This is a genomic window from Pseudomonas paeninsulae (assembly GCF_035621475.1).
Classification (GTDB): domain Bacteria; phylum Pseudomonadota; class Gammaproteobacteria; order Pseudomonadales; family Pseudomonadaceae; genus Aquipseudomonas; species Aquipseudomonas paeninsulae.
This window is the reverse complement of the sequence record NZ_CP141799.1, coordinates 3,657,865-3,711,443: the sequence shown is the minus strand read 5'-3', so window position 1 is coordinate 3,711,443 and position 53,579 is coordinate 3,657,865. Positions and strand designations below refer to the sequence as shown.

Below are 53,579 nucleotides of genomic sequence, written 5' to 3'. Positions count from 1 at the left end.
CTGGGCGGTGGCTGCGAACAGCAGATGAAACACCTGGCAGTGGGGGTCTTGGCTCAGCGCAGTGTCGTAGTTGTCCAGCAGCACCTTGATGCGAATAGCGCCTTCGATCAACGGCAGCTGGCCATCGAGCAGGCTGCTGGCGAGCATCAGCAAGTCGCCAGCCAGACGTCCACGGCGCTGGCTTTCTGCCTGCGCCAAGTTGCGGCGTTGCGCCCAGACTCGGCGCCACAGTAGCAAGGCATACAGCGCAAGGGCCGTCACCAGCAGGGCGCCGGCCAGCAGAAGCAGCAGATTCATGGTGCTCATGGGCACATCAGGCACCGTGGCATTTCTTGAATTTCTTCTGGCTACCGCATGGGCAGGGGTCGTTGCGACCGACATCTTTCAGGGTGTTGCGCACCGGCTCCTGGTGAGCATGGTTGCAGTCTGGGCCATGCACGTGACCGTGGTCATGATCATGCTGATGATCGGGCTCGGCGTGGTTGCAGTCGGGACCGTGTACGTGGGCTTGTTGGTTCATGTGCGCTTACTCAGGAATGAAATCGCCGGGGATTATCTCGCCATTCCGCGACATGTGCACGCTGCGCCCGAACAACAAACCAGTTTTTACCTTACCTTCGAGTCGATAGCGGATCGGCTCTTCAGGTTGTTCAAGCAATTTGACGATTTGTCGTAGGTGCCGCCAGAGGTTGGTGCGCACCGGGACATCGAACACATGGTGGCCATAGGCCGGAACCGTGAACCATGTATTGGTTTCGCCTTCTGCCAGTTCCACCTCGTTGAGGTGCACTCGGTAATCCAGGCCGCGTACCGGCAGGCTCATGCTGTTGGGGTTGTCGATACGAAATCGCAGGACGAACTGCTGCTCCAACAACTTGGCCCTGATTACTTCGACTTTGAGCAAGCGGACATCCGGATCCTTGAACCCTCCGCTCGTCCAAGTGGAACATCCGCCGATGCTGGAAAACAGGCCGAAAAACATTAATAGGCTGAGAATTCTTATAGTTAGCGCCTGGGAAAACATTTCATACTCCAAAGGACGCGTCAGTGTAACAAGCAGGTGCTTGGCTGCAACGTGTTGTGAGGGTAAAAAAACCTGCGCCATACTGGGCGCCGATGAAGACAGGAGTGTGACCATGGTTCGTTATGAGATCGCCTTTGCCGGCCAGCTAGTGGCGGGGACGCAGCTGGAGTCGGTGAAAGCCAATCTGGCCAAGTTGTTCCAGGCCGATGCTCAGCGTATTGCCTTGCTGTTTTCTGGGCGGCGCATTGTGATCAAGAACAATCTGGATGCGGCTGGCGCGGAGAAATATCGCAGCAGCTTGCTGCGCGCCGGTGCTCTGGTCGAAGTGAGGGACATGGCGGAAGAGATCGAAGCGATTGAATTGGCAGCGGCGCCTGCCGTTGCAGCGGCCGAAGCTGTGCCGGCTACAATCCCGCAGACGCCGGCCGGAAAGCGGCTGAAAGTGCTGCCGCGGGATGAGTATATGGCGGCGTTCTCCGAGGTCGATGCGCCAGATTTTGAAATCGCCCCACTCGGTGAGGACCTGCAAGATGACAAGCCTGCGGCGCAAGCACCGCCTCTCGATCTGGCGCAATTCAGTCTGGCGCCTGCCGGCAGCGACATGGGTGAGATAAAGGCCGCACCTGCCGCACCACCGCCAGACGTATCCCATTTGAAATTACAGGAATAGGTCGAACCGGGTTAGCTCCCGGCCTTGTCGCCGCGCCCGGCAGGCGCGCAGGGCCGTTGACTAAAGGTGAGTGCGGGCTTTTGGGTCGCGTGGATGAAATACGGGGGGCTGCAGTCTGCAGCGCCACTGCCGGATTTTCCCCGCGCTCCCCGCGCTACGCGCCGAGCACCTGGTGTGCAGCAAACGAGGGAGGTGGTCAATTAGCGCAACTGGATTGTGTTATGGCCTGCACGGATCGGTCTGATGCGTTTTGTTTCAGACAAAGCCCGCACAACATTTCTTGAATTTCTGTCCACTGCCGCAAGGGCAGGGGTCATTGCGACCAGCCTGTAGCGCCACCGTAGGATCGATAAAGTACCACTGGCCCTTGTGCTGGACGAAGGCTGAGCGTTCGCGGTGGGCATGTTCGCCGCCGCTATCGTGCCAGCGCGCGGTAAAGGTCACGAATGCATGTTCCGGCTGGCCGCCCAGGACTTCAGTGGTTTCGACGTCGAGGCCAAGCCAGGTGCTTTGCAGGCTCCAGGCGCTGATGGCGGCGCGATCCAGGCTCGGCTGTTGTGCCGCCAGGGTGGTCGCCAGCAGGTAGTCGACCAGTCCCAGGACATAGGCACTGTAGCGTGAACGCATGAGCAGTTCGGCGCTCGGTGCCGGCAGCCCGGCATGGTAGCGGCCGCAGCACTCGCTGAGTGAGTCGCCACTGCCGCACGGGCAGCTTGGCAGGGTCTCGGCATTGACTGTCGTCATGTGGCTTACCACCAGTATTTGCCAAAGTTTTCCGGGTTGGCCCAGAACTTGGCATTCAGCCAGTCGGGTACCTGTTTGTAGTCGAGCAGGTCGTAGGTGAACAGGCTCAGGGTCTGTTCCCCCCGCTGAAAGCGCTCGCTGGACTGCAGGGCCAGGGCAAAGAAATCGGTGTCCTGCCAGGCGCAGGCCTGCAGGTCGACCAGCACCGCCAGGCGGCTGGCATTCAGATTGCGGATGCCGCCGAGCAGCTCCAGTCCCGTGCGTTTGGGCAGGTGTTCGAGGCAGTCGACGACCAGCGCCAGGTCGAACCGTTGTGCGGCCAGTTCGGCCGGCAGGGCACCTGCGGCGGCGTGTGCGACCTGGCAATCGGCATGCGCGGCCTGAAAAGCGGCCAGTGCTGGCAGTTCGCTGGCGCCTATCAAAAGCAGGCGGCTGGGGGAGTAACGTTCCAGTAGAGCAGCCAGCGCTTGTTGTGGCGTGCGGGAAGAAATGCGCTCAGTCATCGATAATCCTCGATCGGTTCTGAAAAGACTAACGTGTGGCTGCGTGTAGGCCTAGCGCCATCATTCTTGCCGGGTAAGTAAATCAACTCTGGCGGATTCTAAAACGGAGGTCTTTACTCCATAAGTATCGGTTTTGGTCCGATTCCCACTGGAGATATGCATATGAGCATCGTAAGGAACGCTGTACCCCTGATTCTGGCGACCAGCTTCTTGACGGGCTGCGCCGGCTTGCAGAAAACCGATTGGCCGATGTGTGCGGCAGTCGGTGGCGTGGGTGGCGCGGCACTGGGCGCGATTGAGAGCTCTACCTGGGCGGGTGGTGGCGCGTTGGTCGGTGCCGGCATGGCGGCAGCCTATTGCTGGGTGCATGGCGCCGGAGCGCAAGAAATGGTGATGGTCGAGGAGGTGATGGTCGAGGAGCCTGTCATGCCTGAACCAGTCGCAGAAGCTGTTCGTGTCGAACTGGATGTGAAGTTCGATTTCGACAAGGCTCAAGTGAAGGAAGGCAGTTTTGCCGACATCAAAAACCTTGCAGACTTCATGGCGCAATTCCCGCAAACCACCACCGTGGTTGAAGGGCATACCGACTCCGTCGGTACCGATACTTACAACCAGGGGCTATCCGAGCGTCGTGCCAACGCCGTTCGCGATGTGTTGGTCAACCAGTATGGTGTGGGAGGTAGTCGTGTCAACGCAGTAGGTTATGGCGAAACTCGACCGGTTGCCGACAACGCAACCGATGCCGGACGCGCGATCAACCGTCGAGTCGAGGCTGAAGTCGAGGCGCGGCCTTAACTACTTTCATCATGCGCCCTCACGAGGGCGCGCTTGTACTATCCCGAGGGGGCGACTTAACTCCTGTGTTACCGGCAGTGCGCCGGTGACACAGGAGATCCGCCATGAGAACCAGACTCTTCAGAGTTGCTTTTCCCCTTCTCTTGGCCAGTAGTGTTCTTTCTGGTTGTGTCACGACTTCCAGTACGGGAGACGCGGCGCTTAACCAGGGGAACTGGCCCTTGTGCAGTGCGATTGGTGGTCTGGCCGGTGGTGGCCTGGGCGCAATCGAAAGTTCGGCTTGGGCAGCAGGTGGTGCCGTGGCCGGTGCGGTTATAGGCAGCATTATTTGCTATGCCCAGGACGGTGACCAGGACGGCGACGGCGTGTTTGATCGTCGCGACCGTTGTCCCGATACACCGCCCAATACTCCGGTGCGCCACAATGGCTGCCCACTCCCAGAGTACGCGAGTCCCGCGCAAGTGATTGAACCTGATGAACCTGCAATGCCGGTTCGCGTCGAGCTGGACGTCAAGTTCGATTTTGACAAGTCGGTCGTCAAGGAAGGCAGTTATGCCGATATCAAAAGTCTCGCTGACTTGATGAAGCAGTATCCGCAGACCACCACGACTGTCGAGGGACACACTGATGCCGTTGGCTCCGATGCCTATAACCAGGGGCTGTCCGAGCGGCGTGCCAATGCCGTGCGTGATGTATTGGTCGAGCAACATGGCATCGGAACCGGGCGGGTCTCGGCGGTAGGTTATGGCGAATCACGGCCGGTTGCCGACAACAACACCGAGTCTGGACGCGCTATCAACCGAAGGGTCGAGGCCGCGGTCGAAGTGCGGCCGTAGCCGACGTTGCCTAATGCGGGCCGGTCGTTGACCGGCCATGTATCTGGCGCGGCGGCAGGCCTCTGCAGTTTTTGCTAGCCCGGCGCAAAGCAGTTAAGGTGCGGCGGACCAAAAAAACTGCCAGGGGCGGACATGAAAATCTTGTTGGGGCTGGGGAAAGTGCTGACCGCGATATTTTGGGGCGTGGTCTTGGCCAATCTGATCGATCCGTTCGCGCAACCTTTCGCACTGCTGCTGAATCTGGCGGGTGCTGTGCTTGTGCTGATCCATGGGCTGGAGTTGTGGCTATTCAATGAGCGCGTGAGCGGGCGTACTCGGCTGGGGCTCGAGCGCGTACAGATTTTACTGTTCGGCATTTTTCACTTGCAGGGGTTGTCATCGGCACCGGCGCAACCGGTGAGCGCGGAGCTGGCGCAGTTGGAGATCGAACATGCGTAGCCTGTTGCTGCTGGCCTCACTCTGTAGCCCGCTGGCATTGGCGCAGAGCCTGATCGATGTGCAGCCGCATACCTTGCTGCGCTTGCCGGCGACAACCAGCGTGTTGCGGGTGGAGCGTTTGCACATCGCCGATCATGGCACCTTGCTGATTCCGTCCGGGCTGACTGACATGCATGTCGCGGAGCTGCGCCTGGGACGTGGCGCGCGGATTGCCGTTGCACCTGGTGAGCAGGCATTTCGTCTGACCGTGGAGCGCGGTGAGGTCGCTGCCGGCGCGCAGATCAGCGTGCGTGGTGCCCCAGGTTCGTTCCTGCAACCGGCATTGCCGGGCCGTACGCTGAGCCTTCGCCTGGTGAGCGTGGTGACCGAGGCCCTCTTGGTCGATGCTCGAGGTGGCATAGGAGCACCAGGTTACTCCGGCCTGGATGGTGCGGATGGCAAACCGGGTGGCTGTACCTGGGGTCAGGCCAGTCGCGGTCATGATGGGTTGAACGGTGGCGATGGCCAGGTCGGCGCCCGGGGTGCCCAGGTGCGCCTGGAAGTGCCGCTGGACTTTCCCCTGCAGCGGCTGCAGGTACTCCTCGATGGCGGCGCTGGTGGCGCCGCCGGCAATGGCGGGAACGCTGGGGCCGGTGGCGCGAGCAAGGGCTGCTGGCTGTACAGCACGGCGCATGCCGGTGATGGGCGCTCCGGTCAGACCGGCCAGTCGGGCATTGCGGGGACGGACGGCAATCTGGATGTAGTGCGCTTTTAACTCTGCGGCTCCAAGGCCAGGAGCGCCATGCGCTCCTGGCTCGTCCTCAAAAGCCTGGGCGGGTGGCAGCGATGCTGATCAGTGCCAGGCCCAGAATCAGGTTGATCCCCACCAAGCGGCGAATGCGCCCGAGCACGGCACCGCCGCTCGGCCAGTCTTCGGCGGCCACTGCGCGACGCAGTTCAGGCAGTTGCAGGGCCTGCACACGGAGAAACAGCGCGAGCATGGCGATATACAGACCGATCATGATGTGCACGTAGCGCGGCGCGGCCTCGAAACCGGAAAAACGCAGATGAAGCATGCCCATGCCGGTAATTGGCAGCACTATCACGGCCGCCCAGACCCAGTAGAAGAAGCGCTGAAATACCTCGAGCCACAGTTTCAATCGAGCCGGCGCCTCGAGTGCGCTGACCGCGGCGGGGCGCAGGATCATCCAGGCGAAGAACATGCCACCGACCCAAACGAGTGCGGCGAGCAGATGCAGGGCGTAGGTTACAGCGTAAGGTGTCATGTAAAACTCCAGTCTGGGTTCTGCGCATTGTCGATTAGCGCGTTATGATAGCGGCCGTTGCCAGACACTGAAAATTTATCCAGCCTTTTCGCGCCCAGACCCCACGTCCAGACCCCATGCTCAGTACCGAACTCAAGTCCCAGATCCAGGGCGCCTACACGCGTTTTCTCGAAGCCAAGTCGCTCAAGCCGCGCTATGGCCAACGGCTGATGATTGCCGACATCGCCAAGGTGTTGGGGGCGATCAAGGTCGACGGGGAAGGTCGGCGTGAGGGTGAGCCGGCCGTGGTGGCGGTCGAGGCCGGGACTGGCACTGGCAAGACGGTGGCCTACTGTCTAGCGGCGATTCCCGTGGCCAAGGCCGCCGGCAAGCGTCTGGTGATCGCCACCGCGACCGTGGCCCTGCAGGAGCAGATCGTCCACAAGGATCTGCCCGACCTGATGCGCAACAGCGGTCTGAATTTCAGCTTCGCCCTGGCCAAGGGCCGTGGCCGCTACCTGTGCCTGTCCAAGCTCGACATGCTGTTGCAGGAGGGCCATGCGCAAACCGCCACTGCCCAGTTGTTCGAGGAAGAGGGCTTCCGCATCGACGTCGACGAGCAGAGCCAGAAACTATTCGTGCTCATGATGGAAAAGCTCGCCGGCAACAAATGGGACGGCGATCGCGACAACTGGCCCGAGGAACTGGAGGATACGCGCTGGTCGCAACTGACCACCGATCACAGCCAGTGCACCAGCCGGCATTGCCCGAACTTCCAGCAGTGCGCCTTCTACAAGGCGCGCGAGGGTATGAGCAAGGTCGATGTGATCGTCACCAACCATGACATGGTGCTCGCCGACCTGGCGCTGGGCGGCGGCGCGGTGCTGCCCGATCCGCGGGAAACCCTCTATGTGTTCGACGAGGGACACCATCTGCCGGACAAGGCCATCGGTCACTTCGCCCATTTCACCCGCTTGCGCTCGACCGCCGACTGGCTGGAGCAGACCGCGAAAAACCTCAGCAAGCTGCTGGCCCAGCACCCGTTGCCGGGAGATCTGGGGCGCTTGATCGAGCAGATCCCGGAGCTGGCGCGGGAGATCAAGATCCAACAGCAGTTCATGTTCAGCGCCTGCGAGCAGGTGGCCGAATTCAAACCCGGCGAAGACATGCAGGGCCGCGAACGACCGCGTCATCGTTTCGTTGGTGGCCAGGTGCCGGAGCACCTGCGTGAACTGGGCACGGAGTTGAAGAAGGGCTTTTCCAAGCTGTCCGATCTGTTCACCGGGGTGACCGAGAAACTCAAGGAGGCCATGGATGGCGAGGCCACCATCGGCATCGCCAGTCACCAGGCCGAGGAGTGGTACCCGCTGTTCGGCAGCCTGCTGGCGCGTGCCCATGGTAGCTGGGAGCTGTGGCTGGCCTTCACCGCCGAAGACCCCGAAGACAGCCCGCCGATGGCGCGCTGGCTGACCCTGGCCGACAGCGGTGCGCTGTTCGACATCGAGGTCAACGCCAGCCCGATCCTGGCTGCCGAGACCTTGCGGCGCAACCTGTGGAACGTGGCCTATGGCGCCCTGGTGACCTCGGCAACCCTGACCGCGCTGGGCACCTTCGATCGTTATCGGATGCGTGCCGGCCTGCCCAAGGTGGCGGTGACCTCCGTGGTGCCGAGCCCCTTCCATCATGCCGATGCCGGCGTCTTGCGGGTGCCGAATCTGCATGCCGATCCGCGTGATGCGGTGGCGCACACGGCGGCGATCATTCGCGATCTGCCAGCATTGGTGGAGGGTTCGCGCGGCACCCTGGTGTTGTTCTCCTCGCGCAAACAGATGCAGGACGTGTTCGAGGGGCTGGAGCGCGATTGGCGCAAGCGGGTATTTATCCAGGGCAACCTGTCCAAGCAGGAAACCCTCAACAAGCACAAGGCGCGGGTCGACAGCGGCGAAGACAGCGTGTTGTTCGGCCTGGCCAGTTTTGCCGAAGGCGTCGACCTGCCCGGCGCCTACTGCGAGCATGTGGTGATTGCCAAAATCCCCTTCGCGGTGCCGGATGACCCAGTGGAGGCGGCGCTGGCCGAGTGGATCGAAGCGCGCGGCGGCAACCCCTTCATGGAAATCGCCGTACCCGACGCCTCGCTGCGCCTGGTCCAGGCCTGCGGACGTTTGCTGCGTACCGAAGCAGACCGCGGCACCATCACCTTGCTCGACCGGCGAGTGGTGACCCAGCGTTATGGCAAGGCAATCCTCAATGCGCTACCGCCTTTTCGGCGGGAGATCAGTTAGCCGGCTGCGCGGGTTCCCAAGCGCATGCAGGGCTGGAACAATGCGTGGCTGATCATCCATTCCCCAGACCAAGGAGCCGCTTGTGCAGATTCAGGGCTATTTCGACCTCAAGTTCGAGGCGGTCAAGGACGCCTTCGCCGCCCTGTTCGACGATCCGCAGGAGCGTGGTGGCGCGCTCTGCGTGCAGATCGCCGGCGAGACGGTGCTGGATATCTGGGCCGGAGTGGCCGATAAGGACGGTCAGCAGGCCTGGCACAGCGACACCATCCTCAACCTGTTTTCCTGCACCAAGACCTTTACCGCCGTGACCGCCTTGCAACTGGTGGGCGAGGGCAAACTCGAGCTGGACGCGCCCGTGGCCCGTTATTGGCCAGAGTTCGCCGCCGCTGGCAAAGCCAGGATCACCCTGCGTCATATACTCTGTCACCAGGCAGGGTTGCCGGCGTTGCACCAGATGTTGCCGGCCGAAGCCTTGTATGACTGGCAGACGATGACCAACGCCCTGGCGGCCGAAGAGCCCTGGTGGCCACTCGGCGAGGGGCATGGTTATGCGCCCATCACCTATGGCTGGCTGGTTGGCGAGCTATTGCGGCGCATCGAAGGCCGCGGCCCGGGTGAGTCGATAGTCGCGCGCACCGCCAAACCGCTGGGCCTGGACTTTCATGTCGGCCTGGCCGATGAAGAATTCGACCGCGTGGCGCATATCTCGCGCGGCAAGGGCAGCATGGGTGATGCCGCTGCCCAGCGCCTGCTCAAGGTCATGATGAGCGACTCGACGGCCATGAGTACGCGAGCGTTCACTAATCCGCCGTCGATCATGACCAGCACTAATAAGCCGCAGTGGCGTCAAATGCAGCAACCGGCGGCCAATGGTCACGGTAATGCGCGCAGTCTGGCCGGTTTTTACAGCGGTTTGCTCGATGGGCGCTTGCTGGAAAGCGAGCTGCTCGATGAGTTGACCCGAGAGCATGGTGTCGGCGAAGACAAGACCCTGTTGACCCGCACGCGCTTCGGTTTGGGCTGCATGCTTGATCAGCCCGGGGTGGCCAACGCTACCTATGGCATGGGTGCGCGTGCTTTCGGTCATCCGGGAGCGGGTGGTTCCAGCGGTTTTGCCGATCCGGAGCGCGATGTGGCGTTTGGTTTCGTGGTCAACAATCTGGGACCGTTCGTCTTGATGGACCCTCGTGCGCAGAAACTTGCGCGTGTTTTGGCAGATTGTTTATAGAAGGCTCGGCTAAACTCCGGGCACAGTGTGGTTGTTTTAAGTGCTCATGCCGGCCCGTCGCCGGTTTCTTTAGACTATTTTGTATGTGGATAACCGATGCGCGCCAACAAATCTCTCGCCTTCGCCCTGTGTCTGCTCCTTGCCGGTTGCGCTGGCTCTGAAAAGAGCAAGCAATCAGTGGCGGCCGCCATGCCCGACCCGAAAGTCACCCAGGCCTGGCTGGACGATTACGAACCGCGCGTGCGTGAGGCGATCAAGGACAGCCACTTCGAGCTGGAGCGGCGCGAGAACCTGCTGGTGGTGACGGCCCCGGTGCAGGGCACCTTCAACCCGGACCGGCCATTTATGCTATTGCCGGTGACCCTTGGGCCGATCAGCCGGGTTGCCAAGTTGCTGGAAAAAGACCAGAGCGTTGCCGTGTTCGTGCTCGGCCATGCTGACACCTCTGGCGCCGCCGCGGCCAACCGTGAGCTCAGCCATGAGCGAGCACGGGCTTTTACCGCAATCTTCCGCTTGAGCGGGTTGAAGCAGAATCGCCTGATGGTCAAAGGCATGGGCTCGGACATGCCGCGAGCGGCCAATGACAGCGTCGAGGGCCGCGCACTCAATCGGCGGGTGGAAATTCTGCTGACCTCGAAGGACACCATGCAGGCGCTGGTTGCCAAATACAGCCAGCCGCTTCCAGCTGCTGTGCCAGAGTTGGTCGCAGTCAGAGGCAAGCAGCAAGACAGTGCCGATTCGCTTGCCGCCAAGAAGTAGAGACTTGCCCTAGATCAAGCCAAGTCAGGTGTGTCCGGGTAAGCTAGGCAGCCTCCGTTTTCGAGGGCTTCGTCATGACCCAGACCCTGGCCGATATGCGCCGCGACTACACCCGTGATGGCTTGAGCGAGGCGCAAGCGCCTTCCGAGCCATTTGGCTTGTTCAAACAATGGTTTGCCGATGCGCTGAAAACCGAGCAACCGCCGGTTGAGCCCAATACCATGACTCTGGCCACTGTAGATGCCGAGGGCCGTCCGCATTGTCGGGTGCTGCTGCTCAAAGGCCTGGACGAGCGCGGCTTCACCTTTTTCAGCAACTACGACAGTGCCAAGGGCGAGCAATTGGCTGTCAGACCGTATGCCGCCATGACTTTTTTCTGGCCGAGCCTGGAGCGTCAGGTTCGCATCGAAGGTCGGGTCGAGCGCGTCACCCCGGCCGAGTCTGATGCTTATTTCAAGGTGCGTCCGCTGGGCAGTCGCCTGGGCGCTTGGGCTTCACCGCAGAGTCAGTTGATCAAGGATCGCGCCGAGCTTGAAAGTCTGCTGGCGCAAGTCGAGGAACGCTTTCTCGGTCAGGCGCCACACCGTCCGCCACACTGGGGCGGTTACCGCCTGCTGGCCGAGCGAGTCGAGTTCTGGCAGGGCCGCAGCAGTCGTCTGCATGACCGTCTCGACTATCGCTTGCACAACGATGTCTGGGCTCGCGAGCGTCTGGCACCCTGATCGCAGAGGTGGATGTGATCTGTTGCATACGGGGCGCCTGCGGGCGCCTCACTGCTTCTGCGCGGGTAAAGAAACCCTCGCTGCATGGTCTTGGTTTGTCTCTACCCCTCAGGGCGCGCGGTAATCGGCGGCGGCACGTTCCAGCCAGGCGTGCAGTTCACGACGTTTGACCTTGCCTGTCTGGGCTTCGGCCAGGCGCTGGAGCATATAGTTCTTCTTCGCTGCGTCCTTGCCGGCCATCGACAAGGCTAGGTCGCGGTCTGCCCAGCGCTTGATGCGCACGAACAGCCACCAGTGGAAATAGAGTCCGGCGCAGGTCAGGCTGATGATGATGAAATAATCCATGGGTGTTTCCTCCTGCGGCGAAGCCTAACCGATAGCCTAAACTGACTGAAGCGGACAGGTTGTCGCGCCGGGTTTTTCCATGGTCAGGATGACAGGTGCCTGCTTTGCCGGTTTAATGAGCTATATATTGAAAACGGAGGTGGTTCTCATGCGTAAGCCAGTCGCGTTGGTTACAGTTTTTACGGCATTGGCTCTGATCCTGGGTGGTTGTGCGTCCAGCCTCACGGGTGACAGCTATTCGCGCGATGAAGCCCGCGCGGTGCAAACCGTGCGCATGGGAACTATCGAATCGCTGCGGCCGGTGAAAATCGAAGGCACCAAGACGCCGATCGGTGCCGGTGCTGGTGCGGTGGTGGGCGGCGTGGCGGGTAGTGGTGTCGGTGGCGGTCGCGGCAGTGCCGTAGCGGCGGTGATCGGTGCGGTGGCCGGTGGTTTGCTCGGTGCTGCCACTGAAGAGGGCTTCACTCGCACCCAGGGCGTGGAAATCACCGTGCGTGAAGACGACGGCACCATGCGTGCCTATGTGCAGGCCGTCGAAGAGAATCAGGTCTTCCGGGTTGGCCAGCGTGTACGGATCATGACCGTCAACGGCACCAGTCGCGTCGCCCTGTAACCCGTGTTCAAGCCGGGTCAGCGTCAGCTGATCCGGCTTTTTCGTGTGTGTAATTCAATGATGTCTACCCGCTCGCCTGGCGCCCGCTAGAGTCAGGCAATCGCTCAGGTTGCGATTTAGTAATACTTATAATCATGACGTCGCACCGATAGATATGGATAATCGGGAAATAATCCTGTGCCGACAAAGGCTTAGCTGGCTCTGATCAGAGTTGGCGAGCGCCAGTTGAAGCAAATGAGGGCCGGGGCCCTGGCCTTTGCAGGTCATGCAGCAGGCGTAGACCTGCCAATACAACAAAGCACGCCAGCCCCATGACGGTGAATCCATGTCATGGGGCTGGCGTAGCAGTTTGGACGCTAGCCGTCGGCCACGATCTGGCTGGCGGGCATGCAAAAAAGGGGTTTTGTGTATGGCGCTTGCGCTAATTGTCGCCTTGCCATTTTTGGGGATGATCCTGCCACTGTTGGCTGATCGGCTGGGGCGTTCGGCCTGCTCGGTGGCGGCGGGGCTGGCGCCAATGGCGGCCTTGATCCTGCTGCTGTCGCAACAATCGTCGGTGTTTGCCGGTGAGTTGATCAGGGTCAAACTGAGCTGGTTGCCGTCGCTGGGGCTGAACCTGAGCCTGCGCCTGGATGGCCTGGGCTTTCTATTCGCCCTGCTGATTCTCGGCATTGGTCTGCTGGTGATCCTCTACGCCCGGTACTACCTGGAGAAGCAGGAGCCGATGGGGCGTTTCTACGCTTTCCTGCTGCTGTTCATGGGCTCGATGCTCGGTGTGGTGCTGTCGGAAAACCTGCTGCTGATGCTGATGTTCTGGGAGCTGACCAGTCTCTCGTCGTTCCTCTTGATCGGCTTCTGGAGTGGCCGTTCGGATGCTCGCACTGGTGCGCGCATGGCTCTGGCGATTACCGGTGGCGGCGGCCTGGCCCTGCTTGCGGGGATTTTGCTGATCGGTCATATCGCCGGTAGCTTCGAGCTGTCGCAGGTGCTCGCCGCCGGTTATGCGATTCGTGCCCATGAGCTGTACCCCTTGGCCCTGGTGCTGGTGCTGCTCGGGGTGTTCACCAAGTCCGCGCAATTTCCCTTCCACTTCTGGCTGCCTCATGCGATGGCCGCGCCGACGCCGGTTTCGGCCTATCTGCACTCGGCGACCATGGTCAAGGCCGGGGTGTTTCTGCTCGCGCGGCTGTACCCGGCGTTGGCCGGCACCGAGTGGTGGTTCTACCTGGTCAGCATCACCGGCCTGGTGACTTTGTTGGTCGGCGCCTGTATGGCCCTGTTTCAACACGACCTCAAGGGTCTGCTGGCCTACTCGACTATCAGCCACCTGGGCCTGATTACCCTGCTGTTTGGTCTGGATACTCGCTTGGCGACGGTGGCCGCGGTGTTCCATATCATCAATCACGCGACCTTCAAGGCTTCGCTGTTCATGGCTGCGGGGATCATCGACCATGAGACCGGAAGCCGCGATATGCGCCGAATCAACGGCATGTGGAAATACATGCCGCATACCGCCATGTTGGCGATGGTAGCGGCCTCGGCGATGGCCGGGGTGCCCTTGCTCAACGGCTTCCTGAGCAAGGAGATGTTCTTCAGCGAGACCCTCAACCAGCACCTGCTCGGTAGCTTCAACTGGGTGATTCCGGCGACGGCGACCCTGGCCGGGGTATTCTCGGTGGCCTATTCGCTGCGCTTTATCCATGACGTGTTCTTCAACGGCGAACCGATCAATCTGCCGAAGTACCCCCCTCATGAGCCGCCGCGCTATATGAAGCTGCCGGTGGAAGTCCTGGTATTCCTCTGTCTGCTGGTTGGCATAGTGCCGGCTTACACGGTCGCGCCGCTGCTCGCCGCGGCAGCGTCGTCGACCCTGGGCGGGAACCTGCCCGAATACAGCCTGGCGATCTGGCATGGCTTCAACCTGCCGCTGCTGATGAGCTTTATCGCCCTGTTTGGCGGGATTCTCGTGTACTTATGTCGCCAACCGTTGTTCCGCTGGTATTCCGGCTTGCCGAGCATGGATGCCCGCTTGTTGTTCGAGCAGGGCATGCTGCTGCTGGTGCGGGTTTGCGTAGCGATTACTAAACGTCTGGAAAACGGATCGTTGCAGCATTACCTGGGGTTGCTGCTGGGGGTGGCGTTGCTGGTGGTGACTTTCGCGCTCAGCTCCTTGCCGCAAGTTACCGGCCCGCTGGCAATGACCCCAATCGATGGCATCACCGCGTTGGGTTTGGCCATCCTGGCCCTGGCCGCACTGACAACGGTGGTGTTTCATCGCCAGCGCCTGGTGTCTCTGCTGATGCTCAGTGTGGTCGGCCTGATGGTGGCGCTGGCCTTTGCCCGCTACTCGGCGCCGGATCTGGCCCTGACCCAGCTCTCGGTGGAGGTGGTGACTATCGTCCTGCTGATGCTGGCGCTGTTCTTCCTGCCGGCGCAGACGCGCAGCGAGTCGAGCAGCATCCGTGGTCTGCGCGATTTCATCCTGGCGGTGGGCTTCGGGCTGATGGTCGCGATTCTGGTGTTTGCCGTACTGACCCGGCCCTATGACAGCATTTCCAGTTTCTTCCTGGAGAACAGCCTGTCCGGCGGCGGTGGCAGCAACGTGGTCAACGTGATCCTGGTGGACTTCCGCGGCTTCGATACCCTGGGGGAAATCAGCGTGCTGGCGATTGCCGGCGTCGGCATCTACGCCATGCTCGATGGCCTGCGCCTGTTTCAGCCGCGCGCCGATGCGCATGGCCGCAGTTGGGCGCGTGATCGGCATCCGTTGATCCTGGTCACTCTGTCGCGGGTGTTGTTGCCGATGGCCCTGTTGATTTCGGTGTTCATCTTCCTGCGCGGGCACAACCTGCCGGGCGGCGGTTTCATCGCCGGTCTGATCACCGCCGTGGCGCTGATCCTGCAATACGTCGCCAGCGGCGTGCAGTGGACCCAGTCGCGGCTGCCGCTCAACTATCACCGCATGGCCGGGGCCGGGGTGCTGATCGCCGGGTTGACCGGGCTCGGCAGTTGGCTATTCGACCGGCCGTTCCTGACTTCGGCATTCGGTCATTTCGAGATCCCGCTGATCGGCGAAATCGAACTGGCCAGTGCCATGCTGTTTGACTTGGGCGTGTACCTGACCGTAGTCGGTGCGACCCTGCTGATTCTCGCCAACCTGGGCAAGCTGACCCAGGAAAAGGCCGGACAAGAGGTACTTTGAGATGGAAGCTTTGTTTGCCGGGGCCCTCGGCATCCTCACCGCCAGCGGTGTTTACTTGCTGCTGCGGGCGCGCACCTTTCCCGTGGTGATGGGCCTGACGCTAATCTCCTACGCGGTCAACCTGTTCCTGTTCGCCATGGGCCGACTGCAGACCGGGGTGACCACCGTGATTGGCGCTAACGCCGAGTATGCCGATCCGCTGCCGCAGGCCCTGGTGCTGACCGCCATCGTGATTGGCTTTGCCATGACCGCCTTCGTGGTGGTGCTGGCGCTGCGCAGCGTCGGCGAAATGAAAACCGACCACGTCGATGGCCGGGAGTCCACCCGATGAATCACGGGTTGATCCTGCCGGTATTGCTGCCGATGTTCATCGGCTGCCTGCTGCTGTTCGGTGCTCGGCTGAGCATGCCGGTCAAACGCACCCTGTCGTTGACCTCCGCCGCCGTGCTGGTGCCGCTGAGCTTCTGGCTGATGTGGCAGGCCGACCAGGGCGTGCTGCAGGTCTATGCCCTGGGCAATTGGCAAGCGCCGTTCGGCATCATCCTGCTGCTCGATCGGCTGAGTGCGCTGCTGCTGGTGGCCACCGCGGTGCTGGCCTTTTTCGCCCTGCTCTATGCGACACGCGGCGATGACGAGCGCGGACGTAACTTCCATGCGCTGTTCCAGTTCCAGTTGATGGGCATCAATGGCGCCTTCCTCACCGGCGATCTGTTCAACCTGTTCGTGTTCTTCGAGATTCTGCTGATTGCCTCCTATTCGCTGTTGCTGCATGGCGGTGGCCCGGATCGGGTGCGCGCCGGCTTGCATTACGTGATTCTCAATTTAGTCGGTTCGGCCTTGTTCCTGCTGGCGGTCGGTGTGCTCTATGGCCTCACCGGCACCCTGAACATGGCCGACATGGCCGTGCGGGTCGCCGCAGCCAATGCCGATCAGGCGCCACTGCTGGGGGCCGCCGGCTTGCTGCTGCTGGTGGTGTTCGGCTTGAAGGCGGCGTTCCTGCCGCTGTATTTCTGGCTGCCCAGGGCGTATGCCTCGGCCACGGCGCCGGTGGCGGCACTGTTCGCGATCATGACCAAGGTCGGCCTGTACTCGATCCTGCGCGTGTACACGCTGATCTTCGGCGACGATGCCGGCATGCTGGCCAATATGGCCCAGGAATGGCTCTGGCCGTTGGCGCTGCTGACCATCGGCCTGGGCGTCATCGGCGCGTTGGCGGCGAGCAGCCTGCATGGCTTGCTCGCCTACCTGGTGGTGGTCTCGGTCGGCACCGTGCTGGCGGGGATTTCCCTGGGCACGCCACAAGCCCTGGCTGCTGCCTTGTTCTACCTGCTGCACAGCACCTGGATTGCCGGTGGCCTGTTCCTCCTGGCCGACCTGATCGCGCGCCAGCGTGGGGTAAAAACCACCCAGCTGATCCAGGGGCCGGAATTGCAAAATCCGCATCTGCTGGGGACCCTATTCTTCGTCGGAGCGATCAGTGTGGCCGGCTTGCCGCCGCTGTCCGGATTCATCGGCAAGCTGCTGTTGCTACGTGCGGTCGAGCCGGGCCTGCAGGCGCTGTTCCTCTGGCCGGTGGTGCTGGTCGGCGGCCTGGCCACCTTGGTCGCACTCAGTCGCGCCGGCAGCACCTTGTTCTGGCGGGTCGGTCAGAGCCAGTTGGACAGCGCCGAACTGGACACCGGGCGTTTGCTGGCCTGCATCGGGCTGCTGCTGCTCAGTCCGCTGCTGGTCGGTCTGGCCGCGCCTCTGCTGGCCTATGTCGACGCCACGGCCAACCAGTTGCTGGACCTGCAGTTGTATCGCCAGATCGTCCTGTCGGGAGGTGCGTCATGAAAGCCCGTCGCTGGTTGCCTCATCCGCTGCTGAGCCTGAGCTTGCTGCTGGTCTGGCTGCTGCTGGCCAATGACATGAGCGTGGGCCACTGGTTGCTTGGCGCACTGCTCGGTTGGCTGATTCCGCTGGTGACCCAGGTGTTCTGGATCAACCCGCCACGCATTCGCAAACCGCTGAAGCTGTGCTTTTTCTTCCTGCAGGTACTGGGTGATATCGTCATCGCCAACCTGCAGGTGGCCAAGCTGATTCTTGGCCCCAGCTCCCGGTTGCGCCCGGCCTTTGTCGAGATCCCCATGCTGCTGGAGGACGAACTGGCCCTGACCATGCTCGCCAGCATCATTTCCCTGACCCCAGGGACGGTATCCGCCGACTTGAGCGACGACCGCAAAATCCTGTTGGTGCATGGTCTGGATGTGGACGACGAGGCCGCTCTGGTCGAGCAGATCAAGCGTCGCTACGAAGCACCGCTGCTGGAGGTATTCGCATGCTCGCCTACGTGATTCCGCTGTGCCTGGCGATCATGGGTCTGGCCCTGATACTGACCCTGGCACGCCTGATCAAGGGACCCGATATGCCGGACCGGATCCTGGCCCTGGACACCCTGTACATCAACGCCATCGCCTTGCTGGTGCTGTTTGGTATCTGGCTGGGCTCGGATCTGTATTTCGAAGCGGCGCTGCTGATCGCCGTGATGGGCTTTATCGGCACGGTGGCGGTGGCTAAATACCTGCTGCGCGGCGACATCATCGAGTAAGGAATTGTCATGCATAGCTGGATCGAAGCGTTGGTCGCCCTGTTTTTGCTGCTCGGCAGCCTGTTTGCCCTGGTCGGCGCCATTGGCCTGTACCGCCTGCCGGACTTCTTCATGCGCCTGCATGGGCCGACCAAGTCGACCACCCTGGGCGTAGGCTGTATGGTCATCGCCTCCATGATCTACTTCGGCAGCCGTGGCGATGGCATCAGCCTGCACGAGTTGCTGATCACCCTGTTTCTGTTTATCACCGCGCCGGTCAGCGCCCATATGCTGGCCAAGGCCGCCTTGCAGCAGAAACTACGCCTGAGCACCAAGACCCGCGGCAGGCCCTGGGAGCAGTAGGGGCGCGACGCAGAGCAGGGCCGGTACATTGACCTCGGAATTGGCGCGCCGCGGTAACCCATCATAGCGGTGTGCCTGCCGCCGGCCTGTTGGGTTACGCGACGCCTTGCATCTGTGCGGCCCGACCCAGCCTGCGAACCATGTCCTATTACCCACGCAACCATTGCCAAGCACACAATTCCTGCGCCCGACTGTACCTGTCCGCGCCGCACTGGCCTGGCTACACTCCAGCTTTTGCGTGGAGCGGCATATGAGCGGTCAGGGCAGGGCACTGGCAGTGGTCTGCCTGGTCGTGGCCATGGCGCTGTGGGGTAGTTCCTTCATCGCCCTGAAATGGGCCTTCGCCGAGTTGCCGCCGATGTGGGTGATCTTCGCCCGCATGGCCCTCGGCAGCCTGGTGTTCCTGCTCGCCTGGCGCTGGCGCGGACGTCTTCGCTACCGCCGCGGCGACTGGAAGTACCTGCTCGGCCTGGCCGCTTGCGAACCCTGCCTGTACTTCATCTTCGAGGCCCTGGCGTTGCAGAGCACCAGTGCCTCGCAGGCTGGGATGATCACCGCGCTGCTGCCGTTGCTGGTGGCCATGGGCGCCTTCGTCTTCTTGCACGAACGTATTAGCCGCACCACCCTGGCCGGCTTTCTCCTGGCGGTAGTGGGGGCGGTCTGGCTGAGCCTGGCCGGCAATGCCGATGCTCATGCGCCGAATCCGCTGCTCGGTAACTTCTACGAACTGCTCGCCATGCTCTGCGCCATGGGCTACACCCTGCTGCTCAAACACCTGTCCGCGCGCTATTCGGCCTTTATCCTGACGGCCATGCAGGCGTTTATCGGCAGCGTGTTCTTCCTGCCGCTGGCGCTGCTCAGCGCGCCCCTACCGGCGAGCATCTCGCCGCTGGGCTTGCTGGCCGTGGTCTACCTGGGCGTTGTGGTCACGGTTGGCGCCTATGGTTTGTATAACTATGGTGTCAGCCAGTTGCCGGCCAGTCAGGCGTCGGGCTTTACCAACCTGATTCCGCTGTTCACCCTGGTGTTTGCCATGCTGCTGCTCGGTGAACGCTTGAATACCCTGCAACTGCTCGCCGCTGCGCTGGTGTTCGGCGGAGTGGCCTTGAGCCAATGGCGCAATGCGCCACCCGTACCGGTTGGCGTGCTGGATTGAGGAGACACTGATGAACGATTGCAGACTCTGGGCGCGCGAGGCGATCCGCATCATCGAGGCGGATTTTCAGCGCAGCGCCGACACCCATCTGATTCCCCTGGCGCTGCCTGGCCTGCCGGGCATCGAGCTGTACTTCAAGGACGAGTCCAGCCATCCCACCGGCAGCCTCAAGCACCGCCTGGCCCGTTCGCTGTTTTTCTATGCCCTGTGCAATGGCTGGCTCAAGCCTGGCGCGCCGGTGATCGAAGCCTCCAGCGGCTCCACGGCCGTTTCCGAAGCCTATTTCGCCGGCCTGCTGGGCCTGCCCTTTATCGCGGTGATGCCGGCATCCACCTCGCCGGAGAAGATCGCACAGATCGCCTTCTATGGTGGCCAGAGTCACCTGGTCGACGATCCGACGCAAATCTACGCCGAGTCCGAACGGCTGGCGCGTGAGAGCGGCGGCCACTTCATGGATCAGTTCACCTACGCCGAGCGCGCCACCGACTGGCGCGCCAACAACAACATCGCCGAATCGATTTTCCAGCAGCTGCGCAGCGAGCGCTTTCCCGAGCCGACCTGGCTGGTGTCCAGCCCCGGCACCGGCGGCACCCTGGCCACCCTCGGCCGTTATGTGCGCTACCGCCGTCACGCCACTCGCGTGCTGTGCGCCGATGCCGAGCGCTCGGTGTTCTTCGACTATTACCGCAGCGGCGATGCCAGCCTGACCCTGGACTGCGGCTCGCGCATCGAAGGCATCGGTCGGCCACGGGTCGAGGCGTCCTTCCTGCCGACGGTGATCGACGCCATGTGCAAGGTGCCGGACGCCTTGTCGCTGGCGGCCATGCACTACCTGGCGCGGCGCCTGGGGCGGCGGGTCGGAGGCTCCAGCGGCACCAACCTGATCGGCGCACTGCTGGTTGCGCAACGCATGGTCGCGGCCGGCGAATCGGGCTCGCTGGTGGCGATTCTCTGTGACGGCGGCGAGCGCTATGCCACCACCTATTACGACGAGAGCTGGCTGCAAGCTCAGGGCTTCGCGCTGGCGCCGCTGATTGACGCGGTGGCGGCGTGCGCCGAGCGGGGGGTGGCATTGCCGGGTGATTTGCCAACAGTTGGAATCTAGCGGTCTGCGTGGCGAGTTCAACTAGTCAATGTCGGCGTCTGCGGCCCTGATACTGCGTCGCAGCGCCTTGTCTCAGAACCTCAGTCATCCGAGCCGTACAGGCCACTAGTAGGCCGACGCTGGGGAGGATAAATGAGTGAATTGCAGATACGCAGGGCGCACCACGATCTGCTGCCTGCGCATGCCGTAGGGTAGATGGCGCCTCATCCCTCCCCCTGAGCAAGTACGCCAATGGTGGAAACGCTAAGCGTTGTCCACCCTAGCTCTCAGTCTTCGTTGAGACCCAACATATCCCGCGCCAGTGCCTCGGCCACGCGGATGCCGTCGACCCCAGCCGAGAGAATGCCGCCGGCATAACCGGCGCCTTCGCCGGCCGGGTACAAACCCTTGACGTTGAGGCTCTGCAGGTCGGCGTTACGGGTGATGCGCAGCGGCGAGGAGGTGCGCGTCTCGATGCCGGTGAGTACCGCGTCAGCCATGGCGAAGCCCTTGATCTGCTTGTCGAAGGCGGGCAGCGCTTCGCGGATCGCTTCGATGGCGAAGTCCGGCAGGGCCAGCGCCAGATCGCCCAACTTGACGCCTGGCTTGTAGGACGGCTCGATACTGCCGAGCTTGGTCGAGGGGCGGCCGGCGATGAAGTCGCCAACCAGTTGCCCCGGCGCCTCGTAGGTGCTGCCACCGAGCAGGTAGGCCTGGGATTCCAGGCGTTCCTGCAGCTCGATGCCGGCCAGTGGGCCGCCCGGATAATCCTGCTCCGGGGTGATGCCGACGACGATGCCGGCGTTGGCGTTGCGCTCGTTGCGCGAGTACTGACTCATGCCGTTGGTCACCACACGCTCGGGTTCCGAGGTGGCGGCGACCACGGTGCCGCCCGGACACATGCAGAAGCTGTAGACCGAGCGGCCGTTGCTGGCGTGGTGCACCAGCTTGTAGTCGGCGGCGCCAAGCTTGGGGTGGCCGGCGTACTTGCCCAGGCGCGCACGGTCGATCAGCGACTGTGGGTGCTCGATGCGAAAGCCTACCGAAAACGGCTTGGCTTCCATGTACACGCCTCGGCTGTGCAGCATGCGGAAGGTGTCGCGCGAGCTGTGGCCGAGGGCCAGGAGCACATGGCGGCTGCGCAGTTGCTCACCGCTGTCGAGCACCACGCCCTGCAACTGGTCGTCCTCGATCAGCAGATCGCTGACCCGTTGCTGGAAGCGTACTTCGCCGCCCAGGGCCTTGATTTCCTCGCGCATGGTGGCGACCACCCCGGTCAGGCGGAAGGTGCCGATGTGCGGTTTGCTGACGTAGAGGATCTCCTCCGGTGCGCCGGCCTTGACGAATTCCTGCAGGACCTTGCGCCCCAGGTGCTTGGGATCCTTGATCTGGCTGTACAACTTGCCGTCGGAGAAGGTACCGGCGCCGCCTTCACCGAACTGCACGTTGGATTCCGGGTGGAGCACGTTCTTGCGCCACAGATCCCAGGTGTCCTTGGTGCGCTGGCGCACTTCGGTGCCACGCTCGAGCACGATCGGCCTGAGCCCGGCTTGCGCGAGGATCAAGGCGGCGAAGATCCCGCAGGGGCCGAAACCGACCACCAGCGGACGCTCCTCGAGGCCTGCCGGCGCCTGGCCGACCGGCTGGTAGGTGATGTTCGGTGCGGGGGTTACGTGGTGATCGTCGGCGAATTTGGCCAACAGCGCCGTTTCGTCGTGCACGCTGCAGTCGATGGTGTAGATGAACTGCAGTTCGCTGGACTTCTTGCGTGCGTCGTAGCTGCGCTTGAACAGGCTGAAGTCGAGCAAGTCGTCATCGCCGATCTCCAGGCGCTTGACTATGGCTGGGCGCAGGGCCTCTTCGGGGTGATCGAGAGGCAGCTTGAGTTCGGTGATACGCAGCATGAGGCAATCCAGGATCAGGGCCGGAGGCAACCCGGCAGCTTTGACAAGGTGGCGATTATAGGCGCTATTGGGCCGGAAGGGGCACGCGGCGCTGGCCTGGATCCATCATGCAGCCCACCACAAACATCAATTTACTCAATCGTCGCGTGCGCCGCCGAAATAGGCGCAGCCGCGCATCACTTCACCATTGAGGCGCAGTTCGGCAGACAGGTGCTGTACGGCGCCGCTCATGCTGTCGACGCAACGTTGCGGCGCGGCCCACAGCTCCAGGCGCTGGCCGTTGGCTTCACTGGTCAGGTTGAAGCGACTTTCCGGCAACTGTTCTTCCAGATAAGGCAAGGCCAGCGGTTTCTGGCCGGCGCGATTGAGGACCAAGCCCTGGCTGCTGACGGTCACGCTCCAGCTTGGCTCCTGGCCGCTGGCGTGCAGGGTGGTACGCTTGAAGTTGGGGTCGTCGCAGCCCGGGCCTTCGTGTTGCAGGCGGTACACCCGGCTGAGCGTCAATTGACCATCGACGCCGGTTCGCTGGCTGGCCGCCAACTGGCCGCGCAGATCGGCAAACAGCGGGCTGGGGCCGTCGGCCAGCAGTTCGGCCGCATCGTGCATGATGCCGGTCGCGCCGTCATTGGCGATGACAAAACGCCGCTGCTCCTGGCAGGGGCGCAGCAGCAGTTGGCCGGCGTCCAGGCTCAGCTCGCCCTGCAGGCGGGTGTGTGGCGCCGAATCGGCCTTGGGTTTTTCGTTGAACACCTGGCAGCTGGCAAATAGCGGCAACAGGGCAAACAATAAAATACGACTGGCGTGCATCGAAGCTCTCCTGGCAAGAGCGGCCACGGTACTCAGGCATATGGGCGATCACAAGGGCAGAGGCTGATGATTCAGTGCAAACGGGTATACGACGAGGTGGCCGCAACGGACGGCCGGCGGGTATTGGTCGACCGGCTATGGCCGCGCGGTTGCAGCAAGGCAACCTTGCAACTGGACGCCTGGCTGCGCGAGGTGGCGCCGTCCACTGAGTTGCGCCGCCAATTTGGCCACGCGCCAGAGCGGTTCGCCGAGTTTCGTCAGCGCTATCGGCGCGAACTGGCCGGCCATCCGGAATATTGGCAAGGGCTGCTGGAGATTGCCGAGAAAGGCACCCTGACCCTGTTGTTCGCCGCGCGTGCGCAGCAGTCGAACAACGCTCAGGTGCTGGCCGAGTTTCTCGAAGAGGAACTGGACCGCCGAGGCGAGCCGAGCTCGGCGGTGTGTTACGCGGACAGGCTCTAAGTATTGAGAGGCTACTTACGCCCGCTGCGGCGTTGCGCTCGATATTTTCACAACTTCCGCGCCTAGCCGGCCAGGCCGACGTAGACATTCTGCACATCGTCGTGGCCATCGATGGCCTCGAGGAAGGCTTCGACTTCTTCCATTTCGGCGTCCGTCAGGCCGCTGACCGGGTTCTTCGGGCGATAGCCCAGGTTGGCCGAGTTGACCGTGAAACCCTGGTCGGGCAGGGCGCGGCACACCGCGTCGAGATCGGTCAGCTCGGTGATGAACAGAGTGTTGCCCTCATCCGACGGCTCGAAATCCTGGGCGCCGGCTTCGATGGCGGCCAGTTCAGGGTCGGCGCCGCTGTCGCTGGAGGCTTCGATCAGGCCAACGTGGTCGAAGTCCCAGGTCACCGAGCCGGAAGCACCCATCTGACCTTTGCGGAACAAGACGCGGATCTCGGCCACGGTGCGGTTGATGTTATCGGTCAGGCATTCGACGATCACCGGCACCTGATGCGGCGCGAAGCCTTCATAAGTGGTGCGTTCGAAGTTGACGGTTTCACCGCTCAGCCCTGCGCCTTTCTTGATCGCCCGGTCCAGGGTGTCCTTGGGCATCGAGGCTTTTTTCGCCTGATGCACGGCCAGGCGCAGCTTGGGGTTCATGTCCGGGTCGGCGCCGTTACGCGCGGCGATCATGATTTCTTTCACCAAGCGGCCGAAAATCTTGCCTCTGGCGTTGGCGGCGGCTTCTCTAGGTTTGGCTTTCCATTGTGCGCCCATGCGGATTCTCTTGGTCTGTGCGGGTGAGTAAGTAGCCGGCCGTGAGGTTTTACCGGTGATGCCACGTCCAGATGAGCGGCGGCCAGCAGAAAACCAGGGCTACGGAGTTAGACCACGGATTTTAATCGCTCCGCCTGCGCCTGGCACCCTTTGATTGACCATGACCCCTTCGGCAGCGCTAGCGGGTGGCTGCTGGCCGCCGTTTGATCGGTGCAAATCGTCCAGGCGCTGGCCGCTCGGGCCGAATGTGCATTGCTGCCAACATTGTCCTGGCGCAACTGACTGCTCGATACCCTGGTCTATGCTTGTCGTGAATCAGCAGAGGAGACAGGCTATGCGCAAGGTATTGGTTGCATTCGATGGCTCGGACAGCTCCAAGCGTGCTCTGCAGTACGTCATCGACTTCGCCCGTGATCATGCTGCGACGCTGAAGGTGCATCTGCTCAATGTGCAACACGAACCGGTGTTGTATGGCGAGTACGTGACTGGCGCGATCATCGAGCAAATGCAGCAGTCACTGCAGGCCACCGCGTCCGAGACCCTCGTGTGGCCGGCCGATCAGCTAAAGGCCGCTGGTATCAGTTACAAGGCGCACACGGCGCTCGGCAATGTGGCGGCACAGGTGAGCGAGTTCGCCGATCAACTGGGCTGTGACACCGTGGTGATGGGCACGCGCGGCCTGGGCAGTTTCACCGGCATGCTGCTGGGCTCAGTGGCCACGCGGGTGGTTCATGAAGTGTCGATGCCGGTGCTGCTGGTGAAGTAACCGGCCAGCACATGAGGGTGATTGCCTGCTGGCGGTGGCCTTGCCCGTTCAAGGGCAAGGCCGAGTGGCAACCACTCGTCAGCTCCACCACGCCAAGCGCCAAGTCGCGACATGCGGCGGCGGAAGATCCCGATTGCTTTTCTATCCTTTCCTCAGGTTGTGTGGCTTAGGCCGATGGCGGCCGTTGCGTCATGCACGAGGAGGACGCGATGAAGTTACCTCTCCAGTGGCTTGCCAGCTGTCTGTTGGGCATCAGCCTGGTGCTGGCGGGTAATCTGCCGCACGCCGAGGATGCAGCGGGCGTCTCGAGGATCGGCATCATTGGTACCGGCAATATCGGCAGCGCGCTGGCGCGGCTGTGGGTGGAGGCCGGGCATGAGGTGCTGATCTCTTCGCGGCACCCCGAGCGTTTGCAGTCGTTGGCCGATGAGCTTGGCCCCAGGGCGCGGGTCGGTACGCCGCGTGAGGCTGCGGCTTTCGGCGAGGTGGTGCTGCTCGCCGTGCCTTACGCGGCCACGCCGCAGATCGGCCGTGACTATGCGGCGGAGCTGGCTGGCAAAGTGCTGCTCGATGCCGGCAACCCGATCCCCGCGCGCGACGGTGCAATGGCGCAAGAGGCGCGCAGTCTCGGCGCCGGACTCGCATCCCAGAGTTATCTGCCGGGCGTGCGCTTGGTGCGTGCGTTCAATGCCATCACCGCCTTCACTCTGCGCAGCCAGGCCCATCGCCGCGGGGAGAAACTGGCGATTCCGCTGGCCGGCGACAACAGCGCCGCGTTGCAGGTGGCGGCCAGGCTGGTTACCGACGCCGGTTTCGACCCGGTGATCGTCGGGCCGCTGAGCAGCGCCAAACAATTCGACTACGGCAGCGGCCTCTCGGCAAAAATGCTCACCGCCCGCCAATTACGCCAGGAGCTGGGGCTGCAGGAGCCATGACGGCGTTACTGCGCCGTGAGGCGCTCCAGTTCACGGCGCACCATGGCGGCATATTCGGCCGGGCTCAGGCGGTAGAGTTCGCTCGCCACCCAGGGCAGCCAGCGCGCGCCCAAGGTTTCCTGTTCGGCCAGCAGGCGTCTGGCCTCGGCGGCCGCCTGTTCGGCGCGTTGTCGGTGAAACGTCGCTCGGCTCATGGGGAGTCTCCAGTTGGGTGTGGCGCTTGGATAACAGCGTCGTCAAGCATCCGCCAGTCGCGCCTCTCTCGTCCTGAGTCGCGCGATTAGAGGTTGCGCCAGATCAGCTGGACGCCCGCCAGCAACATGCCCAGGCGGGCGATACGGTAGAACCAGCGGTGACTGACCCGCGATTACAGCCACCGGCCGCTCCACACGCCGAGCGCGCCGCCGAAGCCGCCTTTGCAGAGTCCGCTGAGGAACACTGGCGGGAGGGCAAGCAGGGGAAAATCAGACCGGCTCATAAGTAAGGCCACAGCGCAGCGGCGCGCGACGGACTGTGTGGCTGTTTTGTTTAGCGACTGTGTATATAGGCGATATGCCGGCGCTGCTCTAATGGCCGCTCACCCGTGAAGATGAGGAAGCGCTGTGTCGCCCAAGGATTTGCTGTTGGCGCTGGTCGTGATCATCGTCTGGGGTCTGAACTTCGTGGTGATCAAGATCGGCCTGCATGACATGCCGCCGATGCTGCTGGGTGCGTTGCGTTTCATGCTCGCAGCCTTTCCGGCGATTCTGTTCATCAAGCGCCCGCAGATCCCGTTGCGCTGGCTGCTGCTTTACGGGCTGACCATCTCGCTGGGCCAGTTCGCCTTCCTGTTCTATGCCATGTCGGTGGGCATGCCGGCGGGCCTGGCTTCGCTGGTGTTGCAATCCCAGGCGTTCTTCACCCTGTTGTTCGCCGCGCTGTTTCTCGGCGAGCGTCTGCGCATGGCAAATCTGTTCGGGTTGTTGGTGGCGGCGGCTGGTTTGCTGTTGATCGGCCTGCAGGGCGACCGGCTGATGACCATGGCCGGGTTTTTCCTGACCATCGGAGCGGCGTCTATGTGGGCGCTGGGCAATATCGTCACGCGCAAGCTGGGCAAGGTGAACCTGGTGGGTCTGGTGGTGTGGGGCAGCCTGGTGCCGCCGCTACCATTCCTGGCGCTGTCCTGGTTTCTTGAAGGGCCCGAGGTGATCGAGGCCGCCCTGCGTGGGATCAACCTGGATTCGATCCTGGTGCTGATCTACCTGGCGTTCGGCGCGACCATTCTCGGCTATGGCCTGTGGAGCCGCCTGCTGTCGCGCTACCCGGCCAGCCAGGTGGCGCCGTTCTCGCTGCTGGTGCCGGTGGTGGGGCTAACGTCTTCGGCGCTGCTGCTCGATGAACGCCTCGGGCCGCTGCAAGTGCTTGGCGCGCTACTGGTCATGCTCGGGCTGCTGATCAACGTCTGTGGTGGCTGGCTGTACGGGCGTCTACGCCTGGGTTGAGGGTGCGTGCTACACGCGCCGGGCGCGGCGTTAGTGCTGTTAGCGCTTGCCCATGGAGCGGCGGGTGCCATTCGGTGCCGGGCCGATCTTCTTTTCGTGAGCGGATTTATTGCCTTTCAGGTGCCAGGCCTGGCCGTCGTTTTTAGCTGAGGCGTCTGCTGCGGCGGAAAACAGCGAGGCAAAGCCTGGCAGGCCGGGTTTCTTTGCCGCGGTCGGCTCGCTGGCTGCGGCTGTAGCGGGTTCAACGTCGGCAGGCTGAGCGGCGAGCGTTGGGTCAGGCGAGTGAGTGCTGGTCATGGAAGGTCCGCGGCTGCCGAGGGAAAAGTGGGGCGCGAGTATACCTGTCTATCAAGCGCGGCCCTATTCCGTTGATCGAGGGCGCGGTCGGTGCGCGTCCTCAGACTCCCTGGCCGCTTGCAAGTGTTTAGCCCAGCCCTGGCAATCCATGCAACCGATGGCTCCACGCTTCAGCGTGGGCGTCCAGTCGGCGCCGCTGCGCATCGCCCTGGATCGCGGGTAGCCTTGTGAATCTTTACCCGCGGCTTACTCACGGCTGACCTCAGCTGACGCGTAACCGTTGTTTGATGGACGTAGGGGAATACGTCCCCTTGGATACCAGGAGGTACTTATGCTTAGTCGAATTTGCAAGGTAGTACTATTGGCCGGTTGTCTTGTGGCGGCAGGCAGTGCTTCCGCTTTCGAGCGAAGCCAAGTCGTTCCCGTAATCGCCGGCGTTGCAGTCGGCGCGTTGCTGGTTTCTGCGTTCAATAATTCGCATGACGATAGACAACGCCATGATTACCGCCAGCCGCAACGGGTAGTGCATTACGCACCACGCCACAACCGGCATCATCGCAATGGCTACGCACCACGACAGGTTCGCTACGTGGCCGTGCCGGTCCGCGAGGTTCATGGTGACTATCGCAATGATCGTGGCCATCGCGACCAGCGTAACCATCGCGATCGCCGTGATTATCGCGATCAGCGCGATCAGCGCGATTATCGCCGCAATTGAGTACAAGCCGCGTGGCGGGGTCTTGCTCAACTGAAGACATAGAGGTGCATTTTTTACACCATGGCTCCCTGGCCCGCGTCCTGCGGGCCTTTCTTCGTCGGTGTCCGCGCTCTGCGCCATGCTCTAGCCTGCGTTCAGGCGCAGTCAGTCCCGCCTGTCCTGGGTTACTGCGTGTGCTGGAATAGCGCTGGCGGGTCGACATGGCCGCGCATACTCCGCTCGGCAGCTTGGGCCACGACGTGCAGTGTGGCGGGAGGCCGTCTGGCCGTAATCCATGATCTTTCGCGCCAGGGGACTACCCTGACTAAAGCCGCTCTGCCTGAACCGAAGGGCAAGCTCCGGCGTACTTCCGGCATGAGGAGACCAGTATGCAAAAGAAAAGAGAACTCGAGACCTATCAACGCTTGCGCAAGCAGCACCCGGAATATTTCGATGCGGTAGAGGCGCTGGGCAAGGCCGTGCGGCATGCCGGCCCGCTGGAGGAACAGGTCATTCAACTGGTGCAGCTTGGCGCCGCGGCGGCCATCCGCTCCGAGGGCGCGGTGCATAGCCATGTCCGGCGGGCGCTGGAAGCCGGTACAACGGCAGAACAGATCCATCACGCCTTGCTCTCGCTCACCAGTACCATCGGTTTCCCGACAGTCATTGCGGCGTTGAGTTGGGCGGACGATGTGATTGGGAAGGCTGAGGCCAGTGGCTAGGGGGAGGGTGATCGTACCTGTGCAAGGCACAGGTACGATCGAAAAAGTCAGTCCTGGCGGCTGGTGACTTCGAGCAGGTGGTAACCGAACTGGGTTTTCACCGGGCCTTGCACGGCATTGATCGGGGCGCTGAACACCACGGCGTCGAATTCCTTGACCATCTGGCCTGGGCCGAACGAACCGAGGTCGCCGCCGCTGCGGCTGGACGGGCAGGTGGAGTTGTCTTTGGCGACCTGGGCGAAGTCGGCACCGCCTTCGATAGCGGCTTTCAGTTCGAGGCACTTGGCTTCGGATGCAACCAGGATGTGACGAGCAGTGGCTTTAGCCATGGGGGATTACTCCTTTTTAAATAAGGTGCAGAGCCTACCGCAATCACTGCGGTATTCAAACGCCAGGCAACGGTTAGTGACTAGTGGCAGATACGGCCGCCGTCTCGCCGTCTCGATCATTGCTCTGCAGCCTTCGACCTAGCCTGCTGGCAACGCGTCCTGATTCGCGGCATGGGGCAACGGATCAAAGCTCCCTCACCGATTGTCTAAAATTGGACGAGAGAGCATGACGATTCCCATGCATCCACTTCAGGAGGTCTTGCCATGAATACCTTAACCATTGAAGGCTGGTGCAAAGCCAGCGGCGCCACAAAATCCACGCCGATGGGCCAATTCCAGTTTCATGTCAGCGAACCCGAGCATTTGCGCCTGGAACAGGCCGAAGAGCGCTTGCAGAAGACTCACGAGGCAGAAGCCATGGTCGATGCCGATGTGACCACGATGGAGTTGAGTACGCCGGCGGAGTGCGGCCCCTTGTCCGATATCCAGTGGCGCGTGTATCTGGATGCGGATAAACGCGGCCAATTCCATCTGGTCGGGCATCGGGCGAGTGGCGGCGATTTGGTATACACCAACGCGGTCATGGTCGATCAGCTGGGATAAGCCGATGGTGGCGCAGGGCGCCTATATTGCCCATGCCCATGCATGGACGACCTTGTATGGGCCAAAGTAAGGCAGCCGCTCGATGTGCTGAGCGGCTGTGTCAGTGTGCGTCTTCAGACCGTATCCAGTCGCAGTGCGTTGTCGCCGAACAACCCGTCGATCATTCGCGTGGTATCCGCGCCGCTGTTGATCATGCCGCCTGGGCCGGTAGTGACCTCGTAGTGCGCGGCCAGATCGACGCCGGACAGCTCGATCATCTGGCTCGGCGGCCCACCGGCATCGGCGCTGATCGAGATCAGGGTGCTGACGGAGCTGCCGCTGCCGAGCACGGAGAAGTTCAGGTAATCGGCCAGAACGCCGGATTCCTCTGTGCCCAGCAGATCATGCAGATTCAGGGCGTCGCCCTCGGGGCCGCCCACGGTGAAGTCGAGGATGCGGTCGTGGCCCTGCTCGCCGGCACTCCAGATAAAGACATCCTGGCCGCTGCCGCCAATCAGGAGGTCGTCGCCTTGTCCACCGATGAGCCTGTCGTTGCCACTTTGGCCGAACAGGATGTCATTACCGTCGCCGCCGTTGAGCAGATCACTGCCGCCTGGGGCGCTGGTCTGGCTCAGGTCGAAGGCCTGATCGACAACAAATTCGCGTACCTGGGTCAGGCTCGGTGCTGCGCCGCCATTGCCGGCCTGCAGGTAGTCGAGCAGTGCCTGATAACCCTGGCCGTCATGACTGCCGGCAGGGTGCCCAGGCCAGGCGAGAAAGTCGGTGTTCAAGCTGTCGCCGAACAGGATGTCGTCACCCGCACCGCCAGAGAGCTGATCATCGCCCAGCGCTAGCGCGCCAGCACTGGTGGAGCCGGTCGTGAGCAAGGCCTGTAACTCTTCGGCGCTGTGGACGATCTGCGAGCTGCCGGCCGGGGCGGTCACTACCGTGCCATCGGGCAGGTTCACCGAACTCGTACCGCTCGGCGCGGTATTGTCGAAAAGATCCAGCACCGCCGAGGTACTGGCCGAGCCGATACTGATGCTGTGCAGTTGGATCTGCTCACCGCCAATACCTTCGTGCAGCATGCCGCGCCCGGCCTGCAGGGCTTCGTCGATGTCACGGAAATTGGTGATGTTGGCCGTGTCGAACACCGGGTTGCCCTGTTCATCCAGGTACATGGTGGGCTGTCCGTCGGAGAGCAGAAAGGCCAGTTGTTCGAAATTGCCAGCACTGTCTGCGCCGGCGCCGATGATCTGCTGGTTGAACCATTGGCTGGCCCCAGCCAGGGCCGCCTCGTAATTGGTGTGCCCCGTCAGGCTCAGGGCGTCGATGGCGGACAGCAGGATGCCGACGTTGACCGCATTGAGTCCGTAGATAGTGGTGACCGAGCCGACATCACTGTTGAACGGCAGCAGTTGCACGTTGATCACGCCATCATGACCCTTGAGTTGGTTGGCCAGATGGCTCAAGGCATCCTTGGTCAACTGGATGCGCGACTCTCCCGAACCCGACTCGCGGGCCATACTGCCCGAGGTGTCCACCAGCAGGGCGATGTTGTAGTTCTTGCCTGGTATGGTCAGGCTCTGCGTCCCGCCGGCATCACCGATCAGCACATCGTTGCCTGAACCACCCGCCAGCATACCAGCAGGCTCCGAATCCAGCGGGCTTGGCTGCAGGTGGGGGGCAGTCGCGCCCGCTACATCGTCGGCGTTGCTACCTACCACCAGCACGGGCGGTTCAGTGACCTGAGGAGCTGGCGGCACGACCGGTTCGCCGGGCACTATCGACTCGTCTGACTCGGCGTCCGCCAGCATGCTGGGCAAGACGATATCGAGGTTCGCCAACGCCAGCGGCCCGGTGTCGAAACCGATTTGCGCCTCTAGCTGGCCGGCCGTCTCCTGCAACAGGACGAACGAGTGACCACTGTTGCTACCACCACTGCTGCCCGCCTGAGCGCCTGCCGCCGGAGCTTCGGTATTAGTGCTGGGGTCTTCACCCGCCGCGATAGCGCGCTGCAGCTCCTGTATTTCCCGCAACTGCGCGGTGCTGATCAGCGGCTCCACGGGCTCGGCGCCAGCTTCGTCGGCGAGCAATGCAGGGCTGAGCAGCAGACTGCTGGCGCTGCCCATGGCCAGTTCGCCGCCCTGGTCGAGCCTGATCGCCACCGAGCCATCACTCCCGGAAACCAACTGGTCACCGAGAAACACCCGGTCGCCTTCAATCACACGGCGTGTAACGCCGTCGTTACCGACTAGCGAAACCTCACCGATAACCTGCTGTACCACACCTATGGATAGGCTCATGCATTCTCTCCTGGAAACCGTCATACCCATGTCGGGGGTGGTAATCGCGCGGGTTTTTCAGCCATGCGCGATAGACAGACCCGCTCCGAGCGTGAGTGCCTGGGCAATGCGAACAGCATGTTGGGCAAGCAAATTGCCCAATTGGTTTAGAAAGTTTTTAAGAAACGTTCATTTATAACCGTTGGATGGTTCTCGTCATTGCGCTTGGCCGCACGGTTGTGTGCCTGCTCGCGGAGCCTTTACAGGGGCGCTGGCAATGTGCCTGCGGCTATGACCGGCCGGGGTATGGCGGGTGGCTGAAGGCGGTTGTCCAGCCTTGAAACCCTGGGTGCGGAGGCTCGGCGATGGTTGTCGCAAGAGGATTCCGGGCTTGTCTCCAGGGCAGGTTGCGCAGCGTGGATAAGCCTGGGTGCAATCCGGCAAACCCGCCCGGATTACCCTGGAGCTGATCCGGGCGATGAGAACCGGCTGGATGGATAAAGCGTTATCCACCCGCTGTCGCAAACCTTGCATATGAACATAGGGTCTAGAATGCTGATATTCGCCGCGGCTGGAAGCCTGCCGAGGCCATCAAGCGCCATGACGTGGATGACACGAACCATGCCGCACGTTCGACCTGTCGCGCGCGCGGCGCAACCGCCCGACAATGAACCCGGACTTCACGGAAATGGGTAGCGCCTATGCGCTGAATCGCGCAGCGCGATGCGGCCAACCACTGGACGCAGCTGTTCGGCACGCCGCAGTAGGATCAGGTCGCCGGGCCAGGGTCGCGCGGCCCATGGCGATGCGTCCTACCCGAGGCGACGCTGCCTGGTACAGGCATGCGCGTGGCTTTCGCATTTTCGCGAGTAGCGTTGTCTACACTTTGCCTGTTCAGGGTAAGCAGTACGCATGCATGCAACGTGATGACAGAAACCATGGCCGCGATACGACAACCATTGTCCGCACCTAGAAGCTTCCCCGGCCGCTGCCGTCTGCGCGCAGTTGCGCTGCTGTTGGTCGCCATGCTGCCTGCCACTGCGGCGCAAGCCTCCGAGACGCGAGCCCTGCTGACGCTGATCAACACGTACCGCCAAGCGTCCCCAACCTGCGACGGCCGGCAGACCGAGGCGCTGGGTCCGCTTGCGCCGGACGACAGGTTGGCGCGGGTGCTGGTGGCTTCCGAGGCGCAATTGCAGCGCGAGCTGAAGAGGGCCGGCTATCAGGCCGGCCGGGTGCTGGTAATTGCCCTGGCGGGAACCACTAACGTCAATGCCGTGATGTCTGCGCTCAAGCAGCGCTACTGCGGCCCGTTGCTGGATCCACAACTCAGCGAGGTCGGCGTTTTGCGCAGGGGCGAGTCCTGGCAGTTGATACTCGCACAGCCTCTGCTATCCCCAGACTTGGGCGGCTGGCAACACGCGGGGCAAGCGATCCTGCAACAGGTTAATCAGGCTCGCGCCACTTCCAGGAGCTGTGGCGGTCAGGTGTTCGCGGCGGCAGCGCCGCTAACCTGGAATGTGCGACTCGCCCGCTCTGCGCTGGCGCACAGCCGCGACATGGCGGCGCGCAATTACTTCAGCCATACCAGTAAAGGCGGCAGCCAGGCTGGCGGGCGCGCCCAGCACGCCGGCTACCGCTGGCAGCGCATCGGTGAAAACATCGCCGCCGGTCAGGGCAGCGCGAAACAGGCGGTAGCCGGCTGGCTGGCCAGCCCGTCCCACTGCCCCAACATAATGAATCCGCACTTCACCGAGATGGGGGCCGCCTACGCGGTGAATCCCGAGAGCGATGCGCTCATCTACTGGACCCAGGTGTTCGGCACCCCGCGTTAGGCTGTGCCAGCTGGCAGCATGGCAATCCGCCGATGAGTCGAGCAGACAGTGCACCTCAGCCACGGTGCGAGTCGGGACCGGCTCGTCAGATTCGCGCAGTCGGCGCCAGCCACGGCGAGCAAAAGACCTGCGATCAACGTCTGCCTGCCCGGTATGTGCGCAGCGTGAGCTATGTGTGCTGCCGAACAGATGGGGTCGCATTTCGTCCGTATGATCACAAATTGACATCATAGGATGCCATGGGCTTTTCGCGTTCACAGCGAAAGAACCTATGGGGCGGCCACCCAGAGCTAGCCATCCGCTGAACAAGCACCCGTACATTCACCATTCGTAGAGTTTTTGTGCCCTCGCTGCCAATAGTCGCGTTATGGCACGTAAAATTGCGCAAGCAATACCGTGTATATGCCAAAATGCGCGGTTTTTGGCACTAGCGCAGCCCCTAGTGGTGGTGCAAAAAAACGCTCGCGCAACGACGTTCGATATTTGCATAACCTGTGCGCCCGACAGGCTCCCAGGTCCCGCAGTACTTGGTCAAAGGCAATTCTGATACGTCGTGAAACGCGCGGTGCTCGAACGAGGCCCGCCTGCTTCGGACGGCTCACTGGCGTGGGAATGAGCACAGGCTCATGACCCTTTATCTATTGACGAGGGTCGCAACATGTACGATTTGCGCAGTTTTTGGCGATATACCGCGTTGCTGGGTGGTTTCTCCCTATGCTCGGTCTTCTCTGGCCTGGCCCTCGCGCAATCCGGCGAATGGCTGCATACCGTGGCCGAGGTGCAAGTAGCCGAAGCCTCCTCCAGCAGTACTGTGCTGGAAGTCCAGCGCGAACTGAACCATCGTGGCTACGGTGCCGGATCGGCGGATGGCGTGATGGGCGCGCGCACGCGTGCGGCCATCCTGGCCTATCAACGCTCGCATGGCCTGCTCGATGACGGCAACATCAGTTCGAGCCTGCTGACCCATCTGCGCGCCTCGGACCTCCAACCCGCGGCAACGGTCTCAATGCCTGAGGCCACGGCTCAGCCTGTCGCCGATATCCAGTAAGAACTGCATAGCCGTGGCTACCCAAGGGCGTCCGTCTGACCCGCTCACGGACGAGATCCACTCGGTTATCCACAGTCACGAGAGCGATCAGGGATTATTCAAGTCCGCTGAGCCAAGTGCCGACCTGCTTCGGCAACTGCGCGCAGGTTAAGGTTGCACCGATCGAAGCCCTAGCCCGTCTCCTGTCACCTGATCGACGTCGCCGCGCACAGCCTCAGCGACGTTCGCAACGGCTGCTCGCTGATCAGTGCTGGCGCCGCTACTCGCCTTGCAACCAGGCTTCGGCTTGCTCCTCCTGAGTCAGATCGAAAGCCTTGATCTGCAGACCCGGAATCAGCGCCCCCTCGAGTTCGCTGGCCTTCCTCAGCCATTCCTTGCCGGCGACCACGGCCATGCGGTCGAAGCGCCGAACAAAGCGGAACAGTTGCGGGATACGCGACAACTCGACGGCCAACGCGCCCAGGGTCGGCAGGCTAAAGTCGCCAATTCGATACAGCATCAGGCCGTGCTCGATGCCCTCGGATTGCTCGATCAGTTCATCCAGTGCAACGCGCATTTCTGCGCTGTCGAGCTTGCCGGAAAACTCGACGTCGATGCGGTTCTCGCCGTTGCGCATTACCTTAAACATAGCGACTTCTCCACGGGGGATGTGACTTCCACCATACGCCTCCTGCCTGCACACGGTAATGGGCACGCAGCTCTATGGCACGGGTAAGCGGCAGTGTCCGAGCCAGTTAAATCGCGGCGGTCCGATCCCTATGCTCGCTAGCGTACAGACGGCTCGCCGTAAGCCCATGGACAATGCAATGTTACCCACGCGTGAGCAAATCGAGCGCCAGGGACATCCATAAGGTTTTGCACTGGAGTATCACCCATGGACATTTTCAAACTTGCTTCCACCGCCATCCTGCTCTCCGCTTTAGGTTTAGGGCTGAGCGGCTGCTCTGGCATGACGCATCAAGAGAAGGGCACTGCCGCAGGGGCTGCCGTTGGTGGCGTGGCGGGCAACTTACTCTGTGGTGGCGTGCTCTGCACGGGTGCCGGCGCCGTGGTGGGTGGCGTGATTGGCCACGAAGTCAGCAAAGACAAGGACAAGAAGTAGGCCAAACCACGCTCAACGCCTGACAAGCACGCAATGTGCGCATAGGGCTGGCCGCAGCACGCGATCACACCGAGGGCGGCACTCGGTGGATATATTGCACGGGGGCTTTGGCCGCGAAGCCCTGGTTCGGTTTACCCCTGATTAGGCAGCTAGATGCCAGCTGCCAGCTGCCAGGTGACGAGCCATTCCCAGGATTAATCTGTACCAAGGCCTTACCTGCGAAAAAGCGACAGATCGACCTCTGCGCTGGCCGGGCAAAGGGTGGTGTCCACATCCCGTCTCCCGTCCCGCACCTGTGGATCATTGAACACCCTGGCCGTGCTGGCCCTCGGCGGCGTTTGCCTGCTGCTGGCCCGCGTGGCATATGACCCGGTCGAGTAAGCCAATCCTATATAAAGCTGCTCAGTTATAGAGCCAGCGGCCCAGTTTCTCCACGTTGGCCTCAACGATCTGCTGGGCGCAGATCGGAAGGTATAACCAGGGCCAGCTTGGTCGACTACCGGGTTGGCCAGACAGGGCTGGATTCGCCAGTATTCACCCTGCCCAGGCAATATTGATTATTGCCGTTGCGCTTGGCCGCATACATCGCCTGGTCGGCAATGTGGATGAGGCTGTCGATGTTCGGCCCGTGTTCTGGAAACATGGCAATGCCAAGACTGGCGCCGACCTGATGGCTGGCATTGCCGAGGCTGATCGGCTGGGACAGTCGCTGCAGAATATTCTCGCTGATTATTTGCGCATCGTTGTGCAGGCTCTTGCTCAGTTTCAGGCTCTCGATAATCACTACAAATTCATCGCCGCCCAGCCTTGCCACCATGTCGGATTCGCGCAACGTCTGCTGCAAGCGCCGTGCTGTGCTAACCAGTAATTGATCGCCAACGGCATGCCCGTGCTCATCGTTGATTTGCTTGAAACCATTGAGGTCGATAAATACCAAGGCCACCCGGGTTGCGTTGCTGCGCGCGCGCGCCAGTGCATGGGTTAAAAACTCTTCCAGCAGCAAGCGGTTGGGTAGCCCGGTCAGCGGGTCGTGGCGGGCGATTTTTTTCAGCCGGCTGACCGACGCCTTTTCTTCGCTGATGTCGCGTACCACGCCCATCATCTTGATCGGTTGGCCATTGGCGTCCTTGACCACGTTGCCGGTCTCGCGCAGCCAGTGGACGCTGCCGTCAGGCCAGATCACCCGATACTCTTCGTCATGGTTATGGCCGGTTGCAATGCAGCGCAGCTCGCCGGCCCGCACTTGCTCGCGGTCATCCGGATGGACGCAGGCACAGAACAACTCATAGCTCGGGGTTACTTCGCCGGCCTTGAAGCCGAACATGGCGTAGATGGCTTCCGACCAATACAGCTTGTCGGTATCGATCGACCAGTCCCAGGTACCAATGCAGGCGAAGTACTGACTGCGCTTGAAACGCTCGACATCTTCGCCGGGATTGTCGTGCTGATGCGTCGCCTGGGTCAGGACGAAGGCATGGCCGTGAGTGGCCGCAGGGATTCGATTTACATCCACCATCTGCGGCTTGCCATCCGCCGGCAGCAGGATGTGCTGGCGAGTAGGCGTTGCGTCGTGCTTAGCGGGTTGTGGCAACCAACGCGGTAGCGGCATGCCCTGCAGCGTTGCGGCGGGATGGCCCAGCAGCCGTGCTGCCGCAGCGTTATGCATGCTGATGCGACCGTCGCGGTTCACCAGTAACAGCCCCTCGGGGAGGGCGTGCAGCAAGGCGCGATGTTGCGCCAAAAGTTTTTCTGTTCGGCGCAGGCGCAGCAGCACAAGTGCCAATGAAACGATCAGTAGCGCAGCGATAATGGCGAGGCTGGTAGCAATCATTGGCTTTTGTAAACAATAGGGAATGAACAGTCGCTGAAAAACGGCTAATTCCGGGCAGTATGCCCGGTAACTATGGCGTTATGTGGGTTGGCGTTCAGGCGCGGTTGCGCTGGCGATGACTGTATGAGCTTTTGCGGGCGCGGGCTTAACGTCGTCTGAACTATTGCAGGTTGATGAGCAAAAGCACAAACACGGCTTTGTAGGCTGGGTTAATCCGCAGCCATCATCTGCCTTGCAGCATCAGCGCCAAAGGCCGCTGCTGCGGCAAAGTTTCCGCCGCTGCGGTTGAGACCGCCCGCGACGAGTGCTTCACGACGAGCGTCCAGATACCTGTAGCCGCGGTTCAATGCATTGGCGTCGACTACAGCCGTCAGCAACACCACAGCACGCGGGGGCACATCAGCCCGGCAGCCGTCGAGGCCTGGATGAGGACTTAACCTCGCGTCCACGGCTGCTGGGCAAGCTCAGTTCTGCGCCAACGATCCAGCTAGGGGGTAATCGGGAGGGTTACTTGGCTGCATCCAGGCGCTGATCGGTGAACACGCAGAGCACGCCGGCCCGGTTGTGCATCACCTGATGGTTGAAGTCGCAATAGGCCGCCGCCACGCTCAGGGCCATTTCCTCAGTGATCAACTTGCCCTGATCCGGACGGAACCAGGCCATCTGGCCGGGCTTGCAGCGCTCCGCCTGGGGATCGGTGTTGTAGGTGCACAGGCCGCTCAGATCGATGGGCGGGGCATCATTATTGAAGCAGGCGGATAAGGACAAGGTGGCGGTGCTGAGCAGGAGCAGGCGGACGATGGTGCGCATGGCAGGGTATCCCGACTTTGGAGGAGAGGTTGCGGGGTTAGTACCGGAAAAACCGCGAAGGTTCCGTTGCCGCCGGGTCGATCGCTGCCATGCTCAAGGGTGGGCAATCAACAACAGTGCGCAAAGAGTGGGTGGCCACCCCGTGGAAAACCGCGAAGCGTTTTCCACCATCCGCCGGGTCGCTGCGCGATCTCGAATGGCGTTGAGCGCGGCGATCGTCCGAGTCAGCGACAAGGCGGCGGTTATCCAGAGTGAAAAGACCGCGCCGTGGGCTAGGCGAAACGCTGAGGTTGTCCCCTGATGACTTCGGCGGATCAAGCCGCCAGCGCGAGTACCTGGGCCAGGTGTTGCTGGTAACGGGCGACGTCCGCCTCGATGGCAGGACGCTTCATCACGTCGACACAGAGGAAGGTCGCCAGCGGGCTCATGCCGAGGAACTGATTGGCCTTGTGGAAGGGCAAGTACAGCGCATCCACGCCCTTGGCCTCGAAGAAGTCCGTCGGGTCGTCGAAGGCCTGCTGCGGTGCATTCCAGGTGAGCGAGAGCATGTACTGCTTGCCCTGGAGCAGGCCGCCGCTGCCGTATTTCTGCGAGGCGTCGGTGCGGGTGCGACCGTCGTTGGCGTACAGGCTGCCATGGCCGGCGGTGAAGACTTCGTCGATGTACTTCTTCACCGTCCAGGGCGCGCCCATCCACCAGCCCGGCATCTGATAGATGATCACATCGGCCCAGAGGAATTTCTCCACTTCCTCGGCGATGTCGTAGCCGGCATCGATCCGGGTTTGCTTCAGGTCGCAGCCAGCCCGGTCGAGAACGGCCAGCGCGGTGTCATGCAGGGTGGCGTTGTAACGGCCTTCGGAATGGGCAAACTGTTTACCGCCGTCGAGCAGCAGAATCTTTTTCATGGCATGAGCCTCGGTCAATTGGATGGCGGCATGCTATGGGCTGCGGGCGGCGAGAAACAGCGGGTGCGCAGCAAATGATATGTGCTTGAAAGGCATGAATCAGGTGGTTTTTCCCGTTGTAAGGTAAATCATTCCTTACCCTTGGAGCGCCACGATGCCTGACCGATACGGATTCATCCTGCATGCCCACACCCGAGCGGAAAAGGCCGCCGAGTTCGAGGCGCTATTCCGCGCCTATGTCGAACCCAGCCGGGCCGAAGCGGGTTGCATCGAATACCACATGCTGCGCGATCACCAGGACCCGACGCTGTTCATCTTCGTTGAGGTCTGGCAGTCAAAGGAGCACCTGGCCATCCACAGTGCCTTGCCGCACATGCGGCGCTTTTATGAGCAGCGCATGGATTACCTGCGCAGCGACTTCGCGATTCGCCAGATCGAGATGCTCAGCCCGGCCAACTAAGTCGCCGGCCGGGGCGTCGGGATGACCGAGCGCTCCGGCCATGCCAAGAGCCAATCGGTCATCTGGGTCATTCACCCGTGAATAAACAGAACGATAACGCCGCGCAGGGTTCCACTCTCTATAACCCATCGAACTGAGGTGTGGCATGAGCAGCACGAAAGACAAAATCACCGGCAATACCAACGAAGCCATCGGCAAAGTGAAAGAAAGTATCGGCAAGGCTACCGACAATCCTAGCCTTGAAGGCGAAGGTCTTGCCCAGCAAGTGAAGGGCAAGGGCCAGCAACTCAAGGGCGACGTCAAGGACGCGATCAAGCGCGGCGTCGACAAGGCCTGATCGAACCACGAGCAACCCAACCCGGCCATTGTCACCAATGGCCGGGTTTTTTATGCGCGGCCAGAAACTGTTACCGCGGGACAATCAGGGGCGGCGCTGATGACTTCCAGGGGGCTCAGGGGCGGAGCTACCCAGCCAACTGAGATTTATAGAACGCCAGCCAGGACACTGGGTGGTTGCGTTCGCTGAGATGTGTTCGTATTGGCGAACGATTGCGATTGTATTTATAATTTGCGCCTTTTGACTGAGGCCGACCTGCCGTGGGTGTTCTCTCGACTATCCATGACCATCTGAACGAACTGGCGATCGAGCCGGTTTTCGAGCAGCTTTCCGGTATTTTCGACCTAAACGGGCGCTTCGGCGTGCTGTTTCTCGGCGTGTCCTATGCCGTCGCCTACGGCCTGTTTCGCTGCAGGCGGCAGCGCGGTCTGACCGACGCACGTTCGTTCTGGCAGTTCATCGGCGGCAGCCGGGTCAATTTCCATCGCTCGGCCTTGCTGGATTATCGCTACTACTTCGTGCGGGCCATCCTCAAAGTCGCGCTGGTGTTACCCATCGTCGGCCTGGTCGACCCGCATATTCTGCGCGCCGCCGATTACATGGCCTTATTCAGCAACCTCTGGGGCGCGCGCCCGCAACTGGGGCAGAACCTCTCGCTGTCCCTGCTCTATGGGCTGGGGGTGTTTCTGCTGAGTGATTTCACCCATTACTGGACTCACCGGGCCTTTCATTGCCGCTGGCTGTGGGCGTTCCACAAGGTCCATCACTCGGCGCCCGTGCTGGTGCCGGTGACGGCGAGCCGGGTGCACTTCGTGGAGAAGATCGTCGGCAAACTGGCCAGCGCCATCTGTCTCGGCGCCTACGCCGGAGCCTTCTGGTACGCCTGCGGCGGAGAAATCAGCCGATACACCCTGTTCGGCGTGACCTACCTGGTGTTCATTTGCAGTGCCCTGGCGGCCAACCTGCGGCATAGCCATGTCTGGCTGTCGTTCGGGCCACTGATCGAGCATGTGCTGAACAGCCCGGCCCAGCACCAGATTCACCACAGCGACGCGCCCCGGCACTTCCACAAGAACTTCGGCACCAACCTGTCGCTGTGGGACTGGATGTTCGGCACGCTCTACGTCACCCGTTCAAAGCCGGAAGCCATCAGCTTTGGCACCGCCGAGCAGGATGCCCATCGCTACCTGACGCTCTATGGCTTGATCGTCACGCCCTTCGTCGACACAGCTCGCCAGCTATTCCCGGCGAAACGCGCGCAGGCAGTTGCGCCTGAATCCACCGAGACCTCCTATTCGTAGCGGGCCGTTGAAAATGTAGCGGGCGACGGCTAGGCAAGGCGAAAACGGCCGCAACGCAGCGAAGCGGAGTAACAGCCACAGGCTGGCCCGCAGGGTGAGCGTAGCGAATCAAAAGCGCAGTTTACGTGTGGTAAATGAGCATTTTGAGACGCCGCGTCCCGGGCCTATTTCAACGCCGCATTGCCTAGCGCAGTCGTTTTTCAACGGCCTGCTAGTGGGCGCTGGTGGCCTACCGCTTGCCGGCGCGGCGTGGTGCATTCGACGCCTGCTGTACAGGACAGAGCCGCTACGGTGAATATGTGTCGTTGCTCGAGCCGCCTTGTTGGTCGGGTATTAAATGACGCCAGTCCTTTTGGCTCATCAATGGGTGCACTCAGGTCGAGGGAAGTTGCCATGCATGTCAGGTCATCCGTTCTGCGTTTCGCCGCGTGCGCGCTGGGATTGGTAGTTACCGTAGCCGCCGGCGCGGCCGAGGAGGCGCGGCTGGTCGAGTCGATCAACGCCTATCGCAGCCAAGTGCAGCGCTGCGCGGAGCAAGCCTCCGAAGAGCTGTTGCCGCTGACGGCCGACCCGCGCCTGGTGCTTTCCGTCAGCGGTGGCGGCGACCTGCAGCAGGCGCTGGCGCGCACCGCCTATCCCATGGTCAATGTGCAGGCCATCAGCCTGTCCGGGCCGCGCGATGCGTCTGCGGCGATGAAGGTGCTGCAGGAGAGCTACTGCCAGGTGTTGCTGGACCCGCAGTTCGTCGACATCGGCGTGAGCCGGCTGGAGCGCGACTGGCGCATCGTGCTGGCGCGGCCGCTGCTGGGCGGACGCCTGGGCGACTGGCAGGCAGAAGGGCAGACGCTGCTCGAACAGGTCAACGCGCTGCGTGCACAGCCGCGTCAGTGCGGTGCCCAGTCGTTCGCCGCGGCGACGCCACTGGTGTGGAACGCCACGCTGGGCGCGGCAGCCGAAACCCATAGTCGAGCCATGGCCAACGGTAACTTCTTCGCCCACCAAGGCCGTGATGGCCGCACCCCGGGCGACCGGGCGGAACTGGCCGGCTACAGCGGTCGGCAGGTCGGCGAAAACATCGCCGCCGGGCTGGACGCCACGCGCCAGGTGGTCGACGGCTGGCTATCCAGTCCCGGTCATTGCGCCAACCTGATGAACCCGCAGTTCAGCGAGCTGGGCGCCGCCTATGCGACCGACCCCAAGAGCGATGCGGGGATCTACTGGACTGCGCTGTTCGGCGCGCCCTGAGGGTTGAGTCGGAGGGTGGGAAACCGCGAAGCCTTTTCCACCGTGTCGATGTCCAGGCTACTTGCCGACGGAGTCGAGCGCGGAGCAACCCCAAGCAGTCATCCACTGCTGCAACTATCGGCTAGGCAGAGATAGTCAGTTGCAGGCGCAGGAAGAGTCGGAAATCTGTGGGCAGCGGTATGCCGGCCCACTGCGCTCAAACGGAAAATTGTGGTCTGTTCCCTGTTGTTTTGAATCGGCAGGCAAAGAAAAGCCGGCTGATGAGGCCGGCTTTATATCTGGCAGCAGTTCCGATTCAGTCATACAGAGTTCTCGATCAGACAATCGGAGCTACCTTAGGCAACGCGGTTGTCGATCAGGCGATCCGAACCACCTTCGGCAACGCGGTTGTCGATCAGACGATCCGAACCACCTTCGGCAACGCGGTTATCGATCAGACGATCCGAACCACCCTCGGCGACGCGGTTGTCGATCAGACGATCCGAACCACCCTCGGCGACGCGGCTGTCGATCAGACGATCAGAGCCACCCTCGGCGACGCGGTTGTCGATCAGGCGATCCGAACCACCCTCGGCGACGCGGCTGTCGATCAGACGATCAGAGCCACCCTCGGCGACGCGGCTGTCGATCAGACGATCAGAGCCACCCTCGGCGACGCGGCTGTCGATCAGGCGATCTGAACCACCCTCGGCGACGCGGCTTTCAATCAGGCGATCCGAGCCGCCTTCAGCGACAACGGGTTGAGAGGAGGAGGCGGCAAAAACGTTGGCGGCCAGTACAGAGAAAGCAAAGCTGAGGATGAGTTGGCGTTTCATGGTGGTGTGCTCCGGGGGTGTTAGTTGGGTATGGAGCAGATGGTACGCTCGAGGATTTTTAAGAGAACTTCATTGGGCTGATGGTAAACATCGACGCCAGCAATAACGCGGCGAGCAGCACCTCGGCTGGCAGGCGAGGGGATCACGAGCGTTACCTGACGCGCTACGGTTTGATCGTCACGCCCGGTGTCGACACGGCGCGCAAGCTCCTCCCAGCGCAGAATGCGCAGGCGATTGCGCCAGGAGCTGCGAAACGTCCCGTACATAGCGCCGACTAATCCAGCCGCCGATCCCGATTGACAGGCCAGGCCCGGCAGCCTTGTACACTGTGGTTTTCCCCAGGAAGCTTTGCCATGAACAATCCGCCTTTCGGCGTCGATGACGCCTCTTACCAGGCCGCAGGGGGCATCGATGGCTTGCGCCGCTTGGTCGACGATTTCTACCGGTTGATGGACCAGTTGCCGGAGGCAGCCGCGTTGCGGCGCATGCATTCGCAGAGTCTGGAAGCGGCCCGGGACAAACTGGCCTGCTTCCTCAGCGGCTGGCTGGGCGGCCCGCGCCTGTTCAGCGAGAAGTACGGCGCCATCTCGATTCCAGCCTTCCACGCCCAGTGGCCAATCGACCAAGCCGGCAGCGATGCCTGGTTGAATTGCATGGCGCAGGCGATTGAGTTGCAGGACTACACCCCGGCGTTCGCCGAGTACCTGCTGACTCAGTTACGGGTGCCGGCCCAGCGCATTGTCCAGGCCAGTCAAAACCGCCACGGCGTTTAGCTCGGGATTGACGACAGCTCTGCCGGCTTTGGCCTTCGACGAAGTGGGCGTCGTCTGTGCCATTGCGGGTAATGGCTAACGGTGGAACCGCCGCTCCATAGGATGGGTTGCGCAGGGCGATACCCATGCGGTTGTTGGATCGCCTGCTTGATGGGTATCGCGGCGCTCAACCCAGCCTGCGAGTTATTGCGCGAGCGCTACTCGACAGCCGTTGCAATAACGCATGCTCACACAGCCTAAAGAGCAGGTAGCAGGCCATGGCCAGCAGCGCTATCAGCGTGAGTTCGCCAAACTGTAGTAAGCCGCCACTCATCAGCGCCAGCCAACCATGTCTAACGATAAAGGCAGCATTGCTGCCGAGTAACTGCACCAGATCGATAGTGAGGTAGCCAAAAGCCAAAAAACTCGCCGTCATGAGGAAGAAACTAACCAATAGCTGACGGTGTAACCATCGATAAAATGAACTGTAAGTTGGCATGCTCACTCCCGTTGTGCGGGCAGTTTGGTTGGGCAACCTTTGCCGCCGGCACGGTTATGCCATTGCGGCAAGGACGTACAAGAAATGTAGCTTAGGGGGGGAGAGAGCGGGCCAGCTGACGGGATGATGGGTATCGCGGCGCTCAACCCATCCTACGAGCTACCTGCCCAGCCGGGAGGAAGCACCGCACGGTGGACGCTGGAATATGGCCAGTCCGGCAGGTGCTCGACATGGCCGTGCTTTTTGGGAGTGAAGAGCCGGAGTACTCCGGCGGAGTGCCGGCCCTTATCCGAGTGCCCCTTGCGCGTCTATTTAAGTCCGCACCAACCCGGCCACTTCCACCTGGTCGGGTATCGGGCCGGTGACGGCAGCCTGATTGACACCAACGTGGTGATGCTCAATCAGCCGGGTTAGCCGCGCCCTGCTCGACTGCGCGGGCCAGGCGCAAGGCCTTTTTGCGAGGCCTATCTGCAGTCATGTCGCACCGGGCCGGGGTCGGCCCAGGTGCATTGGCTCGCCCGGCGGCTCAGCCGCGTTGCATCACGTACTGACCGGGCGCCGCCTCCAGTGGCGGGTACTGCTTGGAGCCGAGGCTGGTGACCGGCGCGGCGGATTTGCCGGCGTATTCGCTCAGCCATTCGATCCAGTCGCTCCACCAGCTGCCGGGGTGTTCCTCGGCGCCGGCCAGCCAGGTATCCGGATCGGCCTGCAGATCGGGATTGGTCCAGTAGCCGCGCTTATTATTTCGCGGCGGATTGATGATCCCCGCAATGTGTCCGGAGCCGCCGAGCACGAAGCGCTGCGGCCCCTTGAGCAGGCGTGTGCTGGCATAAGCGCTGGTCCAGGGCACGATATGGTCCTCGCGCGTACCGACCAGGTAGGTCGGCATGTCGAGTTTCCCCAAATCGACCAGTTCGCCGCAGCATTGCAGCGTGCCGCTCTTCAGGTCGTTCTGCAGATAGGTATGACGCAGGTAAAAGCTGTACATGGGGCCGGGCAGGTTGGTGTTGTCGTTGTTCCAGTACAGCAGGTCGAGCGGGCGCGGCTTTTGCCCTTTCAGGTATTTTTCGACGCTGTAGTTCCACCACAACTCGTTGGGCCGCACTTGCGAGAATGTATTACCCATGTCCTCGCCACGGAACAGGCCGCAGGGCCCACCCTTGCCGCCGATGGTGCGCTCTCGGTAACTGACGGATTCTTCGTCGATGAAGATGCTCACCACACCGGTATCCTCGAAGTCGAGGAACGAGACCAGCAGGGTCAGGCTGGCTGCCGGTTTCTCGCCGCGCGCCGCCAAGACAGCAAGGCCGCAGGCGAGCAGCGTGCCGCCCACGCAATAACCGAGGATGTTGAGCTGTTTCTGAGCACTGATGCGCTGGGTGACCTTGATCGCCTCGAGGATGCCCTGCTCCACATAGTCGTCCCAGGTGGCATCGGCGATGCTGTTGTCGGCATTACGCCAGGACATCAGGAACACCGGATGGCCTTGCTCGAGGGCGTGGCGCACGAACGAGCTTTCCGGCTGCAGGTCGAGAATGTAGAACTTGTTGATCACCGGGGGCACGATCAACAGTGGACGCTGGTGCTGTTTTTCGCTCTGCGGCGAGTACTGGATCAGCTGGAAAAACGGGTTCTGATAGACCACCTGACCTGGGGTGGTAGCAAGAGTGACGCCGACTTCAAAGTCGCCGCGGTCGCACTGGCGCAGCTTACCTTCGCTAATGTCGCTGGCCAGGTTCATCAGACCACTGAACAGGCTGGCGCCCTGGGTCTGTACGGCGCGCTCGAGGGCTTCGGGGTTGCTGCCAAGGAAATTGCTCGGCGCGGCGGCGGCAACCGTTTGCTCGACCAGGAAGTGCAGGCGCTGACGCATCTTGCCGGGCTCCATCGGCAGCGCCTCGAGCAGGCGCATGAGAAAACGCGCATTGAGCAGATAGAGGGCCGCCAGAGAGCCAAACAGCGGCTGACTCCAGGCGTTGCCGGCAAAGCGTTTGTCACTGAAGGTAAACGGCTGCTGGGCTAACGTCTGCATGCTCAGCTGCATCCATTCGCCGTTGTATTCAGCCTGCAGATGATCGAGTACGGCGCCATCCAGTTCGAACCAGGCATCGGTGTTGTTGCCCTGGAACCAAGGATTTGGGCGAATCCATAGGCGCAATAGTTCTACGGTCAGGCGCACGCCGAACGGCAGGTTGGACGAGAAAAAGGGGGTAAAGGGGGAAGCGTTTTCCATAACCAGTATCCGCTATCTAAAAAGACTGCTGATGCTCAGGCGGCTGCCTGAGCGGTGCCGGCGTGACCCGCAGGTCAAGCCGGTATCGAGGCGTTTGGCCCTATTTGCGGTCGACAGCCAGGGCGATGCCTTGGCCGCCAGCGATCACTAACTCGGCATCGTCGCAGCGGATCGCCTGGGCAGCCAGTTGCACGACTGTGAGGCCGGAGACGCAGACCTTGTTCAGGGTCATAGCCGGGACTTCGGGGGGAAGGCCCGGCTTGATCGCGGCCTGGCGCACGGGGTTCTGCCCGGAGCCGGCGGTCAGCACCTGGCCGAGGATCATTTCATCGATGGCGTTCGGCTGCACGCCGGCCTCCAGGTCGGGAGCGGGAATAGCGCTCAGCCCGCCCTGAAAGCTGCCGATGGCGGTACGGGTGGTGGCGACAATGACAACATCGTTCATGTTCAGACCTCTGCGACAAATAAGGGAGGAGGCGATTGCCCGGTGGGGCAGTCGCCAATATCAGCCGGGTAGGTTCAGGACATGTTCAGGCCGCCGTTGACCGAGAAATCGGCGCCGGTGGCATAGGCGGCCTCTGTGCCAGCCAGCCAGGCGACCATGGAGGCGATCTCGTCGGGCTGGCCGAGGCGCCCGGCCGGAATCCCGGCGACTATCTTCTCCATCACGTCCTCACGGATGGCCGCGGTCATGTCGGTAAGGATATAGCCGGGGGAAATGGTGTTGACGGTGACGCCCTTGCTCGCCACTTCGCGGGCCAGCGCCATGGTGAAGCCGTGAATGCCGGCCTTGGCGGCCGAGTAATTGGTCTGGCCGAATTGGCCACGTTGACCGTTGACCGAGGAAATGTTGATGATGCGGCCCCAGCCGCGCTCGACCATCGAGTCGACGACCTGCTTGGAGGTGTTGAACAGGCCATTGAGATTGGTGGCAATCACCGCGTTCCAGTCGTCCGGTGTCATTTTCTTGAACGTGGTGTCGCGGGTGATCCCGGCATTGTTGACCAGCACGTCGACCGGACCGACCTGCTCGCGAACCTCGGTAAAGGCCCGCACGGTGTCGTCCCAGTCGGTGATATTGCCTGTCACGCAGTGAAATTCGAAGCCTTCTTGCCGTTGCTGCTCCAGCCAGGCTTCCTTGCGCGTGGACTGCGCGCTGCAGCCCACCACCACGATGAAACCGTCACGATAGAGGCGCCGGCTGATAGCCGTGCCGATACCACCCATGCCGCCGGTTACCAGCGCAATTCGCTTGTCCATCATGCTGATGTAGCTCCACTGATCGATTGAAAGCCGGGGGCAACAGTTGCTGGATCGGACGGAGCACCTGGCCCGCCTTGCGGCGGTCGAGGCTCATCTGATGGTCTTCCGGCGAACCGATCATGCGCGCGAATTGTGAAGAGATGAATACGACTTATGGGTCAGATCGTGAATGGTGCGTCAATGCGCCACGCTTCGCCTTAGGCTATTTCAGTTATGCAAAAACATGCGCCTGTATTAGGGCTCGTCGTCGCCAGTTCGCCATGGAACCTTGCTCTGTGAAGCGCTGTATCTCCCGTGTGGCGGTGGAGTTATGCGATTCGTTCGGTTGCTTCTGGTTTGTGGTGTTTTTTGTGCAGTGCAAAAAAAACAGTTGCACGCTGTTCGAGGATCGCCAAGAATGAGTCAGCGAGTCGAGTGCAGAAGCGCGCGGCAGCACGACCTTTGAACGTCACTATCCTCAGGAGACTCACCCATGTCCTTCTTCGATTCGGAAAAGCTGCAGTCTGACCAGAAAGCCAACTTTGATCTGCTGGAGCAGGTAAATGGCAAGGTTCTCAAAAGTGTTGAGCAGCTCAGCCAGCTGCAGCTTGCCGCCATGCGCGTCGTCAGCGAGGAAAGCTTCAACAGCGCCCGCACCTTGTTCTCCGCTCGCGATCCGCAAAGCTTCGCTGCAGCGTTCAGCAGCCTGGCCAATCCAGCACTACAGGCTGAGCGCCTGCAGGAGTTCAATCGCAAGGTCTACGACCTGTTCTCCGGTACTCAGGCCGATATCGCCAAGCTCGGCGAGCGTCAGGCTGCCCAGAGCACCCAGCAGATGCAGGACCTGGTAGCTGAAATTGCCAAGAATGCGCCAGCAGGCTCCGAGCCGGCCGTAGCCATGATGAAGTCGGCCGTCGAGGGCGCCAACAGCATCTATGAGAACGCGCAGAAAACCGCCAAGCAGGCGGCGGAAATGGCCGAGAGTGGGCTCGCCGCAGCGGCGTCGGCCGCCGGTCAGGCCACCCCCGCGGCGGGCAAGGCGACTGGCGGTGCACGCAAGTAAGCCTGGCTTGGAATGACCTGCAATGCCCCGGCTATGCCGGGGTTATTGCGCGGTTTTGCTGGAAAGTGCTGCAAGACAAGCCTGTTCAGGTCTTGTCGTCATCCTTCTTTTCTTTGTCAGCTTGGCCAGCCGCACCGGGAAAACCCGGGAACATGCCGAACAGGTTCTGCGTGTTCAGGTAGAGCTGCTTAGATTGCTCGACATACTGCCCCATCACCTTCTGCATCATCGGCACTTGGCCGCTCATGAAGTCGCTCCAGGCCTGGGACGATTGCTGGCCAGTCTGCGCCTGGATGTCGGTCACCGCCTTGATGCTGTTTTCCAGGTAGCCGCCAAGCATGCCCTGGAAGGGTCCGTAGAAGCGGATGATGCCCTTGAGCATGTCACTGGAGAAGATCGGCTCGCCATCGCTCTCGGCTTCCTGAATGATCTGCAGCAGGATGCTGCGCGTCAGGTCTTCGCCCGTCTTGGCATCCACTACCTGGAACGACTCTTCCTCAACGACCAGTTTACGGATGTCGCTCAGGGTGACGTGCGTGCTGGTCTGCGTATCGTAGAGGCGACGATTGGGGTACTTCTTGATTAGGCGAACGTGATTCCGATCAGACATGCCGCGGACTCTTGCGCAGAGGATTATGGGCTCATGGTAACCCAAAGCCCCCAGGCGGGACGGATGCCCGTCCCGCCTGGGCCACAGTCGCGAGCCAAAAGCACCCGCTGGTGCAGCAGGGGCGCAACGGATTCGCGCGCCCAGAGGGTTGTCTACAGGTGGTCAATAGGGCGCGCCAGTGGCCTGGCATCCACAGAGCTCTTGGCCGCGACAATGAAGCCGATGACCGACAGCAGGCCGCTGGCAACAGGTGTTTTTTTCGCCAGCAGGCAACTGCCGGGCAAACGCCGCCTGGCAGCCTTGGCCATGCTGCAGGCGCTATGGCCAAGGCCGACAACGATCAGCTGCTGATCCGCCAGGTCAACGGATTTCGTCAATCGGCCGCCGGCTGCGGCGACCTACAAGTCGAGCCGGTGGCGCCGCTCGCACCCGATGAACCCACAGTTCCGTGAGTTGGCGGCCGCTTATGCGGTTGAGCCGCAGAGTGATGCGGGGCTTTTTTGGACGGCGCTGTTTGGCGCGGCGTAACCCGTTTTAGCTTGCAGGCCGCGGAATAAACTTGCGCACATCCAGGTGATAGAAACGGCGCATGCCATCCTGCTCCAGCCATAGACCGTGCTCATCGGCTTGCGCCTGGCTGGCCGTGATGACAGCCTGCGGAATGCGTCCTCGCTGCGGGTGCAGATAACCCGGCACAAAGGCTCCCTCGCGGTATTGGAAATCATGCACCTTGCCGGTGGCTATCTCCGGCGCCCGCGGGTTGTAGCTGATTTCCCACACCTCACCCAAGGCGCCGCTGACCACGACAAAACTCTGTCGATTGGGAAAGTGCCAATGCTGATCCACCTGGGTGGCTGCATGGCTTGCATCGGCATTAGTCAGCGGCCAGCGCAGATTTTTTTCACCATCGCAGAGCATCAGGCCGCCGGCATACGCTTGCAGGTACACCTTTTGCGATTGTTCCAGGACTGGCGCATCGGCAAGCGGGCATCCTGCCTGAGCATGGGTAGCCAGAAGTGCAGCAAGCATCATGGGGAACCAGCGCATGGTGTGGCCTTTCCTGAGTGGGTCGGCTTAACACTGTAAAAGGCGCTGGGCGAACAGGGGATGATTTGAAGCAAGCCTGCGCGCTTGCCTGGAGAATACGCCCGACCTGCGTAATGGCGGGACACAATTGGAAGCCATTGAGGCGCTGGCTGGCAGGAAGTTTTACGACCAGAACTATATTTTTCAGCTCACATGCAACATTGCCTGAATACGCAGTGACTGCTGATGGCTCCCACGTCGATGCGTCGAACCGTCCGCGTGGTAGCAAGCCTGTGACGCTCCGGTCACGACGTTGGCGACCCGCACGCTGTTCTGAGTGGACGCTGGAGTGTCGAGGGGGTGTCCCCACGCCGGAACGTGGGAACGAACTGATAGAGTTGCAGGGCTATACCCCGGTGTTCGCTGAGTACCTGCTGACCCCGTTGCGGGTGCCAGCCCAGCGCATTGTCCAGGCCAGCCAGAGTCGGCACGGCGTTTAGCTCGGGATTGACGATAGATCTGTCGCCTTTATCCAGGAGGGGCGTTCGGCATGGCAGTCGGTCCAGCTGACAAGTCCGCCCGCGCCGACAGCTGGATTGCGAACTAGACTGACTGCATTCGGGCCGGGCCCTTGCCACGGGCTGCGGTGCTTGGCATGCCGGGGCAGACCCCGGCCAGGAGGTCGAGGTGGACAAACGGCAAAGGCTTGGCGCAGGCCTGTCACGGCGTCGATTTCTCTATGGCAGTGCGGTCCTCGGCGCAGGCTTGCTGGCCGCTCCGGCCCTGGCGCAGCAAGTATGTCGACCCACGGCGGGCGACATCCTCGGTCCTTACTACCGCTTCGGCTCGCCTTTTCTGGCGAAACTGGTCGGGCCGGAAGAGGCGGGCGAGCGGCTGGTAGTTAGCGGTACGGTGCTCAGCGAGGATTGCCGCACGCCGATTGCCAACGCCCTGGTCGAGGTCTGGCAGGCCAACAGTACCGGCCTCTACGACACCCAGACCCCCGGCAACTTCACCGACAAGGGCAACTTCCACCTGCGCGGCATGCTCTACACCGACGCCCAGGGTCGCTACCGCATCGAGACCGTGATGCCCGGACGCTACCCGGTACCGCCGAACCTGCCGGGGCTAGAACAGTACGCGGGGATCACCCGGCCGGCACATATCCACTTCCGGGTGATGGAGTCGCTGCACGTGCCGGTGACCCTGCAGCTGTACTTTGCCGGCGACCCCTACATCGCCAAGGACCCCTGGGCCAGCGTGCACCCGGATAATGTCATCGCGCTGGAGGCAGACGGCGAGGGCCGGCGTGGGGCGTTCGACATGGTGCTTGCCCGAGGGTTTTAGCGACGCCTGACGTCCACTAGTCGAGCAACCCCGGACCGAGCTTGCTGCGGGCTCATGCCGACGCATGCCCGTCGGCCTTGCTCACTGTCGAGCCAGTAGGGCGGAAAACCGCGAAGCGTTTTCCACCATTTGGCATCCACGTTCGATTTTTGCCTTCTATCCTGTTTCTGATCTAACGGTTGCTCCGTTCAACCCGTCTTATGGCTATTGAGCCGCTGGCCACAGCAGCGGCAGCACATGCTCGCGCAGCAGCGGTGCCAGTGTGTCCGGCAACATGTCGCCGGGCGCGAGCCAGCGCAGTTCTTCCAGCTCGGCGGCGGCGCTGACGCTATGGGTCAGGCGGGCCTGGAAGACACTTGCCTCGATCCAGGTATCGGCTTCGTTGGCCGCTGCGGCGCGAAACTGCCCTAGCAGCCTGTCGGACTTGAGTTCATCAATGGGCGGGGCATGGCAAAGGCAAAGCAAACTGCTCACTATTTAGGCGGCCTTAACCGGTTTTTGCCCTGTATTTCC

Annotated in this window: 59 protein-coding genes and 7 pseudogenes (1 of these 66 running past the window's edge); 37 read left to right on the top strand and 29 right to left on the bottom strand. The window is 61.9% G+C overall.

What is annotated here, in order from left to right; all coding sequences use genetic code 11:
- The 3 genes in view from VCJ09_RS17120 to VCJ09_RS17110 are tightly spaced (at most 7 nt apart) and all read right to left on the bottom strand, a layout consistent with a single transcriptional unit that may run on beyond the window.
- Positions 1-306: the 5' portion of a DUF2489 domain-containing protein gene (locus VCJ09_RS17120; RefSeq protein WP_324731312.1), read on the bottom strand. It extends 153 nt beyond the left edge of the window; only the first 306 of its 459 coding nucleotides appear in the window; it begins with the start codon at positions 304-306; its stop codon lies beyond the left edge, outside the window.
- 7 nt (positions 307-313) lie between these two features.
- Positions 314-520 (bottom strand): SEC-C metal-binding domain-containing protein, encoded by a 207-nt coding sequence (locus VCJ09_RS17115; protein WP_079202727.1) that lies wholly within the window; start codon positions 518-520, stop codon positions 314-316.
- A gap of 6 nt (positions 521-526) precedes the next feature.
- Entirely contained in the window at positions 527-1,024 is a 498-nt protein-coding gene (locus VCJ09_RS17110; RefSeq protein ID WP_324731311.1) for an LEA type 2 family protein, read from the bottom strand.
- Positions 1,025-1,136: 112 nt separating this feature from the next.
- Here VCJ09_RS17110 and VCJ09_RS17105 point away from each other — a divergent pair, with 112 nt between their 5' ends.
- Positions 1,137-1,694 carry a hypothetical protein gene (locus tag VCJ09_RS17105; protein ID WP_324734681.1) on the top strand — a complete coding sequence of 186 codons (558 nt, stop codon included), beginning with the start codon at positions 1,137-1,139 and terminating at the stop codon, positions 1,692-1,694.
- A 255-nt stretch (positions 1,695-1,949) separates the two neighbouring features.
- Here VCJ09_RS17105 and VCJ09_RS17100 read toward each other — a convergent pair whose 3' ends face one another.
- Both VCJ09_RS17100 and VCJ09_RS17095 read right to left on the bottom strand, forming a co-directional pair.
- Complete coding sequence (locus VCJ09_RS17100; RefSeq protein ID WP_324731310.1) at positions 1,950-2,438, bottom strand: YchJ family protein; 489 nt, start codon at positions 2,436-2,438, stop codon at positions 1,950-1,952.
- A 5-nt stretch (positions 2,439-2,443) separates the two neighbouring features.
- Positions 2,444-2,941, bottom strand: coding sequence for a DUF6231 family protein (locus VCJ09_RS17095; RefSeq protein ID WP_079202723.1), 498 nt, complete (start codon positions 2,939-2,941; stop codon positions 2,444-2,446).
- Between the two features lie 438 nt (positions 2,942-3,379).
- Between VCJ09_RS17095 and VCJ09_RS17090 the strand changes: the two are divergent.
- The 4 genes and pseudogenes from VCJ09_RS17090 to VCJ09_RS17075 all read left to right on the top strand — a co-directional run.
- Positions 3,380-3,736, top strand: a pseudogene (locus tag VCJ09_RS17090) (OmpA family protein); the annotation flags it as partial.
- A 104-nt stretch (positions 3,737-3,840) separates the two neighbouring features.
- Positions 3,841-4,572, top strand: a complete 732-nt coding sequence (locus VCJ09_RS17085; protein ID WP_324731309.1) for an OmpA family protein — start codon at positions 3,841-3,843, stop codon at positions 4,570-4,572.
- Positions 4,573-4,704: 132 nt separating this feature from the next.
- Positions 4,705-5,010: a DUF1145 domain-containing protein gene (locus tag VCJ09_RS17080; RefSeq protein ID WP_324731308.1), complete on the top strand. Its 306-nt coding sequence runs from the start codon at positions 4,705-4,707 to the stop codon at positions 5,008-5,010.
- The gene (locus VCJ09_RS17075) at positions 5,003-5,764 is read left to right on the top strand and encodes a collagen-like protein (RefSeq protein WP_324731307.1); all 762 of its coding nucleotides are present in this window, start codon (positions 5,003-5,005) and stop codon (positions 5,762-5,764) included. The genes VCJ09_RS17080 and VCJ09_RS17075 overlap by 8 nt, the downstream gene beginning before the upstream one ends.
- A 46-nt stretch (positions 5,765-5,810) precedes the next feature.
- On the opposite strand, the gene VCJ09_RS17070 is transcribed toward VCJ09_RS17075, so the two are convergent.
- Entirely contained in the window at positions 5,811-6,275 is a 465-nt protein-coding gene (locus VCJ09_RS17070; protein ID WP_079202719.1) for a CopD family protein, read from the bottom strand.
- Positions 6,276-6,391: 116 nt separating this feature from the next.
- Between VCJ09_RS17070 and dinG the strand changes: the two genes are divergently transcribed.
- The 4 genes and pseudogenes from dinG (at position 6,392) to pdxH (ending at position 11,245) form a co-directional block, all read left to right on the top strand.
- The gene (dinG, locus tag VCJ09_RS17065; RefSeq protein ID WP_324731306.1) at positions 6,392-8,536 is read left to right on the top strand and encodes an ATP-dependent DNA helicase DinG; all 2,145 of its coding nucleotides are present in this window, start codon (positions 6,392-6,394) and stop codon (positions 8,534-8,536) included.
- 82 nt (positions 8,537-8,618) lie between these two features.
- On the top strand, positions 8,619-9,764 hold the full coding sequence (locus tag VCJ09_RS17060; protein ID WP_324731305.1) for a serine hydrolase domain-containing protein: 1,146 nt from the start codon (positions 8,619-8,621) through the stop codon (positions 9,762-9,764).
- Positions 9,765-9,860: 96 nt separating this feature from the next.
- Positions 9,861-10,478: pseudogene (locus tag VCJ09_RS17055) on the top strand (OmpA family protein); the annotation flags it as partial.
- A 119-nt stretch (positions 10,479-10,597) separates the two neighbouring features.
- A complete protein-coding gene (pdxH, locus tag VCJ09_RS17050) occupies positions 10,598-11,245 on the top strand; it encodes a pyridoxamine 5'-phosphate oxidase (RefSeq protein WP_324731304.1) in 648 nt (215 codons plus the stop codon).
- Positions 11,246-11,353: 108 nt separating this feature from the next.
- Here the strand turns inward: pdxH and VCJ09_RS17045 are convergent, their stop codons facing one another.
- Positions 11,354-11,590: a hypothetical protein gene (locus VCJ09_RS17045; protein ID WP_324731303.1), complete on the bottom strand. Its 237-nt coding sequence runs from the start codon at positions 11,588-11,590 to the stop codon at positions 11,354-11,356.
- A 148-nt stretch (positions 11,591-11,738) separates the two neighbouring features.
- On the opposite strand from VCJ09_RS17045, the gene VCJ09_RS17040 reads away from it, so the two are divergent.
- From VCJ09_RS17040 to VCJ09_RS17000, 9 genes are all read left to right on the top strand, one after another.
- Positions 11,739-12,203, top strand: a complete 465-nt coding sequence (locus tag VCJ09_RS17040; RefSeq protein WP_079202713.1) for an outer membrane lipoprotein — start codon at positions 11,739-11,741, stop codon at positions 12,201-12,203.
- A gap of 409 nt (positions 12,204-12,612) precedes the next feature.
- On the top strand, positions 12,613-15,405 hold the full coding sequence (locus tag VCJ09_RS17035; RefSeq protein ID WP_324731302.1) for a monovalent cation/H+ antiporter subunit A: 2,793 nt from the start codon (positions 12,613-12,615) through the stop codon (positions 15,403-15,405).
- A gap of 1 nt (position 15,406) precedes the next feature.
- The gene (locus tag VCJ09_RS17030; RefSeq protein WP_324731301.1) at positions 15,407-15,736 is read left to right on the top strand and encodes a Na+/H+ antiporter subunit C; all 330 of its coding nucleotides are present in this window, start codon (positions 15,407-15,409) and stop codon (positions 15,734-15,736) included.
- Positions 15,733-17,238 (top strand): monovalent cation/H+ antiporter subunit D, encoded by a 1,506-nt coding sequence (locus tag VCJ09_RS17025; protein WP_324731300.1) that lies wholly within the window; start codon positions 15,733-15,735, stop codon positions 17,236-17,238. Before VCJ09_RS17030 ends, VCJ09_RS17025 begins: the two co-directional genes overlap by 4 nt.
- Positions 17,235-17,738, top strand: coding sequence for a Na+/H+ antiporter subunit E (locus VCJ09_RS17020; RefSeq protein WP_324731299.1), 504 nt, complete (start codon positions 17,235-17,237; stop codon positions 17,736-17,738). The genes VCJ09_RS17025 and VCJ09_RS17020 overlap by 4 nt, the downstream gene beginning before the upstream one ends.
- Complete coding sequence (locus VCJ09_RS17015; protein ID WP_079202709.1) at positions 17,723-17,992, top strand: K+/H+ antiporter subunit F; 270 nt, start codon at positions 17,723-17,725, stop codon at positions 17,990-17,992. Before VCJ09_RS17020 ends, VCJ09_RS17015 begins: the two co-directional genes overlap by 16 nt.
- A 9-nt stretch (positions 17,993-18,001) precedes the next feature.
- A complete protein-coding gene (locus tag VCJ09_RS17010) occupies positions 18,002-18,334 on the top strand; it encodes a Na+/H+ antiporter subunit G (protein ID WP_324731298.1) in 333 nt (110 codons plus the stop codon).
- A gap of 250 nt (positions 18,335-18,584) precedes the next feature.
- Positions 18,585-19,490 (top strand): DMT family transporter, encoded by a 906-nt coding sequence (locus VCJ09_RS17005; protein WP_324731297.1) that lies wholly within the window; start codon positions 18,585-18,587, stop codon positions 19,488-19,490.
- 10 nt (positions 19,491-19,500) lie between these two features.
- Positions 19,501-20,595: a PLP-dependent cysteine synthase family protein gene (locus VCJ09_RS17000; RefSeq protein WP_324731296.1), complete on the top strand. Its 1,095-nt coding sequence runs from the start codon at positions 19,501-19,503 to the stop codon at positions 20,593-20,595.
- A gap of 266 nt (positions 20,596-20,861) precedes the next feature.
- Here VCJ09_RS17000 and VCJ09_RS16995 read toward each other — a convergent pair whose 3' ends face one another.
- Both VCJ09_RS16995 and VCJ09_RS16990 read right to left on the bottom strand, forming a co-directional pair.
- The gene (locus tag VCJ09_RS16995) at positions 20,862-22,478 is read right to left on the bottom strand and encodes an NAD(P)/FAD-dependent oxidoreductase (protein ID WP_324731295.1); all 1,617 of its coding nucleotides are present in this window, start codon (positions 22,476-22,478) and stop codon (positions 20,862-20,864) included.
- A gap of 135 nt (positions 22,479-22,613) precedes the next feature.
- The gene (locus VCJ09_RS16990) at positions 22,614-23,285 is read right to left on the bottom strand and encodes a COG3650 family protein (RefSeq protein WP_324731294.1); all 672 of its coding nucleotides are present in this window, start codon (positions 23,283-23,285) and stop codon (positions 22,614-22,616) included.
- Positions 23,286-23,351: 66 nt separating this feature from the next.
- Here VCJ09_RS16990 and VCJ09_RS16985 point away from each other — a divergent pair, with 66 nt between their 5' ends.
- On the top strand, positions 23,352-23,747 hold the full coding sequence (locus VCJ09_RS16985; protein WP_324731293.1) for a DUF488 domain-containing protein: 396 nt from the start codon (positions 23,352-23,354) through the stop codon (positions 23,745-23,747).
- Between the two features lie 62 nt (positions 23,748-23,809).
- On the opposite strand, the gene VCJ09_RS16980 is transcribed toward VCJ09_RS16985, so the two are convergent.
- On the bottom strand, positions 23,810-24,511 hold the full coding sequence (locus tag VCJ09_RS16980; protein WP_079202702.1) for a YebC/PmpR family DNA-binding transcriptional regulator: 702 nt from the start codon (positions 24,509-24,511) through the stop codon (positions 23,810-23,812).
- Positions 24,512-24,845: 334 nt separating this feature from the next.
- On the opposite strand from VCJ09_RS16980, the gene VCJ09_RS16975 reads away from it, so the two are divergent.
- Positions 24,846-25,277, top strand: a complete 432-nt coding sequence (locus tag VCJ09_RS16975; protein ID WP_324731292.1) for a universal stress protein — start codon at positions 24,846-24,848, stop codon at positions 25,275-25,277.
- Between the two features lie 209 nt (positions 25,278-25,486).
- The gene (locus VCJ09_RS16970; protein WP_324731291.1) at positions 25,487-26,212 is read left to right on the top strand and encodes an NADPH-dependent F420 reductase; all 726 of its coding nucleotides are present in this window, start codon (positions 25,487-25,489) and stop codon (positions 26,210-26,212) included.
- A 5-nt stretch (positions 26,213-26,217) separates the two neighbouring features.
- Here the strand turns inward: VCJ09_RS16970 and VCJ09_RS16965 are convergent, their stop codons facing one another.
- Both VCJ09_RS16965 and VCJ09_RS24880 read right to left on the bottom strand, forming a co-directional pair.
- Positions 26,218-26,406: a hypothetical protein gene (locus VCJ09_RS16965; protein WP_324731290.1), complete on the bottom strand. Its 189-nt coding sequence runs from the start codon at positions 26,404-26,406 to the stop codon at positions 26,218-26,220.
- A gap of 86 nt (positions 26,407-26,492) precedes the next feature.
- Positions 26,493-26,609: pseudogene (locus VCJ09_RS24880) on the bottom strand (sulfite exporter TauE/SafE family protein); the annotation flags it as partial.
- 205 nt (positions 26,610-26,814) lie between these two features.
- Between VCJ09_RS24880 and VCJ09_RS16960 the strand changes: the two are divergent.
- Positions 26,815-27,693: an EamA family transporter gene (locus tag VCJ09_RS16960; protein ID WP_324731289.1), complete on the top strand. Its 879-nt coding sequence runs from the start codon at positions 26,815-26,817 to the stop codon at positions 27,691-27,693.
- A gap of 39 nt (positions 27,694-27,732) precedes the next feature.
- Here VCJ09_RS16960 and VCJ09_RS16955 read toward each other — a convergent pair whose 3' ends face one another.
- Both VCJ09_RS16955 and VCJ09_RS16950 read right to left on the bottom strand, forming a co-directional pair.
- On the bottom strand, positions 27,733-27,990 hold the full coding sequence (locus VCJ09_RS16955; RefSeq protein WP_324731288.1) for a hypothetical protein: 258 nt from the start codon (positions 27,988-27,990) through the stop codon (positions 27,733-27,735).
- A 358-nt stretch (positions 27,991-28,348) separates the two neighbouring features.
- Positions 28,349-28,738, bottom strand: coding sequence for a hypothetical protein (locus VCJ09_RS16950; protein ID WP_324731287.1), 390 nt, complete (start codon positions 28,736-28,738; stop codon positions 28,349-28,351).
- Positions 28,739-29,076: 338 nt separating this feature from the next.
- Between VCJ09_RS16950 and VCJ09_RS16945 the strand changes: the two genes are divergently transcribed.
- On the top strand, positions 29,077-29,409 hold the full coding sequence (locus tag VCJ09_RS16945) for a carboxymuconolactone decarboxylase family protein (protein ID WP_324731286.1): 333 nt from the start codon (positions 29,077-29,079) through the stop codon (positions 29,407-29,409).
- Between the two features lie 47 nt (positions 29,410-29,456).
- Here VCJ09_RS16945 and VCJ09_RS16940 read toward each other — a convergent pair whose 3' ends face one another.
- Entirely contained in the window at positions 29,457-29,738 is a 282-nt protein-coding gene (locus VCJ09_RS16940) for a peptidylprolyl isomerase (RefSeq protein ID WP_324731285.1), read from the bottom strand.
- Between the two features lie 264 nt (positions 29,739-30,002).
- Here VCJ09_RS16940 and VCJ09_RS16935 point away from each other — a divergent pair, with 264 nt between their 5' ends.
- Positions 30,003-30,341: a hypothetical protein gene (locus VCJ09_RS16935; RefSeq protein WP_324731284.1), complete on the top strand. Its 339-nt coding sequence runs from the start codon at positions 30,003-30,005 to the stop codon at positions 30,339-30,341.
- A gap of 113 nt (positions 30,342-30,454) precedes the next feature.
- Here the strand turns inward: VCJ09_RS16935 and VCJ09_RS16930 are convergent, their stop codons facing one another.
- The gene (locus VCJ09_RS16930; RefSeq protein WP_324731283.1) at positions 30,455-32,626 is read right to left on the bottom strand and encodes a retention module-containing protein; all 2,172 of its coding nucleotides are present in this window, start codon (positions 32,624-32,626) and stop codon (positions 30,455-30,457) included.
- Between the two features lie 1,004 nt (positions 32,627-33,630).
- Between VCJ09_RS16930 and VCJ09_RS16925 the strand changes: the two genes are divergently transcribed.
- Together VCJ09_RS16925 and VCJ09_RS16920 are read left to right on the top strand one after the other, a co-directional pair.
- Positions 33,631-34,440 carry a CAP domain-containing protein gene (locus VCJ09_RS16925; protein ID WP_324731282.1) on the top strand — a complete coding sequence of 270 codons (810 nt, stop codon included), beginning with the start codon at positions 33,631-33,633 and terminating at the stop codon, positions 34,438-34,440.
- A gap of 658 nt (positions 34,441-35,098) precedes the next feature.
- Positions 35,099-35,488, top strand: a complete 390-nt coding sequence (locus tag VCJ09_RS16920) for a peptidoglycan-binding domain-containing protein (protein ID WP_324731281.1) — start codon at positions 35,099-35,101, stop codon at positions 35,486-35,488.
- A gap of 259 nt (positions 35,489-35,747) precedes the next feature.
- Here VCJ09_RS16920 and VCJ09_RS16915 read toward each other — a convergent pair whose 3' ends face one another.
- The gene (locus tag VCJ09_RS16915; protein WP_324731280.1) at positions 35,748-36,116 is read right to left on the bottom strand and encodes a SpoIIAA family protein; all 369 of its coding nucleotides are present in this window, start codon (positions 36,114-36,116) and stop codon (positions 35,748-35,750) included.
- 246 nt (positions 36,117-36,362) lie between these two features.
- Between VCJ09_RS16915 and VCJ09_RS16910 the strand changes: the two genes are divergently transcribed.
- Entirely contained in the window at positions 36,363-36,590 is a 228-nt protein-coding gene (locus VCJ09_RS16910) for a glycine zipper 2TM domain-containing protein (RefSeq protein WP_324731279.1), read from the top strand.
- Between the two features lie 496 nt (positions 36,591-37,086).
- Here VCJ09_RS16910 and VCJ09_RS16905 read toward each other — a convergent pair whose 3' ends face one another.
- From VCJ09_RS16905 to VCJ09_RS16895, 3 genes are all read right to left on the bottom strand, one after another.
- Positions 37,087-38,331, bottom strand: coding sequence for a diguanylate cyclase domain-containing protein (locus VCJ09_RS16905; RefSeq protein ID WP_324731278.1), 1,245 nt, complete (start codon positions 38,329-38,331; stop codon positions 37,087-37,089).
- 597 nt (positions 38,332-38,928) lie between these two features.
- Positions 38,929-39,231 carry a hypothetical protein gene (locus tag VCJ09_RS16900; RefSeq protein WP_079202688.1) on the bottom strand — a complete coding sequence of 101 codons (303 nt, stop codon included), beginning with the start codon at positions 39,229-39,231 and terminating at the stop codon, positions 38,929-38,931.
- Between the two features lie 314 nt (positions 39,232-39,545).
- Positions 39,546-40,136, bottom strand: coding sequence for an NAD(P)H-dependent oxidoreductase (locus tag VCJ09_RS16895; protein WP_324731277.1), 591 nt, complete (start codon positions 40,134-40,136; stop codon positions 39,546-39,548).
- 154 nt (positions 40,137-40,290) lie between these two features.
- On the opposite strand from VCJ09_RS16895, the gene VCJ09_RS16890 reads away from it, so the two are divergent.
- From VCJ09_RS16890 to VCJ09_RS16875, 4 genes are all read left to right on the top strand, one after another.
- A complete protein-coding gene (locus VCJ09_RS16890) occupies positions 40,291-40,596 on the top strand; it encodes a putative quinol monooxygenase (protein WP_324731276.1) in 306 nt (101 codons plus the stop codon).
- A gap of 145 nt (positions 40,597-40,741) precedes the next feature.
- A complete protein-coding gene (locus tag VCJ09_RS16885; protein WP_324731275.1) occupies positions 40,742-40,933 on the top strand; it encodes a CsbD family protein in 192 nt (63 codons plus the stop codon).
- 260 nt (positions 40,934-41,193) lie between these two features.
- Positions 41,194-42,234, top strand: coding sequence for a sterol desaturase family protein (locus VCJ09_RS16880; RefSeq protein ID WP_324731274.1), 1,041 nt, complete (start codon positions 41,194-41,196; stop codon positions 42,232-42,234).
- Positions 42,235-42,627: 393 nt separating this feature from the next.
- Positions 42,628-43,479 (top strand): CAP domain-containing protein, encoded by an 852-nt coding sequence (locus tag VCJ09_RS16875; protein ID WP_324731273.1) that lies wholly within the window; start codon positions 42,628-42,630, stop codon positions 43,477-43,479.
- Between the two features lie 335 nt (positions 43,480-43,814).
- Here VCJ09_RS16875 and VCJ09_RS16870 read toward each other — a convergent pair whose 3' ends face one another.
- Positions 43,815-44,294, bottom strand: coding sequence for a phage infection protein (locus tag VCJ09_RS16870; RefSeq protein WP_324731272.1), 480 nt, complete (start codon positions 44,292-44,294; stop codon positions 43,815-43,817).
- Between the two features lie 353 nt (positions 44,295-44,647).
- Here VCJ09_RS16870 and VCJ09_RS16865 point away from each other — a divergent pair, with 353 nt between their 5' ends.
- Positions 44,648-45,067, top strand: a complete 420-nt coding sequence (locus VCJ09_RS16865; protein WP_324731271.1) for a group II truncated hemoglobin — start codon at positions 44,648-44,650, stop codon at positions 45,065-45,067.
- A 166-nt stretch (positions 45,068-45,233) separates the two neighbouring features.
- Here VCJ09_RS16865 and VCJ09_RS16860 read toward each other — a convergent pair whose 3' ends face one another.
- From VCJ09_RS16860 to phbB, 4 genes and pseudogenes are all read right to left on the bottom strand, one after another.
- Positions 45,234-45,545 (bottom strand): hypothetical protein, encoded by a 312-nt coding sequence (locus tag VCJ09_RS16860; RefSeq protein WP_324731270.1) that lies wholly within the window; start codon positions 45,543-45,545, stop codon positions 45,234-45,236.
- A 526-nt stretch (positions 45,546-46,071) separates the two neighbouring features.
- On the bottom strand, positions 46,072-47,778 hold the full coding sequence (gene phaC / locus VCJ09_RS16855) for a class I poly(R)-hydroxyalkanoic acid synthase (protein WP_324731269.1): 1,707 nt from the start codon (positions 47,776-47,778) through the stop codon (positions 46,072-46,074).
- Positions 47,779-47,908: 130 nt separating this feature from the next.
- A pseudogene (locus VCJ09_RS16850) lies at positions 47,909-48,223 on the bottom strand (thiolase family protein); the annotation flags it as partial.
- A 74-nt stretch (positions 48,224-48,297) separates the two neighbouring features.
- Positions 48,298-49,041, bottom strand: coding sequence for an acetoacetyl-CoA reductase (gene phbB / locus VCJ09_RS16845; protein WP_407692976.1), 744 nt, complete (start codon positions 49,039-49,041; stop codon positions 48,298-48,300).
- Positions 49,042-49,513: 472 nt separating this feature from the next.
- Here phbB and phaP point away from each other — a divergent pair, with 472 nt between their 5' ends.
- The gene (gene phaP, locus VCJ09_RS16840; RefSeq protein ID WP_324731267.1) at positions 49,514-50,083 is read left to right on the top strand and encodes a TIGR01841 family phasin; all 570 of its coding nucleotides are present in this window, start codon (positions 49,514-49,516) and stop codon (positions 50,081-50,083) included.
- Between the two features lie 85 nt (positions 50,084-50,168).
- Here the strand turns inward: phaP and phaR are convergent, their stop codons facing one another.
- Positions 50,169-50,693: a polyhydroxyalkanoate synthesis repressor PhaR gene (phaR, locus tag VCJ09_RS16835; protein WP_324731266.1), complete on the bottom strand. Its 525-nt coding sequence runs from the start codon at positions 50,691-50,693 to the stop codon at positions 50,169-50,171.
- Between the two features lie 152 nt (positions 50,694-50,845).
- Complete coding sequence (locus tag VCJ09_RS16830) at positions 50,846-51,070, bottom strand: hypothetical protein (protein WP_407692975.1); 225 nt, start codon at positions 51,068-51,070, stop codon at positions 50,846-50,848.
- Here VCJ09_RS16830 and VCJ09_RS16825 point away from each other — a divergent pair.
- A complete protein-coding gene (locus VCJ09_RS16825) occupies positions 51,014-51,145 on the top strand; it encodes a hypothetical protein (protein ID WP_324731264.1) in 132 nt (43 codons plus the stop codon). The genes VCJ09_RS16830 and VCJ09_RS16825 overlap by 57 nt on opposite strands.
- Positions 51,126-51,221, top strand: a pseudogene (locus VCJ09_RS24875) (CAP domain-containing protein); the annotation flags it as partial. The gene VCJ09_RS16825 and the pseudogene VCJ09_RS24875, both read left to right, overlap by 20 nt.
- 6 nt (positions 51,222-51,227) lie before the next feature.
- On the opposite strand, the gene VCJ09_RS16820 reads toward VCJ09_RS24875, so the two are convergent.
- A complete protein-coding gene (locus tag VCJ09_RS16820) occupies positions 51,228-51,740 on the bottom strand; it encodes a hypothetical protein (protein WP_324731263.1) in 513 nt (170 codons plus the stop codon).
- 371 nt (positions 51,741-52,111) lie between these two features.
- Between VCJ09_RS16820 and VCJ09_RS16815 the strand changes: the two are divergent.
- A pseudogene (locus VCJ09_RS16815) lies at positions 52,112-52,219 on the top strand (group II truncated hemoglobin); the annotation flags it as partial.
- Positions 52,220-52,406: 187 nt separating this feature from the next.
- On the top strand, positions 52,407-53,066 hold the full coding sequence (locus VCJ09_RS16810; RefSeq protein WP_079202680.1) for a dioxygenase family protein: 660 nt from the start codon (positions 52,407-52,409) through the stop codon (positions 53,064-53,066).
- Positions 53,067-53,270: 204 nt separating this feature from the next.
- Here the strand turns inward: VCJ09_RS16810 and VCJ09_RS16805 are convergent.
- A pseudogene (locus VCJ09_RS16805) lies at positions 53,271-53,477 on the bottom strand (NUDIX hydrolase); the annotation flags it as partial.
- Positions 53,478-53,579 lie beyond the last annotated feature (102 nt).

Bases quoted from the DNA above. Each gene is read 5' to 3' on its own strand.
- VCJ09_RS16870 (WP_324731272.1), bottom strand. From the start codon at position 44,294: ATGAAACGCCAACTCATCCTCAGCTTTGCTTTCTCTGTACTGGCCGCC.
- VCJ09_RS17020 (WP_324731299.1), top strand. From the start codon at position 17,235: ATGAAAGCCCGTCGCTGGTTGCCTCATCCGCTGCTGAGCCTGAGCTTG.
- VCJ09_RS16860 (WP_324731270.1), bottom strand. From the start codon at position 45,545: ATGCCAACTTACAGTTCATTTTATCGATGGTTACACCGTCAGCTATTG.
- dinG (WP_324731306.1), top strand. From the start codon at position 6,392: ATGCTCAGTACCGAACTCAAGTCCCAGATCCAGGGCGCCTACACGCGT.
- VCJ09_RS16970 (WP_324731291.1), top strand. From the start codon at position 25,487: ATGAAGTTACCTCTCCAGTGGCTTGCCAGCTGTCTGTTGGGCATCAGC.
- phaR (WP_324731266.1), bottom strand. From the start codon at position 50,693: ATGTCTGATCGGAATCACGTTCGCCTAATCAAGAAGTACCCCAATCGT.
- VCJ09_RS16965 (WP_324731290.1), bottom strand. From the start codon at position 26,406: ATGAGCCGAGCGACGTTTCACCGACAACGCGCCGAACAGGCGGCCGCC.
- VCJ09_RS16975 (WP_324731292.1), top strand. From the start codon at position 24,846: ATGCGCAAGGTATTGGTTGCATTCGATGGCTCGGACAGCTCCAAGCGT.
- VCJ09_RS17015 (WP_079202709.1), top strand. From the start codon at position 17,723: ATGCTCGCCTACGTGATTCCGCTGTGCCTGGCGATCATGGGTCTGGCC.
- VCJ09_RS16900 (WP_079202688.1), bottom strand. From the start codon at position 39,231: ATGCGCACCATCGTCCGCCTGCTCCTGCTCAGCACCGCCACCTTGTCC.
- VCJ09_RS17095 (WP_079202723.1), bottom strand. From the start codon at position 2,941: ATGACTGAGCGCATTTCTTCCCGCACGCCACAACAAGCGCTGGCTGCT.
- VCJ09_RS16825 (WP_324731264.1), top strand. From the start codon at position 51,014: ATGGCCAAGGCCGACAACGATCAGCTGCTGATCCGCCAGGTCAACGGA.
- VCJ09_RS16885 (WP_324731275.1), top strand. From the start codon at position 40,742: ATGAGCAGCACGAAAGACAAAATCACCGGCAATACCAACGAAGCCATC.
- VCJ09_RS17110 (WP_324731311.1), bottom strand. From the start codon at position 1,024: ATGTTTTCCCAGGCGCTAACTATAAGAATTCTCAGCCTATTAATGTTT.
- pdxH (WP_324731304.1), top strand. From the start codon at position 10,598: ATGACCCAGACCCTGGCCGATATGCGCCGCGACTACACCCGTGATGGC.
- VCJ09_RS16955 (WP_324731288.1), bottom strand. From the start codon at position 27,990: ATGACCAGCACTCACTCGCCTGACCCAACGCTCGCCGCTCAGCCTGCC.
- VCJ09_RS16915 (WP_324731280.1), bottom strand. From the start codon at position 36,116: ATGTTTAAGGTAATGCGCAACGGCGAGAACCGCATCGACGTCGAGTTT.
- VCJ09_RS17035 (WP_324731302.1), top strand. From the start codon at position 12,613: ATGGCGCTTGCGCTAATTGTCGCCTTGCCATTTTTGGGGATGATCCTG.
- phaP (WP_324731267.1), top strand. From the start codon at position 49,514: ATGTCCTTCTTCGATTCGGAAAAGCTGCAGTCTGACCAGAAAGCCAAC.
- VCJ09_RS17105 (WP_324734681.1), top strand. From the start codon at position 1,137: ATGGTTCGTTATGAGATCGCCTTTGCCGGCCAGCTAGTGGCGGGGACG.
- VCJ09_RS17080 (WP_324731308.1), top strand. From the start codon at position 4,705: ATGAAAATCTTGTTGGGGCTGGGGAAAGTGCTGACCGCGATATTTTGG.
- VCJ09_RS16865 (WP_324731271.1), top strand. From the start codon at position 44,648: ATGAACAATCCGCCTTTCGGCGTCGATGACGCCTCTTACCAGGCCGCA.
- VCJ09_RS17070 (WP_079202719.1), bottom strand. From the start codon at position 6,275: ATGACACCTTACGCTGTAACCTACGCCCTGCATCTGCTCGCCGCACTC.
- VCJ09_RS17115 (WP_079202727.1), bottom strand. From the start codon at position 520: ATGAACCAACAAGCCCACGTACACGGTCCCGACTGCAACCACGCCGAG.
- VCJ09_RS16925 (WP_324731282.1), top strand. From the start codon at position 33,631: ATGCTGCCTGCCACTGCGGCGCAAGCCTCCGAGACGCGAGCCCTGCTG.
- VCJ09_RS16990 (WP_324731294.1), bottom strand. From the start codon at position 23,285: ATGCACGCCAGTCGTATTTTATTGTTTGCCCTGTTGCCGCTATTTGCC.
- VCJ09_RS17000 (WP_324731296.1), top strand. From the start codon at position 19,501: ATGAACGATTGCAGACTCTGGGCGCGCGAGGCGATCCGCATCATCGAG.
- phbB (WP_407692976.1), bottom strand. From the start codon at position 49,041: ATGATGGACAAGCGAATTGCGCTGGTAACCGGCGGCATGGGTGGTATC.
- VCJ09_RS17045 (WP_324731303.1), bottom strand. From the start codon at position 11,590: ATGGATTATTTCATCATCATCAGCCTGACCTGCGCCGGACTCTATTTC.
- VCJ09_RS16935 (WP_324731284.1), top strand. From the start codon at position 30,003: ATGAATACCTTAACCATTGAAGGCTGGTGCAAAGCCAGCGGCGCCACA.
- VCJ09_RS17010 (WP_324731298.1), top strand. From the start codon at position 18,002: ATGCATAGCTGGATCGAAGCGTTGGTCGCCCTGTTTTTGCTGCTCGGC.
- VCJ09_RS17030 (WP_324731301.1), top strand. From the start codon at position 15,407: ATGGAAGCTTTGTTTGCCGGGGCCCTCGGCATCCTCACCGCCAGCGGT.
- VCJ09_RS16980 (WP_079202702.1), bottom strand. From the start codon at position 24,511: ATGGGCGCACAATGGAAAGCCAAACCTAGAGAAGCCGCCGCCAACGCC.
- VCJ09_RS16910 (WP_324731279.1), top strand. From the start codon at position 36,363: ATGGACATTTTCAAACTTGCTTCCACCGCCATCCTGCTCTCCGCTTTA.
- VCJ09_RS17085 (WP_324731309.1), top strand. From the start codon at position 3,841: ATGAGAACCAGACTCTTCAGAGTTGCTTTTCCCCTTCTCTTGGCCAGT.
- VCJ09_RS17075 (WP_324731307.1), top strand. From the start codon at position 5,003: ATGCGTAGCCTGTTGCTGCTGGCCTCACTCTGTAGCCCGCTGGCATTG.
- VCJ09_RS16945 (WP_324731286.1), top strand. From the start codon at position 29,077: ATGCAAAAGAAAAGAGAACTCGAGACCTATCAACGCTTGCGCAAGCAG.
- VCJ09_RS17005 (WP_324731297.1), top strand. From the start codon at position 18,585: ATGAGCGGTCAGGGCAGGGCACTGGCAGTGGTCTGCCTGGTCGTGGCC.
- VCJ09_RS16875 (WP_324731273.1), top strand. From the start codon at position 42,628: ATGCATGTCAGGTCATCCGTTCTGCGTTTCGCCGCGTGCGCGCTGGGA.
- VCJ09_RS16985 (WP_324731293.1), top strand. From the start codon at position 23,352: ATGATTCAGTGCAAACGGGTATACGACGAGGTGGCCGCAACGGACGGC.
- phaC (WP_324731269.1), bottom strand. From the start codon at position 47,778: ATGGAAAACGCTTCCCCCTTTACCCCCTTTTTCTCGTCCAACCTGCCG.
- VCJ09_RS17040 (WP_079202713.1), top strand. From the start codon at position 11,739: ATGCGTAAGCCAGTCGCGTTGGTTACAGTTTTTACGGCATTGGCTCTG.
- VCJ09_RS16890 (WP_324731276.1), top strand. From the start codon at position 40,291: ATGCCTGACCGATACGGATTCATCCTGCATGCCCACACCCGAGCGGAA.
- VCJ09_RS17100 (WP_324731310.1), bottom strand. From the start codon at position 2,438: ATGACGACAGTCAATGCCGAGACCCTGCCAAGCTGCCCGTGCGGCAGT.
- VCJ09_RS16930 (WP_324731283.1), bottom strand. From the start codon at position 32,626: ATGAGCCTATCCATAGGTGTGGTACAGCAGGTTATCGGTGAGGTTTCG.
- VCJ09_RS16895 (WP_324731277.1), bottom strand. From the start codon at position 40,136: ATGAAAAAGATTCTGCTGCTCGACGGCGGTAAACAGTTTGCCCATTCC.
- VCJ09_RS16995 (WP_324731295.1), bottom strand. From the start codon at position 22,478: ATGCTGCGTATCACCGAACTCAAGCTGCCTCTCGATCACCCCGAAGAG.
- VCJ09_RS17025 (WP_324731300.1), top strand. From the start codon at position 15,733: ATGAATCACGGGTTGATCCTGCCGGTATTGCTGCCGATGTTCATCGGC.
- VCJ09_RS16920 (WP_324731281.1), top strand. From the start codon at position 35,099: ATGTACGATTTGCGCAGTTTTTGGCGATATACCGCGTTGCTGGGTGGT.
- VCJ09_RS16940 (WP_324731285.1), bottom strand. From the start codon at position 29,738: ATGGCTAAAGCCACTGCTCGTCACATCCTGGTTGCATCCGAAGCCAAG.
- VCJ09_RS16820 (WP_324731263.1), bottom strand. From the start codon at position 51,740: ATGCGCTGGTTCCCCATGATGCTTGCTGCACTTCTGGCTACCCATGCT.